Here is a 56272-nt window from a genome sequence, read left to right on the forward strand (position 1 = left end):
TGCGCGACTTGCGGGTCTCGGCGACGAAGCCGCGGTAGGCCGTCGCCAGGTCGCCTGTCGCGCCCGCGATGATGAGGCCGTGGTCTCCGTCTCGGCCTGATCGGAGGACTTCTTCCAGGACCGTCCCTAGGGGGGAGTCCGGGTTGATCAGCTCGGCGTCGTCCACGATCACCACGTAGCGTTCGCGGTCGGCGAGCAGCTCCTGCAGGCCCGCTCCGTCGCCACCGAGGATGGCGAGGGCGCCCTCCAGCGTACGTAGCGGGCTACGCCGGGGAGCGATGGCGATGACCGGCGTGCCGTACGAGATGAGCGACCTGGCGGCCGTCACCAGCACCGAGGAGCGGCCGGAGCGGGCCGGTCCGGCGACGACGGCGCCGGGGCCGTGGGCGAGGAGGTCCAGGCCCATCGGAGCCAGGGCGTCGCCGCCTGCGCCGATCAGGGCCCACAGTGGCGATGGATGGGTGAAGTTCGGTTCCAGGTCCATAGCCTGGCCGGCGGTGATACGCATGGGAAGCGCGTCGACCCGAAGCGGCGGCTCTCCCTCCCAGAGCCACGCGCCGCGTCCCAGCCGAGTCGACCGACCCCTTCCGCCCAAGCCCTCTGGCGGGTCGCCTCGGAAGTCGTCACCTGACGTGCCGCCCAGGATGTTACCGTCCGACGCGCCACCCGACGCGCCACCCGACGCGCCACCCGAGGTGCCGCTTGACGTGTCGCCTGAGGCGCCCACCAGGGCTTCGTGGAGGTTTGTCGCAGAGGCGGCCGCAGCGGCCTGGGGAGTGCCTCGCGGGGGCACCGCGGTGGATGCGTACGTCGGGACGCTGCGGAGCGGGGCCGCGGCGCGGGCGAGGGACTGGAGGGCGGCTACCTGGGCGGGACCCGACGGGTCGTGGGTCAGGAGGGCGATCTGGCTCTCGATGATGCCGTGTTCGCCGATCGAGAGGGCGCGGCCGGCGGGCATCGACGCGGGCAGGCCCTTCATCGGCAGGCCGGCCAGCCCGTAGTCGGCCGGATCCGCCAGGCGGAGGAGGAGGCGGTCGTCGAAGACCGTGGAGACCTGGCCGAGCAGGCACGAACGGTCGCCCGTCACCACCGCCCGCAGCCCCACCGCTGGACCCTCCCTGAGGAGTTGCAGGAGCGACTCCGTGAGGCGGCCGTAGTCGTAGCCCTCGAAGGCCGCCACGTAGCCCTCCCAGCGGTCGACCATGAGCACCAGCCAGGGAAGGCGGTGGCCCGCCTGGCGGTATTCGGCCAGTGAGGCGTGTCCGGCCTCGGCGAGCAGTTGCTGGCGGCGGCCCACCTCGGCGCGGAGGCGGGACAGCAGGCGTTCGACGCGGTCGAGTTGGTCGCGGGTGACGACCGCGCCACAGTGCGGCATGGCCATCAGCGGGAGCAGCGCGCCCGATCCGCAGTCGATGGCGTGCAGGTGTACGTCGGCCGGGGAGGCTTGTGCGGCGATGGCGCCCGCGATCGTCCGTAGCGCGGTGGACCTGCCGCTGCGGGCGGCTCCCGCGATGAGCAGGTGGCCGCCCTGGGCCAGGTCCAGCGAGAGCGGGCGCCGGTCCTGCGCCCAGGGCCGATCGATCATCCCGAAGGCCAGGGGACCGACTTCGGTGAACGTTCCTGATCCGGAAAGCGGACCAGTCGTCAAGGCAGTGGTGACCTCGTCGAGGGTCACGGCCGAGGGCAGCGGCTCCAGCCAAGGGCTTGGTTGCTCCGGTACGCCGGTCAGGCGTGCGGCCTCGATGAGGGCGTCGGCGAGGATGGTGAGGTCGGTGATCGTCGACCCCTCCGGCGGCTCCGGGAGCGGCGGCAGTGCCTTGCCCAAGGACCGCCAGTCCACGTCGACCACCCGCAGCCGACCACCCGCACCCGCCAGACCACCCGCACCCGCCAGACCACCCGCACCCGCCAAGCTACCTCTGCCCGCCAAACCGCCGCTGCCCGCCAAGCGGCCGGGATCGAGCATCGCACCCGGGCCGAGTGTCGCGCCCGCGCCCGTCGGGTCGGCTCTGAGCGAGACGCTCGCCACCGGGCTCCTGCCTCCCACCCGGGCCGTCTGTACGGCCGCCGCCGCCCCCACCCCCGATTTCACGTAACACCGGCCAGGCGTCGACTTGGAGATGTGAGCAGCGTCCGGCAGGTCGATGACGTCGGAGGATTCGGCGGGCTCGGTGACCCGGAGCGCGATCCGCAGCGAGGTGTTGGCCTGGATGTCGGCCGTGACCACCCCGGCCGGCCGCTGGGTGGCCAGGATCAGGTGGATGCCGAGCGAACGGCCCCTGCGGGCGATGTCGACCAGGCCGTTGACGAAGTCGGGCAGCTCGGCCACCAGGGCCGCGAACTCGTCGATGATCAGCACGAGCCTGGGCAGCGGCTCGCCGGTGTAGTCGTCGATGTCCTTGGCGCCCGCGGCCAGCAGCAGGCGTTCGCGGCGCCGGATCTCGGCGGCCAGGGAGTCGAGGGCCCGCTGCGTCAGGTGACCGTCGAGGTCGCTGACCATGCCGACCGTGTGCGGCAGCCGTACGCACTCCTTGAACGCGGCCCCGCCCTTGTAGTCGACCAGCACGAACGTCAGCTGGTCCGGCCGGTTGGCCACCGCCAGCGAGCAGATGAGCGTCTGCAGCAGCTCCGACTTGCCCGCGCCCGTGGTGCCGGCGATCAGGCCGTGCGGACCGTCCACCCTCAGGTCGACGGAGAACGGGCCGTCGGGGCCGATGCCGATGACCGCCTTCGTGGAGCCGTGGCCGTGCCAGCGCGTGGCGAGGTCGTGGCCGGAGGGGGCGGGCAGGCTCAGCAGGTCGAGGAGACGGACCGCCTCGGGGAGATGGCCTGCCGGGTCGTCCCTGCTCACGTCACGGATCGGGCCGAGCGCCCTGGCCACGCGGTCGCACCACGACGGTGAGACCAGGTCGGCCAGAACCGGGCCGATGACCTCCAGGCCGCCGCCGAGCAGGCGCACCTGACCGTCCGCGGCGCACGCGGCGACGGTGGCGCACTCCTCGGGGAGCAGGCTCTGGTCGTCGTCGATGGCGAGGGTGAAGACGCCCGACCGGGGGCCCTGGCGCAGGATCTGCGGCATGCCGGGCAGGCCACGCAGAACCTGGGCGCCGTCGAGCACGACGAGGACGTCGTAGGGGCGTACGTCATAGGAGGTCAGAGCCGGTGTCTCCGGGCCGCCCAGGTCGTCCCAGCCGGTGGGGATCTTGCCGAGTTCGGGGATGGCGGTGTTCTGGCGTTCGTCGATGAGGGCGGCCAGTTCGGCGACGCGGTGGGCGGCGGACTCCGGGTCGGTGCCGACCAGGGCCACGCAGTCCTCGCCGCCGCGCGGGGCGCAGTGCGGCAGCCAGCGGACCCAGCCCCAGCGGCGCTCGCCGTCGGCGTGCGCGGACAAGACCACGATGGCCAGGTCGCGGGGGCTGTGCAGGGTCGCCGCCTGGCCGATCAGCCAGCCGGTCAGGCCGGTCGCGGTGTCGCGGGGGCCGGTGACTCCCGCCACGCCGAGCCGGCGCATGGCCAGGGCCACCGGCACGGACCGGCAGATCGGCGGAGAGATCGCGCCGCCCTTCTCCTCGGACAGCTCCAGGTTGGCCGGCAGGTCGGCCAGCCCGACCCTGAGCCGCAGCGCGTCGGGATCGTGGATGCGCCGCTCCCACAGCCGCCTGCGCGGGCCGGTGGCGGTGAGCAGCACCTGGGCCGGGTCGGGCGCGTCGGATCGGCGGATCAGCTCGTCCTCGGCCCTGGCCTGCTCGACCGCCAGCTCGTACGCCTCCAGGCGCTCTTTGTACTTCTTGGCGGCCTTCCTGTGCTGCTTCTTGCCGTGGCGGCGGTCACTCCACCACTGCCCGATCATGATGAGGGGGGTCATCAGGGCGATGAGCAGGTAGTAGGGCTGCCGCATGACATAGGCCAGCGTGACGCCCATCACCGCGGGCAGGAGCGCGGCCAGCAGTTGCAGGCGCATCCCCTCGGCGCGGCTGGGCTCCAGGGGGCGTTCGAAGGTGCGCTCGGGCTCCGGTCTGCGCAGCCGTGGCGGCCGGTTGTAGGCGACGCCGCCCTCCGGGAGAGGCGCCAGGTGCGCGTCCTGCGGCTCGATCGCGGTCAGCGTGAACACCGAGGAACCGCAGGTCAGCAGCGTGTGCTCGGTCCAGTCGACGGCTTCGGTGAGTGGCTGGGCGGCCAGCTCGGGCGGCTCGTAGTGGACGGGCTCCGCCTCCGCCGCCTCGCGCTCGGCGACCCGGGCGGTGAGCTCGGCGACCTCGTCGGCCCACCGGCCCTTGAGCTTGAGGCGCTGCGCCTGCTGGGGCGCGCGGTGCCGGGCCGGCTCGACCGTGATCGCGTCGGGGGTCACACGCAGGATGGCGGCCTCGGGGGCGAGAGACGGGTCGGCGACGGTCATCGCGCACATCGGGTCGGATCCGATGACGTGCACGCCCAGGCCCAGGCGGTGAACGGCGCCCGCGGCCGGGCCGCCCACCACCCGCACCTCGGCCACGCCGCCGGGCTCCTCGATGATCGTGGCGCGGGCGAGGTGGGCGTCGAGGGTGACCTTGTCGCCGTCGCGCAGCACCGCCCCGGCCATGGCGCGCGGGTCGAGCGGCCGCCCGTTGCGCCAGAGCACGGCGCCCGCCCGGCCGAACCCGTCGCCCGACCGGCCAAGCCCGTCGCCCCGATCCCGGATGGACGCGCCGCCGACCGCACGCCGATCAGGATCGCGGGCGCCCGGGACGTCAGGTGAGTGGGGGGCGTCGAACCGGCCGGACTCGGATGATCCGCCGGGCCGGGTGTGCCGCGCCGAGGGGCGGGCGCCGGGGTCGGTCGCCGACATGCCGTAGGGAGCGCGCGCCCTGGGCAGGCGGACGACCTCGGCCAGCGGTGCCTGACCGCTGAGGGTTTCACTCACCCTCGCCACCGTGGCGCCGTTGTCACCCTCGATCACAACGTCACGATCGCCTTGCTCGCCGAGCACGGTGAGCATGATCCGCATGTGCCGTCTCCTCGATCGGGCCTGGGCGCAAAGGTAACGCCAGAACAAAGGGTAGGTCCCGAGGTTGGCGGCAATGGCATGGATGGGCCGACCTGTGGATAACCGCGGACGGTAATTACGGCCTGTGGAAAGTAGATGATTTGGCTGCCCATTTAGGACGTAGCAGCCATCGCATGTTAAGGAAGGGAATGGTGTGAAAAAAGAGGCATCGTGGATCGGCCCACGTCAGCGAGGTTAGGGTTCCCCAAGAACCCCGATCTGTCCTGCCATCGCCGCGCTTATCCCGAAAAACCACCCAGGTCAACTCACTGTAAACAATAGGCATTGATTATTTCTTGTTGACACCACGCCACCTGCGAAACGAGCATGGTTCCTCGCATTCCAGCCCCGCCCCCACCGGCGGGTGCACATAATGGCGTGAATTCGACAATTCACAATGGGAGCCCCCCACCCATGAGGACCAGTGAAAAGCCTGCCGTCAACACGGCGGGGTTGTCCGGCCCTGCCTCGCGCAAGCTCCCCGTGCCACCCCGCGAACGCAAACCCGCCCTGGCCGCTCTCGCCGTGCTCCTGATCCTCGGCGGCGCGCTCGCCACGACGCTGCTCGTGCTGCGCAGTGGCGACCGCGTCTCGGCGATCAGGGTCACCCAGCAGATCGGCGCCGGCCAGCAGTTCACCCCGGCCGCGCTCGAAGAGGTGCAGATCGCCAACACCGGTCTCGACTACGTCTCCTGGTCACAGAGGTTCGAGGTGGTCAAGAGCTTCGCGGCCGTCACGATCGTGCCCGGCACCCTGCTGACCCACAACATGGGCGTCAGAGCCAGCAGCGAGCTGGTGCCCGGCAAGGCCAAGGTGGGCCTCTCCCTGAAACCGGGACAGTTCCCAGCGGGCCTGGAAAGAAGCCATCGGGTCCAGGTCGTGTACGTCCCCGGCCGCACCGACCAGGCGGAAAGCCGCGTACTCGCACAGAGCGCCCTCGTCGAGAGCGTCAGCGACGGCGGCAGAGCCGGCGGATCCATCCTGATCACCGTGATCGTCGACGCCCCGGCGGCGAAGACCATTGTCCAATACGCCTCCAGCGGTGAGATCGCCGTGGCCGACCTGCCCGGAGTAAGTTGACGTGGCGCTGATCGTACTGGCCGCCGACAAGGGCGCGCCTGGTGTGACCACCGCCGCGACGGCCCTCGCGGCGGTGTGGCCGCGTCCCGTACTCCTCGCCGAATGCGACCCCGCGGGCGGCGATCTCGCCTACCGGCTGCCCGCGGCCGACGGCGGCGTGCTCAACCCGGGCAAGGGCCTGCTCACGCTGGCCGCGACCGCCCGGCGCGGCCTGGAGCCCGCGCAGATCCACCAGCACACCCAGAAGATCGTCGGCGGCCTCGACGTGCTGGCCGGGCTCACCCACGGCGAGCAGGCGGCCGGGCTGACCTGGCTGTGGGGTCCGCTGGGCCGGGCGCTGGCCGCCATCCCCGACGCCGACGTGATCGCCGACTGCGGCCGGCTCGGCGGCCATCCGCAGATCGGCGACCTGATGGCGCAGGCCGAGCAGGTCGTACTGCTCACCAGGGCCACCCTCGACCACGTCGCCCACCTGCGCGAACGCCTGTCCATCACCAAGGCCCACGGCGTCGCCGTGATCGCCGACCCGCGCAACTACCGCTCCTCGATCGACGACGTACGCAGGATCGTCGGTCCGAGCGTCAAGTTCGTCCATGGCCTCGCGCACGACCCCAAGGGCGCCGAGCTGCTGCGCGGCCAGTGGGGCGGGCGCCTCGACCGCTGTCTGCTCATCCGCACGGCGCGCGATCTCGCGGGACGGCTGGTGAGCAATCTATGAATTTCGGCATGGCATTCAACCTCGCGAGAGGTCCGCTACGTACAACCGGGAGTACGACACGCGTCCTCGCGAGAGTGAGCAGCCCGTGATCGATCACTCCCTGGTCAAGCGCTTCCGCCAAGAAGTCGGCGACCGCCTGGCCCACCAGCGCCGCCTCGACCAGGTCAACGGCCTGGTCTCGATGACCGGCGAAGACGAGCGCCAGTTCGCCAGAGCGCTGATCTCCCAGGTCCTGGAGGAGCACGCGCGCGGCGAGATCGGCCTGGGCCGCACTCCGCCCACGGTCGAGGAGGAGGAGGCGCTGGCGGCCGGGATCCACGCCGCGCTGTTCGGCGTGGGCCGCCTCCAGCCGCTGCTCGACGACACCGAGGTCGAGAACATCGACATCAACGGCTGCGACCGCGTCTTCGTCAGCTACGCCGACGGCCAGGAGCTCATGCAGGAGCCGGTCGCCGAGTCCGATGACGAGCTCATCGAGCTGATCCAGATCCTGGCGGCCTACTCGGGGCTGTCGAGCAGGCCGTTCGACACCGCCAACCCGCAGCTCGACCTGCGCCTGCCCGACGGCTCGCGGCTGAGCGCCGTCATGGACGTCACGCTCAGGCCGGCCGTCTCGATCCGCCGCGCCCGTCTGGGCAAGGTGTTCATGTCGGACCTCGTGGGCAACGGCACGTTGAGCCCGGAGGTGGGCAGGTTCCTCAGCGCGGTGGTCGGCGCCCGCAAGAACATCATGATCGCCGGCTCCACGAACGCCGGTAAGACCACCCTGCTCAGGGCCCTGGCCAACGAGATCCCGCATCACGAGCGCCTGATCACCGTCGAACGAGCCCTGGAGCTCGGCCTCGACCAGTTCCCCGAGCTCCACCCCAACGTCGTCGCCTTCGAGCAGCGCCTGCCCAACTCCGAGGGCCAGGGCGAGATCAGCATGGCCGAGCTGGTCAGGAGGTCGCTCCGGATGAACCCCAGCCGGGTGATCGTCGGCGAGGTGCTCGGCGACGAGATCGTCACGATGCTCAACGCGATGACCCAGGGCAACGACGGCTCCCTGTCCACCATCCACGCGAACTCCAGCATGGAGGTGTTCAACCGCATCTCCACCTACGCCCTGCAGGCCCGCGAGCGGCTGCCGATCGACGCCACCCACATGCTCATCGCGGGCGCGATCGACTTCGTGGTCTTCGTCGAGAAGCGCAACGACTACAGCCGCGGCGGCACGTTGCGGCGCTACGTCTCCAGCATCCGCGAGGTCAACGGCTGCGACGGCCGCGTCCTGTCGAGCGAGGTGTTCATCCCGGGCCCCGACGGCGCCGCCCTGCCCCACGCCCCCGTCTCCTGCCTGGAGGAGCTCGCCGCCCACGGATACAACCCCGGAGGCTGGCTGTGATCGACCTCGATCCCCTCGCCCTGCTCGCCGGCGCGCTCGTCGGCGGCGGACTGTTCCTGTTCTTCCTCTCCCTGTACGGCATGCGCGTCCGCCCCGCCCGCCCCAAGCGCGAACTGCTCAAGACGCTCACCACCCGCACCGCGATCGCCGCGGTGGCCGCCACCCTGGTGCTGGTCGTGACGGGCTGGGCGGTCGCGGCGGTGGGCACGGTGCTGCTGGTGTTCGCCTGGCGCGGCCTGTCGGGCGGCGCCGCCGAGGAACGAGCCGCCATGCGCCGCCTCGAAGGGCTGGCCGCCTGGACGGAGTCGCTGCGTGACACGATCGCCGGCGCGGCCGGGCTCGAACAGGCCATCCCGTCGTCGATCAGGGCCGCCGCGCCCACGCTCAAACCGCACCTGCGCGCCCTGGTCGACCGCCTGCACACCCGCATGGCGCTGCCGGAGGCGCTCGCGCTCTTCGCCGACGAGCTCGACGACCCCTCCGCCGACCTGGTGGTGGCCGCGCTGATACTCAACTCCAAGCTGCGCGGCCCCGGCCTGCGCGACGTGCTCGGGGCGCTGGCCGTGTCGGCCCGCGAGGAGCTGGACATGCGCCGCCGCGTCGAGGCCGAACGCCGGGCCACCAGGCGCAGCGTCCAGATCGTGGTGATCACCGCGCTGGTCTTCGCCGGGCTGCTCGTCGTCTTCAACCCCTCCTACGTCAGCGAATACCGCGGCCTCCTCGGCCAGGCCGTGCTGGCGGTCGTGGCGGGGCTGTTCGGCGCCGGATTCGCCTGGATGCGGCGGCTCGCCCGCTTCGACAAGCCCACCCGCCTGCTCGTGGGAGACGGCAATGGATAGAGACAGAGGGGGCGGTCATGGTTGAGGGTGTGCTGGCGGGCTGCGTGCTGGGCCTCGGCCTGTTCCTGCTGCTCAGGGCGCTGTTCCCGGCCCGCCCCGGCCTCGTGTCGCGGCTGCTGGCGATCGAGGCCGTCCGCGAGGACGCCGACGCGCCGCGCATCCAGCTCGCCCTGCCCGACGAGGAGGTCTCCGCCTTCCGCCGCGGCCTGGGCGTCCGGCTGGCCCGCCTCTACCAGGCGCGGGGGTGGGAGGTCCGGTCGGTCAAGGCCGACCTGGCGCTGGTCGGGCGGTCGTTCGAGGGCTACCTGGCCACCAAGGCGCTGCTCGCGTCGGCCGGGCTGCTGGCGTTCCCGGTGCTGCTCGGCTGGCTGGCGCTGATGGGCTGGGGTACGTCCCTGACCGTCCCGTTCTGGTCGGCCGTACTCGTGTCGCTGGTCTTCTTCTTCCTGCCCGACGTTCAGGTACGACGCGACGCGGCGGCGAAGAGACGCGACTTCCGGCACGTCGTCGGCGCCTTCCTCGACCTGGTCTCGATGAACCTCGCGGGCGGTCGCGGCGTGCCCGAGGCGCTGATGATGGCGGTCTCGGTCAGCGGTGACCAGCCCAACTGGGCGATGTCGCGCATCCGCGAGGCGCTGGCCGGCGCCAGGATCGTCGGCATCACCCCCTGGCAGGCGCTCGGCCAGCTCGGCGAGGAGATCAACGTCGACGAGCTGCGCGACCTGTCCGCCGCGCTCGGCCTGGTCGCCGACGACGGCGCCAAGGTCCGCGCCTCCCTGACCGCGAGGGCCGCCACGCTGCGCCGCCGCGAGCTGGCCGAGATCGAGGGCCGCGCCGGTGAGCGCTCCCAGTCGATGCTCGTCGCCCAGCTGCTGCTCTGCGCGGGCTTCGTGATCTTTCTCAGTTATCCCGCCGCTATGAAGATGTTGGGGTCCTAATGAATCATCCCTGGGTCATCTACCTGCAGGCATGCCTCAGCGTGCGTATCCAGCGCGCCCGCACCGCCCCCAGCCGGGGCGCCTCGGCGGTCGAGTGGGTGATCATCTCCGCGATCATCGCCGGCGTCGCTCTCGGCCTGGCCACGCTGATCAAGCAGCTGGTCGAGGGGAAGCAGAGCGAACTCCAAACCAGCTTCGGCCAGACCGGCGGGCGCACATGACAGGTGCCCGGCGCCCGCGCGGGCGACCTCGGGGACCAAGCCGACCTGCGGGACGGCGCCGCCGAGCACGACGCGACCGCGGCGCCTCCGTGATCGAGCTCGCCCTGCTGATGCCGGTCATCCTGGCGGTCGTGCTGCTCATCGTGCAGGTGGCGCTCTGGTTCCACGGCCGTCAGGTGGCCGAAGCGGCCGCCAAGGAAGGCGCCAGGGTGGCCAGGTCGGCCCCCTTCGACTCGGGCGACTGGGAGGGCGCGGCCACCACCAAGGCCACCGACATCGTCCGAGCCATCGGACCCCGCCTGCTGTCGAACGCCGCGGTCACGACCGCGGAGAAGGATCCCGACGAGCGCTTCGTCACTGTGACCGGCAGCGCCGTACAGGTCATCCCGCTCCTTCCGGAGCTCACGTTCACGATCACGGCCACCTCGGGCGGCCCCGTCGAGTGCTTCCGCCCGGACGACGGGGGTGACGACTGCGGATGAACCAGAACCGGCTGCGGACGAGCCAGAACCGGCTGCGGACGAGCCAGAACCGGCGGCGGGAGCGCGGCTCGATGGCCGTGGAGACGGTCATGCTGGCGCCCGTCTTCCTGCTGTTCCTGATGTTCCTGGCGGGGGCGGGCCGGCTGGTCGAGGCGCAGGGCGAGGTCAACGGCGCCGCGCGGGACGCGGCGCGGGCCGCCTCGGTGCGGCGGTCGTTCGGTGACGCGGGCGACGCGGCCGACAGGAGCGTCAAGGCCGCGCTCGACGGGCGATGCCAGAGCCCGGCGGTCTCCCTCGGCGGCTCCAAGTGGGAGGAGGGCGGCCAGGTGCAGGCCGAGGTCACCTGCGAGCTGGACCTGAGCTTCCTGGGGTTCTCCGGCACCAAGCGGATGACCGGCACCTCGGTGGTGCCCCTGGAGCAGTTCAGGAGAACCGAATGAGCCGCCGTGCCTCTGGAGCGATGCAAGAGGAGCGAATGAGCCGCCGCGACCGAATGAGCCGCCGTGACCGTGTGAGCCGCCGCGACCGCGGGTCGATGTCGGTCTTCACCGTGCTGTTCTCCGTGGCGGTGTTCCTGCTGGCGGGGCTGCTCGTCGACGGCGGCGGGGCGATCAACGCGCGGCTGCGGGCCGCCGACGTCGCCGAGCAGGCCGCGCGGGCGGGCGCCGACCAGATCGACGCCGACCATCTCCACGAGACGGGCGAGATCCGGCTGCTCGGCGACGGCCAGGTGTGCGACCGGGCCGACGAGGTGGTCGCGGCGGCGGGCAGCGCCGACGTGACCAGGGGCACGTGCACCGTCGCGCAGGGACAGGACAGCGTGACCGTCGCCGTGAAGGTGCGCTGGACGGCCTTCTTCCTGCAGGCCATCGGCTTCCCCGGCACCGAGATGGAGGGCGAGGCCACGGCCGGGCCGCAGGCCAGGTGAGCCAGACCGATTCCGCTCACTCGATGGATCAGAGCACCACCACGCAGGACCCTGAACACGGAGAAGGGAGAGCCGATGCCGACGCGAGACCCCGCGCGTCCAGCGGGCCGGCCGCACGGGCCCGGGCAGACGCCCGTGCGCATCCCGGCCAGGCGGAGCGTGGGCGACGTGCTGGCCGGCCTCGGCGCGCTCGCGGTGCTCGTGGCGATCGTCGGCGGTGTGCCGTACGCGCTGCTCACGTTCGTCGGGCCGCCGATCTCTCCCGAACTGCTCAATCTCGATGTGCTCAACAGCCGCGTGGGGCCGAGCACGATCACGGCCGTCCTGGTGCTGTTGGTGTGGCTGGCCTGGCTGCAGTTCTTCTCGTGCGTGATCGTCGAGGTCTACGCGGGCGTACGCAGGGTGGGCATGCCCGCCAGGGTGCCGCTGTCCGGCGGGTCCCAGGCGCTGGCCAACAAGCTCGTCTCGGCCGTGCTGGTGCTGTTCACCGCCGGGGCCATGGTCGTGCCCCTCATCAAGCTGGCCGCGCCGCCGCCCACCGCGCCGCCCATGACGACGGTCGCCTACTCCGCGCCGATCGTCGAGCAGCCGGTGGAGGCGCAGGCCACCAAGAAGGTGTACGTGGTCCAGCCGCCCCACGGCCGGCACCACGAGAGCCTGTGGGAGATCGCCGAGAAGTGCCTGGGTGACGGTCGCCGATATCCGGAGATCTACCGGCTCAACCAGCACAAGGAGCAGCCCGACGGCACCCGCCTGCGGATGGCCGACCTGATCAGGCCGGGCTGGGTGCTCGACATGCCCGAGGACGCGCGCCACGCGCACGTCGTGCCGGTGAACCAGGCGCGCGCCCAGACACTGAAGCAGCATCCGGCGGGGTCGCACGGCGAACACCAGCGGGTCGCCGACGAGGCGCGCCAGACCTCCAGCGTCAAGCAGGGGCCGGCGCCGGCGCACGCGCGACACGAGACCGGAGCCGAGCAGCCCGTCGTGCAGAGCCCCGGCGTCGACCTGACCGACTACCTGGCCGCCGCGTCGCTGGCCGCGGCCGGCCTGCTGGTCGTGCTGGCCAGGCGGCGGCGCGAGCAGCTGTGGCGGCGCGCGTTCGGCCGCCGCATCGTCCGGCCGCGCGACGACGCGGCCAAGGCCGAGGTCGCGCTGCGGCTGGGCGCCGACGCGCCGGGCACGCGCATCCTCGACATCGGGCTCAGGCTGCTCGGCGCCGAGCTGGCCACGCAGGGCCGTACCCCGCCGACCGTCTACGCCGCCCACCTGTCGCCACGCAACCTCGACCTGTGGATCCACCCGCCTGACGGCGACGCGCCCGCGCCGTGGACGGCCCAGGACGGCGGCCAGGTGTGGCGGCTGGCCGCGCACGAGGGCCGCCTGCTGGAGGAGCAGTCCGGCGGCGCCCCGTACCCGGGGCTGGTCTCGCTCGGCGCCGACGAGAGCGGCCGGGTGCTGATCGACCTGGAGGCGGCGCAGGGCCTGATCAACATCCGCGGCCCGCAGACCACCGCGGCGCTCGCGGCGCTGGCCGTGGAGCTGGCGACCAACCGCTGGTCCGACCGGATGCGCATCACGCTCATCGGCTTCGGCCACGAGCTGACCGCGATCGCGCCCGACCGGATCAGGGCCGTGGGCAGTCTGGCCGAGGTGCTGCCCGAGCTGGAGGCCACCGCCGCTCCGCGCCAGGAGGTGCTCACCGGGCGCGTCACCGGCAGCCCGCGCGACGCCCACTACCTGCTGTCCGCCGTGGCCCCCACCCACGAGGAGGCGCGCCGCCTGGCGCTGCTCGCCCGCAAGGACACCGCCGGATACGTGGTGACAGGCGACGTGCCGCACGCCACCTGGACTCTGGAGATCACCGAGGACGGCAAGGCGAAGATCGCCGAGCTGGGCTTCGAGGTGACCGCCCAGCTGCTGCCGCGCCCCCACTACCAGGCGCTGATCGACCTCTTCCGTACGGCCGAGCGACTCGACGGCGAGGCGGTGCCCGAGGCGGAGCCGCTGGAGGAGCTGGCGCCGCCCGCGGTGGAGATCAGGATGCTCGGCCCCATCGAGATCGTCGGCCGCGACCCGCTCGAAGAGGGGCGGATGGCGCTGGCCACCGAGCTGCTGGTCTACCTGGCCACGCATCCCGGCGGCGTACACCCCGTCGTGCTCGGCGGCGTCCTGTGGCCGCGCGGCGTGCAGCCCATGGTCAGGGACGCCACGATCGCCAGGGTCGTCGACTGGCTGGGCCGCGAGCACCTGCACGTCGACGAGGCGGGCAGGCTGCGGCTGGGGCCCGCGGTACGCACCGACTGGGCACTCTTCCGCGAGCTGGTCCGCCGCTCGCACGGCGATCCCACGGCGCGCACCGTACTCCTGGAGAAGGCGCTCGGCCTGGTCAGAGGCCCGCTGCTGAGCGGGCGCCCGCTCGGGAGATACGCCTGGCTGGCGGGCGACGACCTTGAGTACGACGTCGCGGCCGGGGTCGCCGACGCCGCCCACCGGCTGTGCGAGCTCCGGCTGGCGCACGGCGAGCCGGACGCCGCGGTCGCGGCCGTACGCGCGGCCCTGCTGCTGGCCACCGACGACGAGGGGCTCTGGCGCGACCTGCTGCGGGCCACGCACGCCACCGGGGACATGCTGCGGCTCCGGACGGTCGTCGAGGGGCTGACCAGGCGCTCGTCCTCCCACCCCTATGGCGGCGGGATGGCGCCCGAGACCGAGGCGCTGATCGACGAGCTGCTGCCGTCGTGGCGCATCCACATAGTGAGGGAGTCGACGGCATGAGGCGGATGGCGGTAATGCTGGCGCTCCTGCTCGCGGCGGGCTGCGGCCCGCCCGACCGGCCGTACACCCCCGGCGGTGTGGCGACACCCGTCACCGGCGAGACCGCCGCGGCGCCCGCTCCCACGCCCGCCCAGGGCAAGACGGTCGATGTCGGCGACGAGCTGAAGGTCAAGGTGGAGAAGGGGACGGCCGGCGCGCTGCAGCGGCTCTTCGCCGACTACTACGTGGAGCGGTGGAAGGCGGTCGTCACCAGCGACACCGGCTACCTGCGTCATGTCGAGCCGTCGGTGATTCCGCAGGCCGGCGAATGGGTGCGCGGGTTCGCCGACCGGCAGGAGTCGGCGCGCGGCGTCGCGCGTCTCTACAGACTGCGGATCACGTCGGTCATGGGCAAGGGCGCCCAGGTCGACACCTGCGTGGACGAGCGGGGCGTACGCCTCGTCTCCACGCCCACCGGCAAGGCCGTCGCGCCCCAGCCCGACTGGGTGCGCGCTCCTTACCTCCAAACCGTGCTCGCGCATCGCGGCGACGACGGTGTGTGGCGGATCAGGGAATTCCGCCAGGACAAAGAAGGGTGCACCTGATGAATCCCCTGATCCCGGTGCTCATGGCAGGGTCGCTCCTGCTGGCCAACCCCACGCCCGGCCCTCAATCCACCACGGAGGTCAGGACGGGCCAGCAGGGCAGAACGGCGTTCGTCAACCTCAAGCACTCCGATATCGTGCTCAGCGGCGACGTGGGCAAGGGCGGCAAGCGTGACGGCTTCCGGATCAAACGGCCCTGCTGGTACGAGCCGGGGCTCAGCGCCGACGAGATGCTCAAGTTCCAGACGGACTCGAAGACCCAGTTCGCCAGGGTGAAGGCCGACGAGGACAGTTTCAATAAGTTCGTCCAGCAGTTCAAGGACAAGAAGGGGCAACCGGGGAACTGGTGGACGCCCGCCTACGACGCGTCCGACCCCAACGGCGCCACCTGCTGGGCCGGGCTGGAACTGTTCGTCTTCGTACCGCCGAACGACACGCCGCCCTCCGGCATCACCATCGCGCAGCTGGCCGAGATCGCGCGGGCGGCGATCACCGTGCCCGAGCCGACGGTCAAGCTGAGCCCGGACGCCAAGAGCTTCGTCAACCTGCCGACGTTCGTGTGGCTAGAAGGCATCGGCCAGCCTCGGCGTACGGCGACCGCGACGCTGCCCGGCGTCATGAGCGCGACCGTGGTCGCCACGCTCCAGGACATCAAGATCGACGCGGGCACCGGCAAGGACCGGGCCGAGGTACGCGAACAGTGCGGGGCCACCGGCAAGCCGTACGCCAAGGGGGCCCCGTTCACCTGTGGCGTGCAGTATCTGCGCTCGTCGATCGACCAGCCGAGGCAGGTCTACCAGATGACCGTGACGACCGTGTGGCCGGTGACGGTGGCGGGCCAGGCGGTGCCGGTCCAGTTCGCGCCGATCGAGGTGGGGACGACCCGCGACGTGCCGGTGGGTGAGGTGCAGAGCAACGTCCGGCCGTAAACAGTGTTTTAGGCGATGACGGCGGCGAGCGGGGCGAGCTCCGGCAGCTCCGCCGCCTCCGCCAGCACCTCCTCGTACGGCGTGCTCATGGTCGGCCGGTTCCTGTCGGCGTTCGCGCACGGCGCCTACTTCGGCATCGGATCCGTGGTGGCCGCCGACCTGGTCGCTCCGCGGAAGCGGGCCAGTGCCATCGCGCTCATGTTCACCGGCCTGACCCTGGCGAACGTGCTCGGGGTGCCGCTGGGCACCTGGATCGGGCAGGCGTTCGGCTGGCGGGCGACGTTCTGGGCCGTGGTGGCCATCGGCGTCGCCGGGCTGATCGGCGTGCCCGCCCAGCCGCGGCCCGAGGGCGGCGGGATGCCGCGCGAGCTGGCGACCTTCCGCGAGGGCGGCGTCTGGCTGGCGCTGGCCATGACCGTGTTCGGGTTCGCGCCGGTGTTCGCGGTGATCACCTTCATCTCGCCGATCACGACGGACGTCGGCGGGTTCTCTCCCGGTGCCGTGCCGGTCGTCATGGCCCTGTTCGGGGTGGCCGCCTTCGCGACCGTGCCGCCGCGCTGCTCGGGCTGGCTGTGGCGGGACTCGCCGGCGTGCAGGCCCGCCGCCAACTCGTCCCGGCCACCTGACGACAACGCCAGAGGACCGCTGAAAGCGGCGGCTCAGCTGAACAGCTCGTCCACGCTCAGCGCGGTCACGGCCCTGACGGTCCAGCGGTCGAGGAGGCTCTGATCCGTGCATGTGCGGATGCGGGCCCGAGCCTCCTCGGGCACCGAGATGTCGCGTGCGTCCAGAAATCCCAGGATCAACTGAGCCGGCGTCCGCTCCGGCTCGCCCCTGTATTCGTGTGCTCCGGCCATTCACCCAATCGTACAGAGCGCTGCCGGGCCATGACGGGGAGTTGCTAGAGCCGGCCGGACTCGTGGGCGAGCAGCCACTCCTTGACCGGTACGCCGTAGTAGTAGCCGCCATAGCCCCCCGAACCGGGCAGTACCCGGTGGCAGGGGACGAAGGGGGCGATGAGGTTCTGGGAGCAGGCCGACCCGGCCGCGCGGGCCGCCGTCCTGGGCATGCCGGCGCGTTCGGCCAGCTCGGCGTACGACACCGTGGTGCCCGGCTTGACCTCGCGCAGTGCCTGGTGGAGGCGCTTGCGGGTGGCCGTGCCCGGCTGCTCGACCGGGATGGCGTCCAGGGCCAGCAGGTCGCCGTCCAGATAGTCGCGTACGGCCTGCGCGGCGGGGCCGAGATCGTCGACCACGTCCAGGCCCTCGGCCTGCAGCGCGGGCGACAGCCGGACGAACATGTCCGAGGGGTCGGCGGTGAAACCGGCCGCGACCAGGACGCCGTCGCGGCACAGCAGGGACAGCGGGCCGATCGGGGTCGGCATGACTTGGGCGTCGATCATGAGGAGCTCCAGAGATGCAGGGCGGCGTAGGCCCGCCAGGGCCGCCACCGTTCGATGTGGTCGTCGGGAATGCCCAGGCAGGCCATGCGCTTCTTGAGCACCAGGTCGCCGATGGGCCAGGCGTCGGGGTCGCGCAGCGCGCGCAGCGCGACATAGCTGGCGGTCCAGGGGCCGATGCCGGGAACGTCGAGCAGCTCGGCCACGGCCTCGCCCGGATCCTGGCCGCCGTCGAGGTCGATCCGGCCCTCGGAGACGGCGATGGCCAGCTCCTTGAGCGTCGCGACACGGCGGTTGGTGAGCCCCAGCCCCGTGAGGTCGGCCTCGAGCAGCTCCGCGGCGGTGGGGAACAGGTGGGTCAGGCCGGGGCGCTCGGTGAGCCGCCCGGCCCGCTCGACGATCCGGCCGAGCAGGGTACGGGCGCCCGCGACGGAGATCTGCTGGCCCACGACGGCGCGCACGGCCAGCTCGAAGCCGTCGAAGGTGCCCGGCACCCGCAGTCCGGGCCGGGACTCGATGAGCGGGCGCAGAGAGGTCTCGCCCAGCGCGGCCGCGATGGCGTCGGGGTCGGCGTCGAGGTCGAGCAGGCGGCGGCAGCGGGCCACGATGCGGGCCAGCTGCCGGGTGTCGTCCACGGCGACGTCGAGCGCGATGTGGCCGGGCTCGGGGGTGAGCGTGATCGTCCCGCCGGGGACGGCCCGGCTGTAGGACGTCGGGCCGGCCACCTCCAGGCCGGGGATCGCGCGCGAGGTCAGGAAGGAGAGCACGCCCGCGATGTCGTACGGCTCCCGCCGGTGCAGGCGCAACCGGAGCGTCGCGGGTCCGGCGACGACCTCGACGGATGGCGGCGCCAAGACGGAGGGGCCTGAGGAACCGCCCGCGGTCGCGCGCAGCTCGCTGGGCGTGAACCCGTACGTCTCCCGCATCGTGGCGTTGAACTGCCGCACACTCCCGAATCCGGCCGCGAACGCCACCTCGGTGACCGGCAGCCGCGTCTCGGTCAGCAGTTGCTTGGCCAGCAGCAGCCGCTTGGTCCTGGCCACCGCCAGCGGCCCCACGCCCAGCTCGGCCACGAACAGCCGGTGCAGGTGCCGCTCGGTGATGTGCAGCCGCGTGGCCAGCCCCGCCACGCCGCGCTCGTCGGCGGCCCCGTCGTCGATCAGCCGCAGCGCCCGCCCGATGAGGTCACCGCGCAGGTCCCACCCCGGATCGCCGGGGGACAGCTCCGGGCGGCAGCGCTTGCACGGGCGGAAGCCCGCCGCCTCCGCCGACGCCGCGTGCCGGTAGAACCGCACGTTGCGCGAGGCCGGTGTGCGAGCCGGGCAGATCGGACGGCAGTAGATCCGCGTCGAGGTCACCGCCGTGTAGAAGCGCCCGTCGAATCGGGCGTCCCGGGCGGCGACCGCCCGGTAGCAGGAGTCGAAGTCGAGCTCAAGTGGTGACATGACACCGAGCGTATGCGTTCGCCCGGCTCATCGACTGGCGGGAATCGGACCTGATCGTTAAATCGCTGGTCAGCAGGTCAAACCCACCGACCAGCGGAAATCAGACGTCACTTGGACGAGACGCCCACACCCAGGTCGAACTCCCGGTAGACACGCGCCCAGAACCCGTCGCGCAGCCACACCCGCGCCTCGGGGAACGGCCGCAGCGAGTGGCCGAGCTCCTTCTCCGCCTCGATGAGCAGTTCGGTGTCGATGACCGTCGGCAGGATCGGCCCCGGCAGCAGGTCGCGGATGTTGTCGCGGCCTCGCGTGAGTATCCACTTCTGTGCCACGTGCTCGCCCACGTCCTCGACGCGTGGCCGGCTGGGCCCGAGCTTGGCCACCTGGCCGGGCTTGACGTGCGGCTTGACGGGCGCGCGCCCGGCGAACACCTGCGCGGGCGACGGAGCGGTCACCGGCGGGGCGACCGGAACAGGTTGCGGAGCACGACTGAAAAAGGGCCTCAGGAATTCAGCAGTGATCACTTCCACGGTGTCCGACTCCCAAACCAGCCGCTCGGCCTGGTTGGTGCCGTACGGCGGCTCGACGCCCCACAAGTGGATGCGCACCCCGTACGCCTGCGCCGCCTCCACCGCGGGGACCATGTCCTCGTCTCCGGCGAGCAAGATCGTGTCAGTCACCGCATGATGCCGGGCCAGGGCCTCCAGATCGCTCCTGATCTGCGCGTCCACACCCTTCTGCTGGCCACGGGCGTTCAGGTTGCCAAGCCGTACCTTGACCCAGGGCAACTGGGCGATGACCCGCTGATCGACGGTCGGCACACGGTCGCGAGCGGCGTCATACCAATAGATCCGCAGCAGTTCGCCAGATATACGTTCCAGCGCATGTTTCTGTAGACTCTGGATCAGCTCGTCGGCGGCAACTCGATATTCTTTGCGCTCCTTGGCGCCCAGCAGCACTTCGCCTGCGGCAGCATAGAGATAACCGACGTCCACCAGGACGGCGTACTTCGCTGCCACAGCATGCGGCATGAGGTCTGGGATGGCCATGTGTCCTCCAGGCCGCGGTTAGTTGATCGGCTGACTATATACGCCTACTTTCTCTAGATAGTCCCAACTCCTCGAGAACTTGACACCCGATTCCCGGGATCTATCTCGGTAGGGCGCTCATCCGCCAACCCGACTTCCCCGGTGCGGCTGCCTTACGCATCGCTCTCGCCGGGTTTCGCCATGTTTGACTTCGCGGTACGACCGCCGGCTCCGGCGCGGCCTGCCGGGTGGCGAGAACGGCCACGAGAGCGGCGAGCTCCTCCGGCGTGGCGTCCCCACGAACAATCCGCAGATAGGCGCTCATAGCGGGATGTTCCCATGCTTCTTCGGCGGCAGCGAGGCCCGCTTGTTGCGTAGCGCCCGCAGCGCCCTGACGACCTGAGCCCGGGTCTCGGCGGGTCTGATCACCGCGTCGACGTAGCCGCGCTCGGCCGCGATGTACGGGTTGGCCAGCGTGTCCTCATATTCGGTCACCAGCCTTGCCCGCTCGGCGTCGGCATCGTCGCCCGCCGCGGTGAGCTCGCGCCGGTAGAGGATGTTGACGGCACCCTGCGCGCCCATGACCGCGATCTGCGCCGTGGGCCACGCCAGGTTGACGTCGGCGCCCAGGTGCTTGGACCCCATGACGTCGTACGCCCCACCGTACGCCTTGCGGGTGATGACCGTCACCAGTGGCACGGTCGCCTCGGCGTAGGCGTAGAGGAGCTTGGCGCCGCGGCGGATGATTCCGTTCCATTCCTGATCGGTCCCTGGGAGGAATCCCGGGACATCTACAAAAGTCAGGATTGGGATATTAAAAGCATCACATGTTCGAATAAAACGGGCTGCCTTCTCGGAGGCGTTGATATCCAGGCACCCGGCGAAATGCATGGGCTGGTTGGCCACCACGCCCACCGGTTGCCCGTCGACCCGGCCGTACCCGACCACCACGTTGGGCGCGAACAGCGCGTGTACCTCCAGGAACTCACCGTCGTCGAGCACGTGCTCGATGACCCGGTGCATGTCGTAGGGCTGGTTCGCCGAGTCCGGGATCAGCAGGTCGAGCTCGGGATCCGGCTCCAGATCGCCGGCGCCCTCGAACACCGGCGCCTCGTCCAGGTTGTTGGAGGGCAGGTAGGACAGCAGCGCCTTGACGTAGTCGAGCGCGTCGCTCTCGTCGGTGGCCTGGTAGTGGGCCACGCCCGACTTGGTGTTGTGCGTGTGCGCGCCGCCGAGCTCCTCGAACGTGACCTCCTCGCCGGTCACCGTCTTGATCACATCGGGCCCGGTGATGAACATCTGGGACGTCTGGTCGACCATCACCACGAAGTCGGTCAGCGCGGGGGAGTAGACGTGCCCGCCGGCCGCGGCGCCCATGATGAGCGAGATCTGCGGGATCACGCCCGAGGCGTGCACGTTGCGCTTGAAGATCTCGGCGTAGAGACCGAGCGCGACCACGCCCTCCTGGATGCGGGCGCCGCCGCCCTCGTTGATGCCGATGATCGGGCAGCCGGTCTTCAGCGCCAGATCGAGCACCTTGACGATCTTCTCGCCGTAGACCTCGCCGAGCGAGCCGCCGAACACGGTCGCGTCCTGCGAGAACACGCACACCTGGCGCCCGTCGATCGTGCCGTGGCCGGTGATCACGCCGTCGCCGTACGGTCGCCTGCTCTCCAGCCCGAACATCGTGGACCGGTGCCTGGCGAACTCGTCGAACTCCACGAACGAGTCCTCATCCAGCAGCGCCAGCACCCGTTCCCGCGCGGTCATCTTGCCCTTGGCGCGCTGCTTGGCCACGGCCGCCGCCGAGCCGGCGTGGACCGCCTCGTCGAGCCGGCGCTCCAGGTCGGCGATCTTTCCCGCGGTGGTGTGAATGTCCGGCGGGTCCGGTACGGCCTCGGCAGCAGTCATGCGCGCAACATTAACCCGGCTCCTACAGTGGATCCATGACGGAGGCGGTTCACACGCACGGCCTGTTCAAGCGATACGGCCCGCAGATCGCGGTGGCCGGCATCGACCTCGTGGTCCCGGCGGGCAGCTTCGCCGGGCTCGTCGGCCCCAACGGCGCCGGCAAGACGACATCCCTGAGCATGATCACCGGGCTGCTCCGCCCCGACGGGGGCCAGGCCGAGATCGACGGCTTCAACGTGTGGCGCGATCCCGTCGAGGTCAAGGCCCGCATCGGCGTGCTGCCGGAGGGGCTGCGGCTGTTCGAACGCCTGTCGGGCCGCGAGTTACTCCTCTACAACGGCAGGCTGCGCGGCATCGCCAAGGCCGACGTCGAGCAGCGCGCCGGCGAGCTGCTGCGGGTGATGGACCTGACCGACGCCGCCGACAAGCTCGTCGTCGACTACTCCACCGGCATGCGCAAGAAGATCGGCCTGGCGGCGGCGCTGCTGCACAACCCCTCCGTGCTCTTCCTCGACGAGCCGTTCGAGGGCGTCGATCCGGTCAGCGCCAACACGCTCACCGAGGTGCTCCGGCGCTTCACCGCCTCGGGCTCGACCGTCATCTTCTCCAGCCACGTGATGGACCTCGTCGAGCGGCTGTGCGACTGGGTGTCGGTGATGAGCGCCGGGCACATCGTGGCCCAGGGCCCACTGGAGAAGGTACGCGCCGGCCGCAGCCTCAACCAGGCGTTCCTGGAGCTGGTCGGCGGGCCGCGCGACAACGGCGACTCGGGTCTGACCTGGCTCGGCCGGGGCAAGCAGGAGCCGGCGTGAACACTGTCGCGCTCTTCGCCCAGCTCAAGCTCCGCCTGCTGGCCGGCAACCTCCGCGGTGACATCCAGCGCAAGCTCGGCTTCATTTTCACCCTCATCATGTCCGTGTTCGTGAGCGTCATCGGCTTCCTGCTCATGAGCCTGCTCCGGCTGGCGCCGCACGACGTCGCGGCGTCGATCGTCATCGTGGTGTTCTCGGTCATGCTCATCGGCTGGATGGTCGTGCCGCTGCTGGCGTTCGGCCTGGACGACACGCTCGACCCGGCGCGCCTGTCACTGTTCCCGCTGCCCACCCACCGGCTCGCAGTCGGCATGTTCACCGCCTCCGCCACCGGCGTCTGGCCGCTGGCCACCTTGATCGTCACGGCGGGCGCCCTGGTGGGGCTCGCCACCGGCGTCGGCGGCGTCCTGCTCGGGATCGTCGCCGTGCTCCTGCAGTTCGCGCTCTGCCTGGTCGCCTCCCGGCTGGTCACCACGGCGCTGTCCAGCGCCCTGCGTACCAGGCGGGGCCGGGACGTGCTGGCCGTGGCCGCGATCTTCGTCGTGCTGCTCGCGCAACTGCCGAACCTGCTGCTCAACAGCAACATCGGCGACCTGGCGGGGATGCTGCGCCAGGTCTCGGCCCTGCTCAGGTGGACGCCCTCGGGCATGGCCGCGCACGCGATGGCCGACGGCGGCCTGACCGGGCTGGCCGAGCTCGTCGTCGTGGCCCTCGTGGTCGTGGTGGTCGGCTGGCTGTGGATCAAGGCGCTGAGCCGGGCCCTGGTCACACCCGACTCCTCCACCCGCGCGGCCTCCGTCCGCAGGGGGAGTGGCCTGGTCGACCGGTTCGTGCCGAGCGGGCCGCTGGCCGCCGTGGTCACCAAGGAGCTCAAGTACATCAGGCGCGAGCCCCGCTACCGGGTCGGCTGGTTCTCCTCCGTCCTGGTGGCCGTCGTGGTGGGCTTCTCGTTCACCCGTTCCGGAGAGGCCGGGGCGTCGATGCCGATCCTGCTCACCACCTCGGCCGGGATGATGATCGCCCTGCAGTCGGTGAACTCGTTCGGCATCGACGGCCGCTCGCTCTGGATGAACGCCGTGACCATGGGCTCGGAGCGCGGTCTCAGCACCGATCTGGCCGGGCGCCACCTGGCCGGCGCGCTGGTCGCGGCGCCGCTGCTCGCGCTGATCGCCGTCGGCGCCGGGCTGGTCGCCGGCCACCCCGAGTCGATCCTTCCAGCGGTGCTCATCGGCCTGGGCGCGCTCGGGACCGGGTTCGGCGTCGGCTCCGTGACCAGCGTCGTCATCCCCTACACCGTGCCCGAACGGATGAACGCCTTCAGCGGGGCCGCGCCCGGTCAGGGCGGCCAGGCGTTCGTCTCCGGCCTGGGCGCGCTGCTGGGCATCTCCCTCCTGTCGCTGCCGTTCGTGGTGCCGCTGCTCTTCGGGTTGCTCTGGGTGTCCGTGCTCGCGCCGTTCTACGGGCTGCTGGCCGAGGCGCTGGGCCGGCGGCTCGGCGCGAAGATCGGTTTTCCCCGGCTCCCCGAGCTGCTCGCCGCGGTGTCGCGGCCCACCTGAGCATTGGTCTAGTCCAATACGTGAGACCGCCTTCCGGACATTCCACGCTTGTGGATACCGTGGAAGCATGATTGACCAGGGGATTGAGCGTCGCAGTGCCGCGGTCACCGAGATGCCCGATGAGCTGCGCAATGATGTGCGATTGCTCGGCAAGCTGCTCGGGCAGGTGATCGCCGAGCAGGGCGGCGAGGATCTGCTGGCCGACGTCGAACGCCTGCGCAAGGCCGTGATCGCCGCCCGCAGGGGCGAGGTCACCGGTGACGAGATCACCGCCATGGTCGCGCAGTGGGAGATCGACCGGGCCGTGCAGATCGCCCGCGCGTTCACCTGTTACTTCCATCTGGCCAACCTGGCCGAGGAGCACTACCGCATCCGCATCCTGCGCGAACGTGACACCGAGGGCCGGGTGGAGCGGGAGTCGCTGGCGCAGGCCGTACACGAGCTGGGACACGAGCGCGTCGCCGAGCTGGTCGAAGGGCTGGAGCTGCATCCGGTCCTGACCGCGCACCCGACGGAGGCGCGCCGGCGCGCGGTCGTCACCGCGATCCAGCGGGTCAGCGGCCAGCTCAGCGAGTACAACGCCGCCGGGCGCGGCGCCTCCGAGCGCGCCGAGAGCCGCCGGCGGCTGCTGGAGGAGATCGACCTGCTGTGGCGTACGGCCCAGCTGCGCTCCACCAAGCTCGACCCGCTCGACGAGGTACGCACCGCCATGGCCGCCTTCGACGAGACGCTGTTCCGCATGGTGCCGCAGGTCTACCGCTCGCTCGACGCGGCGCTCGGCGAGGGCACCGGCACCCGCCCGCCGCTGGCCAAGCCCTTCATCCGCTACGGCAGCTGGATCGGCGGCGACCGCGACGGCAACCCCAACGTGACCGCCAAGGTCACCCGCGAGACCGTCCAGATCCAGTCCGACCACGTGCTGACCGCCCTGGAGACGGCCTGCACGCGCATCGCCCGCACGCTCACCTCGGCCGAGCAGTTCGCGCCGCCGTCGCCGGAGCTCAGGGCGGCGCTGGCCGCGGCCGTCGACGCCCATCCCGAGGTGGTCTCGGAGATGGCCACCCGCTCGCCGAGCGAGCCGCACCGGCAGTGGCTGATGTTCGTGGCCGCCCGCATCGCCGCCACCCTCCGCCGCGACCTCGACCTCGCCTACCGCGCCCCGGCCGAGCTGCTCGCCGACCTGCGCCTGGCCCAGGAGTCGCTCTCCGGCAACGCCGCGCGTCAGGCGTACGGGGAGCTGCAGCAGCTCATCTGGCAGGTCGAGACGTTCGGCTTCCACCTGGCCGAGCTGGAGGTACGCCAGCACTCCCAGGTGCACGCCGCCGCGCTGGAGGAGATCAGGGCGGGCGGCGAGCTGTCGGAGCGCACCGAGGAGGTGCTGGCCACGATCCGGGTGATCGCCTGGATCCAGGAGCGGTTCGGCGTCACGGCCTGCTCCCGCTACGTCGTCTCCTTCACCCGCTCCGCCGACGACATCGCCGCCGTCTACGCGCTGGCCGAGCACGCGCTCGGCAAGCGCGCGCCGGTGCTCGACGTGGTGCCGCTGTTCGAGTCGGGCCAGGACCTGGCCAACTCCCCGGACGTGCTGTCCGGCATGCTGGAGCTGCCGGCGATGCGCGAGCGGCTGGCCGCCAACGGCCGGCGCATGGAGATCATGCTCGGCTACTCCGACTCGGCCAAGGAGCTCGGCCCGGCCGCCGCGACACTGCGCCTGTACGAGGCGCAGGAGCAGCTGACCGCCTGGGCCCTGGAGCACGACGTGAAGCTGCGCATGTTCCACGGCCGCGGCGGCGCGCTCGGCCGTGGCGGCGGCCCCGCCAACCGCGCGGTGCTCGCCCAGGCGCCCGGCTCGGTCGCCGGCCGCTTCAAGGTCACCGAGCAGGGCGAGGTTATCTTCGCCCGCTACGGCCACATCGCCATCGCCCGCCGCCACCTGGAGCAGGTCACGAACGCGGTGCTGATGGCCTCCTCACCCACGGTCGGCTCCCGCACCGCCGCCGCGGCCGACCGCTTCCGCTCGCTCGCCGAGCAGGTGGCCACGGCCTCGGAGCAGGCGTACCGCTCCCTCACCGAAGCCCCCGGCTTCCCGGAGTGGTTCGCCCTGGTCAGCCCGCTGGAGGAGATCGGCTCCCTGCGCCTCGGCTCCCGCCCCGCCCGCCGCGGCCTGGGCGCCCCCCGCTCACTCGACGACCTGCGCGCCATCCCCTGGGTCTTCGCCTGGGCCCAGACCCGGGTCAACCTGCCCGGCTGGTACGGCCTGGGCACCGGCCTGGCCGCGGTCGCCTCACTCGACGAGCTGAAGGCGGCCTACGCCGAGTGGCCACTGTTCAACGCGATGCTCGACAACGCGGAGATGTCCCTGGCCAAGACCGACCGGTCGATCGCCGAACGCTACCTGGCACTCGGCGGCCGCCACGACTTCGCCCGGCAGGTCATGGAGGAGTATGACCGGACCCGCGGCCTGGTGCTGCAGGTCACCGGCCACACCCGCCTCCTGGAGAACCGCAAGGTCCTCTCCCGCGCCGTCCAGCTCCGCGACCCGTACGTGGACGCGCTGTCCCACCTGCAGCTCCGCGCGCTGACGGCCATGCGCACCGGCACACTGTCGGACCACGAACGCGAACGCCTCTCGACGCTGCTCCTGCTCTCGGTCAACGGGGTGGCGGCGGGCCTGCAGAACACCGGCTGAGACGCCTCCCGGATGAGAAGATGACCAGCATGGCGGAGCAGCGGCTTTCCGAACTACGGGTGGAGAACTTTCGCAGTCTGCGACAGATCACCATGCCCCTCGGGCCCGTCAACGTGCTGGTCGGGCCGAATGGCGCGGGTAAGACGAATGTGCTGAAGGTTTTCGAGTTCCTCGCCGACATCGTCAGGACCGACCTGGAGCCTGTTCTGGCCGCCCGTGGTGGCTTCGAAGAGCTGGTGTTCAGGGGCGGCGCCGATCGGCCTGACCATCTTCTCATCGGGATCAAAGGAGCGTGGTCTTCCTCCTTGGCCGGGGCTCCCGACGAATACGTATTGAAGATCACAAATGCTCCTCTCGCCAGGGAGGAGGTTTTCAGGTCCGCCGACGTGCAGCATCGGTTGCGGACCATCACCGTGGAAGGGACGAGGGCGAAGGCTCAGCTACGGACCCTCGGCCAAGGCGGCTTCGAGAGTCGCTCCGAATGGCCGCCGCTCGGGGTCGGCACCGCCGACCGGAAATCGGACGAGGTTGGCATCCAGCCCCTGAGTAGTGGACTTTCCACACTCCCCCGACTGGCGGAAAAGAAGTTCAGCATGGCGCCCACCCTCGTGGCGGACATGCTGCGGGCCTTCAGGGTCTTCGACGTTGACGTCTCCAAAGCGAGCATGCCATCGCGGGTGCATCGTGGCGGGCAAGAACCGATCGCCGACAACGCCGCCAATCTCGCGGCCTTCCTCCTCGCCCTCCGAAACTCGGATGAGGATGCGTGGAGTCGGCTCCAGGCCGACGCCGTGGAGGCGCTTCCCCAAGTCGAATCTCTCGATTTCGACTATCCGTCCGGGGGAGCCCACTCGGTCGTGGTCGTACTCAGGGAGCGTGGCCTGCGCGAACCCACCTCCCTGCTTGATGCCTCCTACGGAACCATCCGCCTGCTTGGCCTCCTGGCCATGCTGTACGACCCCGCTCCACCCGCACTGACCTGCGTTGAGGAGATCGACCACGGTCTTCACCCACAGGCGCTCGAACTGCTGGTGGAACGGGTCCGGGAGGCGAGTGAGAAGACCCAGTTCATCATCGCCACCCACTCTCCCGCTCTCGCCGACCGGCTCAAGCCCGAGGAGGTCGTGATCTGCGAGCGTGGTGACGACGGTTCCTCCTTGATCCCGGCCATCTCCACGGTCAAGGTCGAGGAGATCGTCCGGGCCAGCGAAGGACTCCCGCTTGGCGAGCTGTGGTTTTCCGGAGTGCTGGGTGGCGATCTGTGAGCCGGCGGGGAGGCACCCGTGTCCGGCCCACGAAGAAGCCTGTCGTGGTCGTAGCGGGAGAGGACAGGAACGACCGCCTCGCCCTGCGTGTGCTCTTGGAGGAGTTTTGCCCGCAGATGGCGGGCCGGATTGTGGAGATAAACGACAAGGTGCGGTTGCACCAGGCCAGTGACGCGAACCTCGCCGCCCGCGCGGAGACCCTGGCGAGCAAGGTGCGGGCGCGAGCTGTACGGGATGACACCAGCGTGGCATGCGTCTTCGTCCACGAGGACCTCGACAACACCGATAGCGATGCCTATCCGATCATCCGCGAACGCGTCCAGAAGGCACTGGAATCCGCCCTCGGCAACGTCCACTACGCCCTCGCGGTGTCGGAGATCGAAGCCTGGCTGCTGCTCTTCCCCGATGCGCTGTCGGCCATCGCCGCGTCCTGGTCTCTCCCCGCCAAGCACAAGGGCAAGGACACAGGGCGGCTCCCAGACCCCAAGAAGATCTTGATGAACGAGGTCAGTGGAGCCGGCCGCCGCTACCGCGAGTCCGATGCTCCCGAGATCCTCGATCGGGCGGCGAAGCTTGGTGTGCTGGACAGGCCGGTGGGCCGCAACCGATCGTTCGACCAGATACGTGTGGATGTGGCGCGATGCTGCACGGAACATATACGTAAGTGAGGGGCCCGGTCACAGGAGTGTGATCGGGCCGCTTCTTGCTTGCCGAACGCTCAGCGGAGGCCGTCGAAGAAGGCGCTGATGTCGGCGGTGATGGCCTCTGTGGCGGTGTGGGCCGTGTAGTGGCCGTGGGCCGGGGCTTCCAGAGTCTTCCAGGAGACGATGCCGGTGTGGTCGCGCTCGGCGAAAGCGCGGATGGACCTGAAGTCGCCCTCCGCCATGGCCAGCGCGGTCGGTACGGTGGTGGGCTCCTTCGGTGCCTCGGCGCGGGCGTTCTCCCAGTACAGGCGCAGGGCCGAGCCGGCGGTGCCGGTGAACCAGTGGATCGCCGCGTTGGTCAGCACGAAGTCGTCGTCCAGGTCCTCGTCGAAGAGCTGGGCGAGCCAGCCGACCAGCCCGGCGGGTGAGTCGGTGATGGCGTGGGCGAGCGTCTGCGGCTGCTGCGACTGCAGCACGTTGAAGGCGCCCTTCTCCTTCCAGAACCAGTCGAGCACGGCCAGCCCGGCCTGGTCCTCCTCGCTCAGGTTCGCGAACTCGGCCAGGTCGCCGGAGGGGAAGGAGAACAGCTGCGTCACATGGACGCCGACGACGTGCTCGGGGGCGAGCCGGCCGAGCTCGGGGGAGATCATCGAGCCCGCGTCGTTGCCCACCGCGCCATAGCGGTCGTAGCCCAGGCGGGACATCAGTTCGGCCCAGGCCCGGGCGATGCGCTGGTTGTTCCAGCCCAGCTCGGTGGTCGGGCCGGAGAAGCCGTAGCCGGGGAGTGACGGCACGACCAGGTGGAAGTGCCGCGACAGGGGTTCGATGGCGTCGAGGTATTCGACGATCGAGCCCGGCCAGCCGTGGGTCACCATCAGGGGCAGGGCGTCGGGGTTGGCGGAGCGGACGTGGATGAAGTGGATGTTCTGCCCGTCGATCTCCGTGGTGAACTGCGGGTAGGCGTTGAGCCTGGCCTCCTGGGCCCGCCAGTCGAAGCCGTCGAGCCAGTGGCCGACCAGGCGGCGTACCCGCTCCACGCCCACGCCCTGGTCGGCGTCCGCGATCTCGTCGGTGAAGCGGGTCATGGCGAGGCGGGTCCGCAGGTCGTCGAGGTCGGCCTGGGGGATCTCGATGCGGAAGGGGTGAACGCTCATCGCGGGCTCCTTGTCGGAACGGGTTGTTCTGTTCTAACTATAGCAGAACGGAACGCTTTATTCCGCAAAAATCCGCTCCTGTCCCGCGTACACGTTGCACCGCTGCCCGCGCAGGAACCCGACGAGCGTCATACCGAACTCTCTGGCCAGGTCCACGGCCAGCGACGAGGGGGCCGACACGGCGCACACGGCCGGCACGCCCGCGGTCAGCGCCTTCTGCATGATCTCGTAGCTGGCCCGGCCGCTGACCATCAGCACGTGCTCGGTCAGGGGGAGCCGCTGGCCGAGTGATGCCCAGCCGACCAGTTTGTCCACCGCGTTGTGCCGGCCCACGTCCTCCCTGAGCGCCACCAGCGTCCCGTCGGGCCGGAACAGCCCTGCCGCGTGCAGGCCACCCGTCTTGCCGAAGACGCCCTGGCCCGCCCGCAGCGCGTCCGGCAGGCCGTACAGGATCTCGGGGGTGAGTTCGAGGGTGCCGCGGGGGAGCGGCGCGCAGCGGTCGTGCAGGTCGTCGAGGCTGGCCGAGCCGCACACGCCGCAGGCGCTGGAGGTGAGGAAGTGGCGGTCCAGCGTGGGCAGGTCGGGGATCGCGCCGTGCAGGCGTACGGTGACCGTGTTGTAGCGGGCCTCCGGCGGAAGGTCCTCGTCGGTGCAGTACGCGATGGCGGCGATCCCGCCGGGCTTGACCAGGCCCTCGCCGTGCAGGAACCCGGCGGCCAGTTCGAAGTCGTGGCCGGGGGTGCGCATGGTGATGGCGACGGTCTTGCGCGTCCCGTCCAGCGCGGTGAGGCGGATCTCCAGCGGTTCCTCGGTGGCCAGGTCGTCGCGCCGGTCGCGGACCGTGGAGCCGGACAGCTCGCGGACGCGGATGCGGGTGGTGGGACCCACGCGGGTCAGCCGGTCGGTCATAGCCGCCGCACGGTGACGAGCGCGTTGTAGTCGGGGATCCTGGCCTGGGGGGAGCGTCTGGCCTCGTCGAGGAGTACGTTGCCCTCCGGCCAGTGGATCTGCAGGTTGCCCGGCATCAACGGGGCCCGGAGGATCTTGCCCCCGTACGTACGCTCGCCGGAACGCAGCTCGACCGGAGTGCCGTCGGGCAGGCCGAGGCGGTCGGCGTCATAGGGGCTCATCAGCACGGCCTCGCGCATCGCGCCGTTGAAGCCGTCGAGGCGCTCGTGGACCATGCTGTTGAACTGCTTGCCGCGCCGCGTGGCCACCATGAACGTGCCGTCGGGGCGCTCCAGCGCGGGCGGCTCGACGGCGGAGAACACGCCGCGCCCGTCAGGGGTGTTGAAGCGGCCGTCGGCGAACAGGTGGCGCCCGCCGTACTGGACGTTGTCCCCGAAAGCCTTGAGGTCGGATATGCCCTGGTAGAACGGCACGGCCTGCTCGATCTCCTCACGGATTCGCGAGGTCCCGGTGAAGCGGACTTTTGCCGAAATTTCGGGGTTTGTGTGGGCGGCCAGTTCGCCGAAGATCTTCCACTCCGGCCATGCCTCGCCGATCCGGGGCCCCTCGATCTCGGGCGAGAAGATGATCCGGCGCTCGGTGGACGTCTCGGTCACCCCGCCGGTCATCTCGTAGCGGGTCTGGGCGGGCAGCAGCAGTACGTCGCCCTCGGAGGGCACCAGCATCTGCGAGGACAGCACGATGTCGATGTGCACCCGGAGCTTGAGCCGGGCCAGCGCCTCCCGGCAGTAGCCGGGATCGGGCAGCACCTCCAGGAAGTTGCCGCCCGAGGAGATGAGCGCGTCGAGGTCGCCCGAGTGGGCCGCGTCGATCATGTCGGTCGCGGTCAGGCCCGGCGCCGTCGGCACCTCAAATCCCCAAATATCGGTAAATTTTGCGGCGTTTTCTGGCGTGATCGGCAGGCCGCCCGGCAGGCCGGTGGCGTACGCGCCCATCTCGGCCCCGCCCTGCACCCCGCTGTGCCCGCGGATCGGCATCAGCCCGCAGTGGTCGCGCCCCAGGAACCCGCGCGCCAGGGCCAGGTTCACGATCGACCGGACGTTGTCCTCGCCGAAGGCGTGCTGCGTGATGCCCATCGACCAGACCAGCACCGCCGACTTCGCCTCGCCGAGCAGCCGGGCCAGCCGGAGCATCTCGTCGCGGCTCGCCCCGGACAGCGCCTCCAGGGCCTCCCACGACTGCTCCGCCAGCGCCTGACGTACCTCCTCGAAGCCGGAGGTCCGCTGGTCGACGAACGCCTTGTCCACCCAGTCGTTCTCGATCAGGTGCTTGAGCACGCCGTTGAGGAAGCCGATGTCGCCGCCCACGTTCACGCCGAAGAACTCATCGGTGATCTTCGTCCCGAACACCGCGGACTCGGCGTTCGACGGCACCCAGTAGCGGTCCATGCCGGGCTCGCGGTAGGCGTTGACCATGGCCACGCGGGTGCCGGCCTTCTTGGCGTGGTAGAGGTACTTCATCGCCACGGGCTGGTTGTTGGACGGGTTCGACCCGATGAAGACGATCAGGTCGGAGCCGATCCAGTCGGTGTAGGAGCAGGTGGTGGCCGCCGCGCCGATCGTCTGCTTGAGCGCGACGGTCGAGGGGGAGTGGCAGATGCGCGCCGCGTTGTCCACACTGTTGGTGCCCAGCGCGCGGACCGCCTTCTGCGCCACGTAGTAGTTCTCGTTCGGCATGCCGCGGCTGGTCAGGTAGGCGCCGAAGCGCGCCTCCCGCAGCCCGCCGGCGGCCACGCCCAGCGCCTCGTCCCACGAGATCCGCCGGAAGCCCGGCTCTCCCGCCCGCCGGAGCATGGGGTACGGAAGCCGCCCCAGCTCCCGAAGCTCGGCGCTCTTCTTACCGGCCAGCCCGGAGACGTCGCCCAGCAGCGAGACGTCGAGCGCCGGCATCGTGTTCAGCGGCAGCAGCCGCAGCCGGATGTTGCACAGGTGGATCTCGTCCATCGTCCAGTCGCGCATGCCCCGCGTGCCCAGTGCGCACCCGTCGCACGTGCCCTGCTGGAGAATCCGCCAGGCGTAACGCCTGTTGCCCTTGACCGATCGAAACGCCTTCAGCAGTTCCAGATAGTTGTTCGGCTTGCGCAACCCGAGGCCGAACGGCCGCCACGAGGCCCAGTTACGCGGATCCAGACGTCTGCTCATCTCCCCATCTTCACCCGCGTGGGGCGCCAGAGGACAGTCGAGCTTGGGCGAAGATGGAGGAATGCCGGACTCGCGCTACTCCGACCTCGACCGCCCGCCCCTGTCCGAGGCGGCGCTCAGCCGCGCCCTCGTACGCCCCGGCAGCCTGTGGACCGGCGTGAGCGTCGTCGAGAGCACCGGCTCGACCAACGCCGACCTCGCCGAGACCGCCAGACAGGGCGCGGAAGAGGGCCGGGTCCTGGTCGCCGAGTCGCAGGTGGCCGGCCGGGGCAGGCTGGGCCGCACCTGGACCGCGCCGCCGCGCTCAGGACTGACCGTCTCCGCCCTGCTCCGCCCGCGGGTGCCCATCGCCGCGCAAGGATGGCTGGCACTGCTGTTCGGCGTGGCGGCGGCCTCGGCCGTACGCCGGCTGGCCGAGGTGGACGTACGGCTCAAGTGGCCGAACGACCTGCTGATCGGCGAGCGCAAGCTGGCCGGGATCCTGGCCGAGCGGGCAGAGGACGCCGTGGTCATCGGGATGGGCCTGAACGTCTCGCTCAAGCCCGAGGAACTCCCCGTGGAGACGGCCACCTCGCTGGCCATCGAGCAGGCCGCCTGCGTGGACCGGGACCCGCTGCTCAGGGCCGTGCTCAGAGAGGTCGAGAGGCACTACCGCGACTGGTCCGAGGCGGGCGGCGACGCCGACGCGTGCGGCCTGCGCGCCGCCTACCAGGCGTCGAGCGCCACCATCGGGCGGGAGGTACGGATCGAGCTGCCCGGCGACCAGGTGCTGACCGGCCAGGCGACCGGCATCGACCAGGCCGGACACCTCCAGGTGACCTCCCAGGGCCAGCGGCACACATTGAGCGCGGGCGACGTCGTCCACGTTCGCGCGTCCTCGTAGCCGCGAGGGCGCGGAGGTGGCACCATTTGCCCATGACCCTCCCCGACCACCACTTGACGCAGGGTGAGCGACGCATCAGGTCGTTCCACCCGCACTGGAAGCGGCTCGTGGTGCCTTTCATCGCGCTCGTGCTGATCGTCGCCGCCTCGGGCGTGGCGCTCTTCCTCATCCCCGGCAGCTTCGAGTACGCCAACTACGCCAGGATCGCCGTCGGCGTCGTCGCCGTGCTCCTGCTGACGGTCTGGTCGTTCGTGCCGTACCTGCAGTGGAAGAACACCGGCTACGTGCTCACCACCCACCGCTTCACGATCAGCACGGGCGTGCTCAACAAGTCGACGGACGAGATCCCGATGGCCAAGGTCAACACGGTCAGCTCCGACCAGACCTTCTTCGAGCGCATCCTCGGCTGCGGCACCCTCACCGTCGAGTCGGCGGGCGACCGGGGGCAGATCGCGCTGCGCGACATCCCCCACATCCAGGACGTCAGGACCGACCTGTTCCGCCTCCTGGAGGACGCCTCCGACGGAGATATCGACGGCCATTGAACAGGCCCACCGCTGAGGAGATCGACCGGCTGCTGGTCGGCATGCCCGCCCGTCACACCAAGGCGGAGGTGTCGGCCGAGGCCGGCGTGTCGCCGGCGCTGGCCGAGCGCATCTGGCGGGCGCTGGGCTTCGCCTCGCTCGCCGACGACGCGGTGGCCTTCTCCGACGGTGACGTCGACGCGCTGCGGCGGGTGAGCGGGATGCTCGACAACGGCCTGCTGGACGAGCCGACCGTCATCAGGATGGCCCGCGCGCTCGGCCAGACCACGGCCAGGCTGGCCCAGTGGCAGGCCGAGATCATGATCGGCGCGATGCTGCCGCCCGGCGAGCGGCCCTCCGACGACGACCTCGGCCGGGTGCTCGACACGGCCCGGCAGCTGCTGCCCGACTTCGAGCAGGTGCTGATCCACGTCTGGCGGGCCCAGCTGGCCGCCGCCGGCACCCGGCTGCTGTCCGTCGCCGACCTCGACGAGGAGAACATCCCCGCCCGCGTGTCGATCGCGGTGGGCTTCGCCGACCTCGTCTCCTTCACCCGGCGCGCCCGCGAGCTCGACGAGCGGGAGCTGGCCGCGCTGGTCGAGGGGTTCGAGGCGCGGGCCTCCGACGTGGTGGCCGCGCACGGCGGCCGGCTGGTCAAGACGCTCGGCGACGAGGTCCTGTTCACCGCCCAGACCCCGGCCGACGCGGCGGCGATCGCGCTCGACCTGGTGGAGCCGGGTGACCTGCGCATCGGCCTGGCCTACGGGCCGGTCCTGCCCATGATGGGCGACGTCTTCGGCACGACGGTAAATCTTGCCGCCCGGCTCACCGCCATCGCCCGGCCGGGCACCATCGTCGTGGACGCCGAACTGGCCGAGGGTCTCGACGGCGAGACGGGCTTCGAGCTCCGCAGGATCCGGCGCAGGCCGGCCCGGGGGATCGGGATGGTGCAGCCCTACGCCTTGCGGAGATCATCCCCTTGACACAAGATGGCTGCCATGCCGTACGAAGTGCAGGGAGTCATCGCCCGAGGTAAGGGCCAGGAAGTGTCGGTCGAGACGGTGCTGGTGCCCGACCCCGGACCAGGGGAGGCGGTGGTGACCGTCAAGGCCTGTGGGGTCTGCCATACCGACCTGCACTACCGGGAGGGCGGCATCAACGACGACTTCCCGTTCCTGCTCGGGCACGAGGCCGCGGGCGTGGTCGAGGCGGTGGGCGAGGGCGTCACCGGGGTCGCGCCCGGCGACTTCGTGATCCTCAACTGGCGGGCCGTGTGCGGCCAGTGCCGGGCCTGCCTGCGCGGGCGTCCGTGGTACTGCTTCAACACCCACAACGCCGCCCAGAAGATGACGCTGGCCGACGGCACCGAGCTCTCGCCCGCGCTGGGCATCGGCGCGTTCCTGGGCAAGACGCTGGTCGCCGCGGGGCAGTGCACCAAGGTCTCCGCCGACGCGCCCGCTGAGGTGGCCGGGCTGCTCGGCTGCGGTGTCATGGCCGGGCTCGGGGCCGCGCTCAACACGGGCAACGTCTCCAGGGGCGACACGGTCGCCGTCATCGGCTGCGGCGGCGTGGGTGACGCGGCGGTCCTGGGCGCGTCGCTCGCCGGCGCCGCGAAGATCATCGCGGTCGACGTGGACGACAGCAAGCTCGAATGGGCTCGCGGTTTCGGCGCCACCGACACGGTCAACTCGCGGGCGAACGACCCGGTCGAGGCGATTCGCGACCTCACCGGCGGCTTCGGCGCCGACGTGGTCATCGAGGCCGTCGGCCGCCCCGAGACGTACAAGCAGGCGTTCTACGCCCGCGACCTGGCCGGCACCGTCGTGCTGGTCGGCGTGCCGACGCCCGAGATGGCGCTGGAGCTGCCGCTGCTGGACGTGTTCGGGCGCGGCGGCTCGCTCAAGTCCTCGTGGTACGGCGACTGCCTGCCCTCGCGCGACTTCCCCATGCTGATCGACCTGTTCCTGCAGGGGCGGCTGCCGCTCGACAAGTTCGTGACGGAGACCATCGCGCTGGACGAGGTCGAGGAGGCCTTCGCCAAGATGCACCGCGGCGAGGTCCTGCGCTCGGTGGTGGTCCTCTAGATGATCGACAGGGTCATCACCTCGGGGACGTTCTCGCTCGACGGCGGCACGTGGGAGGTCGACAACAACGTCTGGCTGGTCGGCGACGCCCGCGAGGTGGTCGTCATCGACGCGGCGCACGACGCGCGGGCCATCGCCGACCGCGTCGGCGAGCGGACGGTCAAGGCAGTCCTCTGCACGCACGCGCACAACGACCACATCAACGCCGCTCAGGAGCTCGCCGAGCTGACCGGGGCGCCGATCCGGCTGCACCCCGCCGACCAGGTCCTCTGGGACCAGGTGTACGGCCAGGAGGTGCCGTACGAACCCCTGGCCGACGGCGAGAAGGTCGAGGTCGGCGGGATCGCGCTGGAGGTGCTCCACACCCCCGGCCACGCGCCGGGCGCGGTCTGCCTGTACGCCCCCGACCTCGGCGTCCTGTTCAGCGGCGACACGCTGTTCAAGGGCGGGCCCGGCGCGACCGGCCGGTCCTACTCGTCGTTCGACACCATCGTCGACTCGATCGCCCGGCGGCTGCTGGGGCTGCCCGGCGAGACGGTGGTGCACACCGGCCACGGCGACTCGACGTCGATCGGGGCCGAGGCGCCGCACCTGGAGGAGTGGATCGCCCGGGGTCACTGATCTGTGTCGTACCTAACATAGGCAAGCCTTACCGAAGTGGGTTACCTTAGGTGTGCCTAACCTTTGGTGTCCCGTCGTCGTGAGAGGCTTTTCCCCGCATGTACGTCTGCGTCTGTCGTGCCGTGACCGAGAACGAGGTCCACGACTGCATTGCCGCGGGTGCGAGGAGCGCCAAGCAGATCCGCGACACCACGGGCGCCGGGGGCGACTGTGCGACTTGTGTCAGGAAGATATGTGCGATCCTGAAGCGGTCTGAGGAACTCACAACCGCATAGCACGAGGAGCCCGTTCATGCAGGGCGACATCCAGATCATCGAGCTGCTCAACGAGCAGCTCACCGCGGAGCTGACCGCGATCAACCAGTACTTCCTGCACGCCAAGATGCAGGAGAACTGGGGCTACACCAAGCTCGCCGAGCACACCCGAGCCGAATCCATCGATGAGATGCGCCACGCCGAGCGCCTCACCGATCGCATCCTTTTCCTTGAGGGGCTGCCCAACTACCAGCGCCTCGGCACCTTGCACATCGGACAGACGGTCGAGGAGCAGTTGCGGGCCGACCTGGAGGTGGAGCTGTCGGTCGTGGCCAGGCTGCGGCCGGGCATCCAGCTCATGCGGGAGAAGGGCGACGCGACCTCCGCGCGGATCTTCGAGGACATCCTCGCGGACGAGGAGCTGCACATCGACTACCTGGAGACCGAGCTGTCCCTGATCAGGGCGCTGGGCGAGCAGCTCTACCTCGCCCGTTACGCCGAGCCGCCCTCCTCGGATGACTGAGTCTCCATCGAGCCCATCTCTCTTAAGGCCCGTCTCACGCGCCCGCCGGTACCCCCGGCGGGCGCGCGCGTTTTCGCGACACGCCGGGCGGCACAGAAGGTTTTGCGATTCTGCAAGATCGGGAATCGCCTTTGTCTCCGGCAAGTGCGGCAATTTAAGCGGGACTAACCGACATTTATCTGTGTTTGCCCAGGTCAATGGATAGGTCAACGACGAGTCAAACCGCGCGCTGTGACCGGGAAACGATCGCCTAAGGTCCTACGATCGCTTTATGACCTGCGTACTTCTCGCCGAGGATGACACCTCGATTTCCGAGCCGCTCGCGCGTGCGCTGCGCCGCGAGGGCTATCAGGTTGAGGTGAGCCCCGACGGCCCGCAGGCCCTGGAAAGGGCCCTGTCGGGTGGCATCGACCTCATCGTTCTTGACCTCGGCCTGCCAGAGATGGACGGGCTGGAGGTCGCGCGCCGGATCCGCGCCGAAGGGCACGGCACCCCGGTCCTGATACTCACCGCCCGCGTCGACGAGGTCGACACCGTCGTCGGCCTCGACGCCGGCGCCGACGACTACGTCACCAAGCCGTTCCGGCTCGCCGAGCTGCTCGCCAGGGTGCGTGCGCTGCTGCGCCGGGGCACCTCGGAGACGCCGGTGGTGCAGGGCGTCCGCATCGACGCCGACTCCCGCCGGGCCTGGATGGGAGAGAAGGAGCTGCATCTTACGACCAAGGAATTCGACCTGCTGCGCGTGCTCGTCCGCGACGCGGGCAAGGTCGTCACCCGCGAGCAGATCATGCGGGAGGTGTGGGACACCAACTGGTGGGGCTCCACCAAGACCCTGGACATGCACATTTCCTGGCTGCGCCGCAAGCTGGGCGACGACGCGGCCAAGCCTCGCTACATCACCACCGTCCGAGGAGTCGGCTTCCGCTTCGAACGCGAGTAGGAGATGCGCCGACGCCTGCTCACATCCACCCTGCTCGTCGCGGTCATCGCGGTCCTGCTGCTGGGGGTCCCCCTGGGCATCGTGGTCAGCCGTCTGATCGTCGACGAGGCGGCCCAGGAGCTCAGGGCGGAGGCGACGCGCCTGGTGGGGGAGGTCGAGTACGCCCGCATCCAGGACACACCTCTCGATCCTCAGCAACTCAAACAGAAGTACCCCGACCGCTACATCCAGATCTACGAGCGCGCCACCCAGCCCAAGGCGACCATCGTCGGCACCCCACCGCCGCCCGGCCACGAGATGACCGCGGACGCCCAGTCCGAGAACGGGATCTATGTCCGGGTGAGCCGCGACCGGGACCAGGTCGAGCAGGATGTACGAGCACGCCTGCTCCTGATCGTGGCCCTGGCCGTCGCGGCTCTGGCGGTGGCGGTGGGCCTGGCCATCGTGCAGTCACGCCGCTTGACGCTGCCCTTGCAGGACCTGGCGAAGATCGCCGACCGGCTCGGGTCCGGGGACGCCCGGCCCAGCAAACATCGTTACGGCATACCCGAGCTCGACCGGGTGGCTCAGGTGCTCGACCGCAGCGCCACCCGCATCTCCGACCTGCTCACCAGAGAACGCGAGTTCGCCACCGACGCCTCCCACCAGCTCCGCACCCCCTTGACCGGCCTCACCATGCGCCTGGAGGAGATCGTCGCCGCCTGCGAGGAGCCGGAGGTGGTCCGTGAGGAGGGTGAGGCGGCCATCGTGCAGGCCGAGCGGCTCACCGCCGTGATCGACGAACTGCTGGCGGCCGCCCGCCGCCAGCGGCACGCCCAGGCCAAGCCCGTCGGCATCGACGAGGTCCTGGTCCAGCAGGTCACCGAGTGGGAGCCGGTCTTCCGCGGCGAGGGCCGCTCACTGCTGCTCGAAGGCTCGCGCGGGCTCAGGGCGCTGGCCACCACCGGCGGGTTCGGCCAGGTCATCGCCTCACTGCTGGAGAACTCCCTGCGCCACGGCGGCGGCACCGTCACCGTCACCACGACCAGCGGCGACAACTACGTGGTGACCGAGGTCTCCGACGAGGGCCCCGGCATCGCCGACGACATCGCCCCCAAGGTCTTCGAACGCAACGTCAGCGGGGCTGGGGGCACCGGCCTGGGGCTGACCCTGGCCCGCGCGCTGGCCGCCGCCGACGGGGGTCGTCTGGAGCTCGTACGGCGCCGTCCGGCGACGTTCGCCATCTTCCTGCGCCACGCCGAGGAGAACGACAGGACCCGCGTGGTCAGCGGTCCTGCTTGACCCCGGGCAGCTCCGTGGGGATGGGCTCGGTGGCCTCCAGGAAGACCCACTTCTTGTACGACCAGTAGCGGAACAGCGTGCCGAGGCCGACGCCGATGAAGTTGGCGATGTTGAGGCTGAGCAGGTCGTGCAGGTGCAGGGTGTACTTGGTGAACCCGATGGTCAGCAGCCCGAACAGCAGGGCGATGCCGTTGAGCAGGAAGAACAGGAAGTATTCGCGGCCCAGGCCGCTCTGCTCGCGATGCCGGAAGGTCCAGAAGCGGTTGCCCAGGTAGGCGAACGTCGCCGAGATGACCGTGGCCGCCACCTTGGAGGTCAGCGGACCCATGCCGAGCGCCAGGAACACGTTGTACAGGCCGGTGTCGACCACGAACGCGATGGCGCCAATGGTGCCGAACTTCGTCAGCTCGTGCAGGAGAGACGAGAACCGCTGGTAGAGCCCCTTGGCGAAGTTCACGTCTGCTACTCGGCCCTTCCCGGTCGTGGCGCAAATCAGGTCATGACCACTTCAGCGTACCGGCCGTCAGGCTGGCGGTGGGCCACAGCGGATGACATCCCACCCCTATCAACACGCTTACAAATATCGCCTTATGCCCGACAATTACGAATCGGGAGCGTTACGCTGCGGTGGCAGATCACCGGTACGTACCGGTGATGGGCTCAGACGGACCGCCGTCGCAGACGGCCACGACCCTCGGGGTTCACCTGTGCCGCTTCGACTGCTCGTCCTGCTCGTCGGCCTGACCGTCATGGCGACCGGTTGCGGCACCACAGGCGTCGCCACGGTGGCGCCCCCCGAGGATCCGACCTCCGCTCCGGCGGCCGCCCACAGCGTCGACACGGCGACGGCCGAACAGGCGTTCCAGCTGCTCGGCCAGCTCGACCAGGCATGGAAGCGGCGGGACTGCGCCGCCGTCGCCGAGCTGACCACGTGGGTGGAGAGGACGCTGGGCGGTCGTGCCTGTGAGGCGACCCGGAACGGCCGCCCGGCTCTCTACAGCGATCCCAGCTTCTTCCTGCCCGGCGAGGGCGACTGGTTCGCCGCCCTGGCCAGCAAGCCGTCGCCGGCGTACTTCGTGTTCCTGCGCGAGGGCGGACGCTGGCGGCTCGGCGCGGGACCCATCCCCGCGCGCGGGGCGGCGCCGGAGACGCCGACCACCATCACCCCCGACGCGGGACTGATCAGCCAGGCCCGGGTGGTGGCGCAGCGTCACCTCACCTACCTCACCGACCCGGCCGGGGTGGCGGGCGTGCGCTTCCCGGCAGGGGATCCGGTACGCGCCCTGCGGGACGAGCTGGCGGCGCTGCCCGGCCGGGTCCGGCCGGACCGGCTCGACATCGACGTCGAGCTGCCCGAACAGCCCTCGATGGCCATCCCCCTGTCGGCCGACACCATGCTCGTCTTCGACGCGCTGCGCGTCGTCTACCGGCAGCGCCCGAAGGCGGGCGCGTCAGCCCTGGCCCACCCGCTGAAGAAGGACACCGAGATCATCGTGCTGGCCGGCGTCATCAAGGCGGCCCAGGGCCTGACCACGGTCGGCGTGCGGCGCGGTCCCGCCTGAGCAGGTTGGGTAAGCTCAGCTGGCGTGAGTGCAAACAGTCCTATCGGGCCGGTTGTCGGCATGGTCGGCGCCGGCCAGCTGGCCAGGATGACGCAGCAGTCCGCCATCGCGCTGGGCGTCGAGTTGCGGGTGCTGGCCAACACCTCTGACGAGAGCGCCGCCAGGGTCATCGTCGACACGCGGCTCGGCGACTACCGCGAGCTGGCCGACCTGCGCGAGTTCGCCACGGGCTGTCACGCGATCACGTTCGACCATGAGCACGTGCCGACCGAGCACATCAGGGCGCTGGCCGCCGAGGGCTACGCGGTGCGGCCAGGGGCCGACGCGCTGGTGCACGCCCAGGACAAGGCCGTGATGCGCGAGCGGCTGACCTCGTTCGGCGCGCCCTGCCCGGCCTGGGCGCGCGTGTCGGGCGGCGCTTCGACGTCCGCCGCCGAGGGCGTCGAGGATGTCTCGGCCTTCGCCGCCGACCACGGGTGGCCGGTCGTGCTGAAGGCGATCAGGGGCGGTTACGACGGCCGCGGGGTGTGGGTCTGCCGGACTCCCGACGAGGTCGAGGAGGCCCTGAGCGGTGGTGTGCCGCTGATGGTAGAGGCGTTCGTACCGTTCGAGCGGGAGCTGGCCGTACTCGTCGCCCGCTCGCCCCACGGGCAGGGCGTCAGCTACCCGGTCGTGGAGACCGTGCAGCAGGACGGGATCTGCGTCGAGGTGCTCGCGCCCGCCCCCGGCCTGGACCCGGAGGAGGCCGCCGAAGCCCAGCGGATCGCGCTGCAGATCGCGCACGAGCTGGGCGTGACCGGGCTGCTGGCCGTGGAGATGTTCCAGACGGCCGACGGGCTGCTGGTCAACGAGCTGGCCATGCGGCCGCACAACAGCGGCCACTGGACGATCGACGGCTCCCGTACGTCGCAGTTCGAGCAGCACCTGCGGGCCGTGCTCGACCTGCCGCTCGGCTCGCCGTCGATGAGCGCGCCCGTCGTCGTCATGGCCAACCTGCTCGGTGGCGACGACCCTGACCTGTTCAAGCGGTACGAGCACGTGATGGCTCACGATCCCGGCATCAAGCTGCACTTTTACGGCAAAGAGGTCCGGCCTGGCCGCAAGATCGGTCATGTGACCGCTGTCGGCGACGATCTCGAGACCGTACGCGCTCGTGCCAGGCATGCCGCCGTCTATCTGACCACTGGGGAGTACACGTGAGATCTCTGTGGGCATGGGGGGCATCGCGATGATCGGCATTGTGATGGGCAGTGACTCCGACTGGCCGGTGATGAAGGCCGCGGCTGAGGCGGTGGCGGAGTTCGGCGTGCCGTTCGAGGCCGACGTGGTTTCCGCGCATCGGATGCCGACGGAGATGATCGAGTATGGCCGTCAGGCCGCGGCGCGGGGCGTCAAGGTCATCATCGCCGGGGCGGGGGGCGCCGCCCACCTGCCGGGGATGCTGGCCTCGGTGACGCCGCTGCCGGTGATCGGGGTGCCGGTGCCGCTGAAGTACCTGGACGGGATGGATTCGCTGCTGTCGATCGTCCAGATGCCGGCCGGGGTGCCGGTGGCGACCGTGGCCGTGGGTGGGGCGCGTAACGCGGGGCTGCTGGCCGTACGCATCTTGGGGGTGTCGGACCCTGAGCTGCGGGGACGCATGGAGAAGTTCCAGGGCGAGCTGAAGGAACAGGCCCACGCCAAGGGCGAACGTCTTCGTGCGGAAGCGGCTCGGCTGAGCGGTTAGCACCCGCCGGCCGTTGGGCGGCTGCCTTTCGGCCGGCGAGCTCTTGGTGCTTTATGGGGCTTTGCGGGGTTTTGCTGGGCTTTGCGGTGCTTTAGGGGCGGCCCAGGGCGCGGTAGTGCCAGCCGGCCGAGCGCCAGGTTTCGGTGTTCAGGGCGTTGCGGCCGTCGACGATGCGGCGGGCCGCGACCACCTGGCCGAGCTCCTCCGGGTCCAGCTCGACGAATTCCGGCCACTCCGTGAGCAGCAGGACCACATGTGCCCCTCGGACGGCCTCCAGGGCTGATTCGCCGTAGTGCAGCTCGGGATGTGCCTTTCGGGCGTTGTCCAGCGCGATCGGGTCGTACACGGTCACCTGGCCGCCCTGCTGGCCGATCGTGACGGCCACGTCGAGCGCGGGGGAGTCGCGGATGTCGTCGGAGTTCGGCTTGAAGGCCGCGCCGAGCACGCCGACCGTACAGCCGTGGAAGGAACCGCCCGCCAGCTCGCGCGCCAGGTCCACCATGCGGGCGCGGCGGCGCATGTTGATCGCGTCGACCTCGCGCAGGAACGTCAGCGCCTGGTCCGCGCCCAGCTCGCCCGCGCGCGCCATGAACGCGCGGATGTCCTTGGGCAGGCAGCCGCCGCCGAACCCGAGCCCGGCGTTGAGGAACCGGCCGCCGATGCGGTCGTCGTACGACAGCGCCTCCGACAGCTGCGTGACGTCGGCGTGGGCGGCTTCGCAGACCTCGGCCATCGCGTTGATAAAGGAGATCTTGGTGGCGAGGAACGCGTTGGCGGCCGTCTTGACCAGCTCGGACGTCGCGAAGTCGGTGACCACCATCGGGATCTCCCCGAGCGGTTGGTAGACGTCGCGCAGCACCTTCTCCGCCCGCTCGGAACGCACGCCGATCACGATGCGGTCAGGCTTGAGCGTGTCCTCGACGGCATAGCCTTCGCGTAGGAACTCGGGGTTCCAGGCGAGCTCGACCTCGGCCCCGGCGGGGGCGAGCCGGGCCAGCTTGTCGGCGAGCCGCCCCGCGGTGCCCACCGGCACCGTCGACTTGCCGACCACCAGGCACTCGCGGTCGAGGTGGGGGGCCAGCGACTCGATGGCGTTGTCCATGTAGGAGACGTCGGCGGCGTACTCGCCGCGCTTCTGCGGCGTGCCCACACAGACGAAGTGCACGTCGCCGAAGGCCGCGGCCTCTTCGTAGGACGTGGTGAAGCGCAGGCGGCCGGAGTCGAGTCCACGACGGAGAACGGGTTCGAGCCCCGGTTCGTGGATCGGGAGCTCACCGCTGTTGAGCCGGCGAACCTTGTCGGCGTCTATATCAAGGCCCAGGACGTCGAATCCGAGATCCGCCATGCAGGACGCATGCGTGATGCCCAGGTATCCGGTCCCGATCACCGTGAGGCGATATGGCACGAGGAGCTCCTTTCGAGTGCCAGGCATGTTACCGGCCCGCGCTACCTCGTTCTGTGCCACCTGGGCATTTCCGCAAACTGTACCGCCTAGTAACAAGATGGTCGGACGTCCTAGTATTTCGCCATGGACTTCCCTTTGTACGCGCCCGCCGAAGAGCACGACATGCTCCGGGAGACGATTCGAGCCCTCGCCGACGAGAAGATCGCCCCGCGCGCCGCGGAGACGGACGAGACCGAGGAGTTCCCCTGGGACGTCTACAAGGCGCTCGTGGCGGCTGACCTGCACGCCGTTCACGTCCCGGAAGAATACGGGGGCGCCGGGGCGGACGCGCTGGCCACGGTGATCGTGATCGAGGAGGTGGCCCGCGCCTGCGCGTCGTCCTCACTCATCCCGGCGGTGAACAAACTCGGCACGGTACCCCTGCTGCTGTCGGCCTCGGCCGACCTCAAGGCCCGATACCTGGCGCCGGTGGCCCGTGGGGACGCGATGTTCTCGTACGCGCTCTCTGAGGGGGAGGCCGGCTCGGACGCCGCGGCCATGCGCACCCGGGCGGTCCTGGACGGCGACCACTATGTGCTCAACGGCACAAAAATGTGGATCACCAATGCCGGCGTCTCGGAGTACTACACGCTGATGGCGGTCACGGACCCGACGGCCGGCCCTCGCGGCATTTCCGCTTTTATCGTGGAAAAATCCGACGAAGGCGTCTCTTTCGGGCCAAAAGAGAAGAAGCTGGGGATCAAGGGCTCGCCCACCCGCCAGGTGATCCTGGAGAACGTCCGCATCCCCACCTCCCGCATGATCGGCGACCCAGGCACCGGCTTCAAGACCGCCCTGGCGACCCTCGACCACACCCGCATCACCATCGCCGCCCAGGCCCTGGGAATCGCTCAGGGAGCGCTGGACTACGCCATCGGGTACGTCAAGGAACGCAAGCAGTTCGGCCGGCCGATCGCGGACTTCCAGGGGCTGCAGTTCATGGTCGCGGACATGGCGATGAAACTGGAGGCGGCTCGGCAACTGACGTACCACGCGGCGGCCAAGTCCGAACTGGCCATGCACGGCCAGCCCCAGAAGGACCTCACGTTCCTGTCGAGCGCCGCGAAGTGCGCGGCCTCGGACGCGGCAATGGAGATCACCACTGATGCGGTGCAGTTGCTGGGCGGGTACGGGTACACGCGCGACTACCCGGTGGAACGAATGATGCGCGACGCCAAGATCACCCAAATCTACGAGGGCACCAACCAGATCCAGCGCATGGTGATGGCCCGGCAGCTCCTCAAATAGCCCTACAAGCATCGTCTTCGCCGGGGCTCAGGCCGTGACATTGGGGGGCGCGGCCCCCCAAACCCCCGGCTTTACAGGCGTGGTCCTCGTTGGGGGCGCTTCGCGCCTGGGGCTCGGGCTGTGACATTGGGGGGCGCGGCCCCCCAAACCCCCAGCAAAAACCGCTTCGCCGTATCTTCAGCCAGCCGAAACCCGGAGACTCCGATGCCGCCCGAGGACTGCGAGTTGGTCGGCAAGCTGCTCAACCTCATGGATGACGGTCGGAGGAAGCCCAGCGATGACATGTTCGGCGTCGGGGTTGTCCGCCCAGGTCCAGGCGTCACTCACCAACGGCCTCTTGGCACGCGGATGTCGTGATCTCCTGGATTTCGGCCACGGCTAAGTTCAGCTTGACTCTGTCGGTCGCGGTGGCGACTTCCGTCTCCAGCGCTCGCAGGCGGGCCGCTCGGTCGGGATAGCGCTGGATGGCTACGAACTCATCCCATTGCTGCAGGAAGTTCTGGAGAGGTGCCGCGGTGCTCTGCCGCGCCGCCTGCTCTGTCGCCTGGTCGAGGTGGTCGACGAACTGGCTGAGGTAGGCCGGGGCGATCTGGGCAACTGCTGCCCTGAGGGCGGCTGTGGTCAGTGGCGGGTTAGGGATCAGCGCCTTGCTGTCTTGATGCGGGGTGGACATCGTTGACCTCCGGGCTGTTGCGCCGTCTCGCTACGGATACAGCCGAACCTTTTTCGGCCTGTAGCCACAGGTCAAAAGCCATGATCTTGGAGGGCTGGCCGCCTCGTGTCGCTGGCGGATGGCTCCGAAACGCCGAATCGTCAGAATGACCTTCTGCTGGAGGACGAGGCCGTGCCGTCGTGGTGACGGACAGTGCCACGGGTGCCGCGTGTCGCCTATCTCGCTTCGCCGCTCATGATGCGCATTCATAGGTCTTGGGCGCGACGGTCGATCATGCGCTCGCTCTCCATGACGGAGGTGGGGTAGGTGGACCAGTCGCAGCGCCGTATGTAGGTGTGTCCGCCTGCGGCGCACAGTTCGTAGACGACTGGTGCGCAGTCGCAGGTGTAGGCGCGTACGCGGGTGATCGCGTTGCTCGGGTGCCACGGATACCAGTCCACGAGGGTGACGCCCGCTCGGGGAGCTGCTGGGTGGAGGCCGTGGGAGGTCTCGAGGTCGGTCACGCGCTCTCCGTATCTCTTGGTCTCTTGCCGTTGCTGTAAGGGGCCGTCACGCTGCCTGCGATGGCTCGTGTTGCATGGTCGGGGACAGCGTCGGTGAGTGGATGGTGCCGCTCCGTGTGCATCCCGCGACACCACCAGCTGCGGCGCACACGGCGGGCGGTTCCACCCGGAGTTTTCGACCGCCAGTCTCTGACGCCATGCCGTCAGAGTGCGACAGCCTGTAAGTGCCTGTCTACTTCATTAAGCTCCATGGAGCTACATGATCCGCTTGGGAGGGCCGTGAAGCTCCCTTCTAGCCTTGTAATGTGGCCAGATATGTCGAGCACACCCGTATGTGGGAGTTTGATGAGGATCGTTCCCGCTGGGAGCAGATCCTCGAAGTTCTTCAGGCGCGGATCGACTCAGGGGAGTGGGGGCCCAAGTTCAAGATCTCCGAGGTCAAGCTGATGGAGGAGTTCGGCGTCGCCCGCCCGACCATCCGCAAGGCCATGGAACGCCTCAGAGGTGCAGGAAGGGTCTACACCGTGCCCAACCTCGGCAGCTTCGTCACCTTCGAGCACTCGGACGAGTAATCGCCGGCCCATAATGGCGTGGTGGCGAGGCGCGAACCCGTCCATCGAGGGCTACGAGGGCGCCAACCAGATCCAGCGCATGGTGATCGCCCGGCAGTTGTTGAAGTAGGCGTTGACGTGCGGAGACCCGCTGCTTTTTGTGGGGCGGGCCGGGTCTGCTGGAGCGCTGGCTGATCTTCAATCTCGGCCTGCTCCGTGATCTTTACAAGGTAGCCGAGGGGTGCCAGCATCACGCGGCATGGATGTCGATGAGTTCTGGGACCTGATCGAGCGTTCCGGACGTGAGACCGACACGAGGAAAACGCGTGTCACGTGGTTGGAAGACGAGCTCTCCCGCCGCCCGGTCGAAGAGATCATCGACTATGACAGCTGGTGGACGATCACACACAACCGTGGCTGCACCATCGATCTTTATGCAACGTACTGGTTCGTGTTCGGCATGGGTTCGCTCGACGGCTTCGAGTACTTCGTGAGCTGGCTCGTCAGCCTGGGACGTAAGACGTTCGACGCCATCACTGACTGCCCTGATCGGCTGATCGAGCAGCCCCAGGTGCTGCGCCTGTTGGAGCTGGAGAAGTCATATGCCAGCTCAACCAAGCGCCGGCGCCAAGATCCGGAGCAGATGAGGGAAGAGCGACCTGGGTTCGAGCAGTTGGCCCACGTGGCGTATCACGCCTACGAACAGGTGACCGGAAAGGATCCGGACGGGCTCAGCGAAGCCGTGAGTGCACGCGGCGTTTCAAGCGGTTTCCCGTTGATTCCGGCGCTCGGCAGCATTCCCCACGGAGAGCAGTGGGACTTCGACGACGAGCAGGAATTGGCTCGCAGGCTTCCGCGGATAGCCCGCTACCTGGACCAGTAACGATCCCGCAGCCGCAGGTGTAGGCGCGTACACCTGCGGTTCCACTGCATAGCGGGGGCGTCGATGAGTGGGTGGTGCCGCTCGGTCTGCACCCCGCGACACCACCAGCCGGGGTGCAGACCGAGCGGCACCACCCGCAGGAGTTCTCGACCACCACTCACCGACGCCATACCATCAGCGCCGGCCCCGGAGCCTGCCATAGCTAGCTATGCCTGTCCTATGCATCAGGTCCAGGGATACCTAAGGTCGTCCTGTGATCGAATGGGACCCGCGGCTCTGCAAGTGGGAGCAGATAGCCAACGTTGTGGCGGAGCGCATCGAGGACGGGACCTACCCGACCCTGACGCTCATCTCCGAGGTGAAGCTGCAAGAGGAGTTCGACGTTGCCCGCGTCACTGTCCGCAAGGCGATGGAGGTCCTCAGGGGATGAGGGCTCATCACCACCAAGCCGGGCAAGGGGTCCATCGTGGACCCGCATTAGCCATACCGCTTCTGGGAAGAGGTGGCGTCCGGAATCTGACGTCAAAGGGACGGGCGCGGTTTCGGCTTCATGGTGAAGTCCGGCGATGGCACTAACATTCCGCGGCTGGTGCCGCTTGCAACACGTCTCTAGGTGCGGCGCTCAACCGCGAGACGCGGGTAACTCGTGCGCGGAGTGGAGCGGCAGAGGCGGAGGACCGTCTGGTCTTTCCGGCTCGCGTGGCGCGGCTTGACGAGCCTGTTTCGGGCGCACGGAGACGCACCCACCTGGTCGCGGTACTGGTGGCCCAGGCTGTCACGGGTGGAACCGCTCCGGGCGGAAGTCCGCGAGCATCTCGTCTCTCTTCCCGCTGAGGATCTCCGAAGCAAGCAGCCGGCCGATTACCGGCCCGAGCGTGATGCCGCTGTGGGAAACGGCCTCGTAGTAGCCGGGCACAGACGGCACCGCTCCCACCGAGGGGAATCCGTCGGCTGGGATGGGCCGGTTGGATACCCGTGTCTGTACGATGCGGGAGTCGCCGAGTTCGGGAACGACGTGCCGTGCCGATTCGTGGAGCAGTCGTCCGAGTTCCGCTGGATCTTCGACTGTGTCGATGAGTGCGTCGATCTCGCGGCTGTGGAGGACCATCGAAGCGTCTCCGTCAGGACGGATCTCGATGTGAGGCGCGTGCATGGCCCGGCGGACCGGGACTTGAGCACAGCTGATTCGGGTGACGGCGCCGGGTTCCCGGCGCATCGGCAAGTGCCGTGCGATGAGGCCGGCGACGTGGGAGGCGTGGGGGCCTGCCGCGTTCACGATGATGTTGACGTCGAGACGGCTCCCATCGGAGAGAGCGACTGTCCGGATGCTCCCGTCGGCATCGGTGCCGATGTCACGGACCGTGGTGCCGAACCGGTGCTCGGCGCCGACTGCGACGGCCTGGCCGACCAGGCGGCCGACGAGATGACGTCCGTGCACCCAGGCTTCGTCGGGGTAGTACAGGACCGGAGCCTCGTCGGGCATTGTGAGAGCAGGTTCGAGGCGACGGCGCACCTCGGCTCCCGTGCACACCTCAACCTCGTAGTCCCAGTCGGCCAGCAGTTCGGCTGTTTTCAGGAGTTTCGCCTCTGCTGCGGGATCGTCTGTCCAGCGCAGGTGGCCGCTGGGATGCCACCACGAGTCTGGCCCGATGGTGCTGGCAAGCTCACGGTAGGCTGCCATGCCCGCGACGTTCAGATTGAAATAGGACTTGCGCGCGGTCTTGTTGCTGGCATTGACCCACGAGAAGGACCAGTTGGTGACGCCTTCGCCCGGCTGGCCCGCGTCGATGAAGATCACCTCGGCACCGTGCCGGGACAGGTTCCAGCCCACGCTGGCTCCGAGGATGCCCACTCCGATGACAGCAACACGTTCAGGCCGCTTCACGGATCCGATCCCCACGAACGCCCCTTCCCAGATCACCGGCGAACTTCCGTTTCTAGCATGCAAGCGTGTTGAACGGTGAGCACTAGGAACGGGACAGGCAAATGCTCCGGAAGCGGGCGGGCGCGGAGCCGACTTTCCTAGTGATGTCAGGCGATGGCGCTGACATTACCGGGGCGGTCGTTTTCCCGGGTGGCGGGAGCTGGCGGGGCGAGTCGAGGAGCGAGCGGTGCAGGTCTCGCGGTGGTGCCGCGCAGCTTAGGCCGTTCCAGCTCGACCGGCCCGGCGGTGGTCTTCACCGTGACGGGACGGTAGCCGTTGCGTTGCCCCGGACTGGGCATCTGGACACACTACGGCCCGCAGCTAGCGGTCACGGCCGAGGAACACGGTGGCCTCTGCCTCCAACGCCGACTGCATGATCAACTGAGCGTCGAGTCGGGTCGTCTCTTCCAGGATTTCCGGCAGCGGACGCTCCTCGGCGAACAGCCTGACTCACGTCAGGGCTCGGTTCGCCTGGGGACGCCGAAGGCGATGCCGCCTTTCCGGATCGGCTTCGTCATCGGCGAGTGCGGACTGTGCGGAATCGCGGCCTTCGAATTTGCGCGGCACCAACCCGACCAGCGCCTCGAACGCTGCTCTGCGACCCTCGGCAAGTCCTTCGGCTGTCTTGGTCGCCAAGGCGACCGCGATCATGGCTGACATTTGCGGTCTGTCATCATAACTCCCGCCTTGGGTACTTGTGATGTAATTCCGCTTGCATGCAATGAGAATCCCAGGTAGCTATAGATGTAGACCTGCGATGAGATCATTTGCCTGTCGCACATCGATTACGCTACCCTCGCTAAGGGTGATAGCGGTCACTATCTCTCAGGGGAAATGTCATGACCGAAAAATGGGAAGCGGATCCAAGCGCATCTTTCCTTCGGCGCATAGGAAAGTCATCCCATGAACTCGGGCAGACGTCCGGCAATTCGAGCTGCCCAGATATCTGGGAACTCGACAATGGTGACGTCGCGGTCATCGGGTCGGACCTTACGGCCTCGTATGAAGGTCGCCTCCCGCATGGGGTGAGCGTCGACCCCGGCGAGCGGCTGGTTATCATCCCACGGAAGACGATCCTGGCGGCGAAAGCGGACATCCCCGATGCCTAATCTGCTCGACGGTGCCGTCGGCGAGCGAATGGAACTGGACGCCTACTACGCTGACTTTGAGCAGAACTTCTGGGCGATCGCCGACCTAGGCTTTTGGAAACTGGAGCGGCAACAATGCTTCAAAGAGCCCGGGTATGACAGTTGGGAAGCGTTCGCAAAAGGCGACTGGGAAGAATCACTGCGTATTCTCGAAGCCGGACGCGCCGATATGGCCGACTATCACCGCCGCATCGAGGAACACGGTTTCGTTGCCCGCCGAGTCCGCGTCGTCGAAGAACCGATCACCCCGTACCTGCAATGGGAGCTGTTTGCGCTGAGGGTCCGCGATCAATGCGGCGGCAGCGTGCGAATTGTAGCTCCGGACCAGGTCGCGGAGTTCGAGAAAGACGCCCCGATCCCAGAGATATACACCCTTGGTGACGCCGTGATGTACGAGGCTGTCTACGACAACGATGGAGTGCTGGAGTCGGTACGCCGATTCGTCGACCGCGACCTCATCGTGCGCTGCCAGCGGTTTATCCAAGACCTGTACGAGGTGGGTCAGCCCTTGGAGTCGTTCTTCGTCAGCCACGTCGCGACGCTTCCAGCACCCCGTCAACCGTAGCTGTCGCAGAGTTTGACCAGGGATACGTGATGCCAGGTAAGGAGTTCGACGGTCAGGATGATGTGGCACGCCACGTCAACCGGCTGGAGGCGTCCGGCTCGGGCGATATCGTCCAGGCCCGGGACGTACATGGCGGGGTGCACTTCCACCAGACTGCGCCCGCCTTCGCGGTGACGCCCTTGCAGCTTCCCGGGGATGTGCGAGGGTTCGTCAATCGACATGCCGATCTGGAAAACCTCAGCAGGGTCATAGCCGAAAACCAGGAGGACCCGCTCGCTCCAGCCGTCACTGTCATCACCGGCACCGCCGGAGTGGGCAAGACATCCTTGGCGCTGCATTGGGCGCACAGCGTCCGCGCCCACTTTCCCGATGGCCAGTTGTACGTGAACCTGCGCGGCTACGACCCTGGCCAGCCCGCGACACCTGAACAGGTCCTCGACCGATTCCTCCGTGACCTGGGCGTTCCCGCGACATCGATACCGGTTCATCTGGAGGACCGAGCTTCGCTGTACCGGTCACTGCTGGCCACCCGCAGGATGCTGGTGATCCTGGACAACGCCGCGACCGCCAGTCAGGTTCGGCCGTTGCTGCCAGGCGCAGCCACGTGCTTGGTCGTGGTGACCAGCCGAAGCCGGCTGTCTGGCCTGGTCGCCCGCGATGGTGCCTTCCGCCTCAGCCTGGACATTCTGCCGGAAGAGGACGCCGTTGCTTTACTGACAACCCTGGTGGCTCGGTACCGAAAGCTCGACCAACGCCACGAGTTGGTCGAGCTGGCCAGGCTTTGCGCCCGACTCCCGCTCGCGCTACGTATCGCCGCCGAACGTGCGGCGAGCCGGCCGATGATGCGGCTCGTCGAACTGATCGCCGATCTGCGAGACGAGTCAGCCCTGTGGGACGCTCTCACCGCCGAGGGCGACGACGATGCCGATGCGGTCCGAACCGTGTTCGCCTGGTCCTACCGGGCGCTGCCGGAATCGGCGGCCCGGCTGTTTCGTCTCCTTGGCCTGCATCCAGGGAGCCAGTTCGGGCTACCGGCAGCCGCAGCACTTGGCGGAATCAGCACTCTGCACGCCCGTCAGCAACTCGATGTCCTAGTCGGTGCGCACCTGTTGGAACAGCCGGCGCCGGGGCGGTACGAGTTCCACGATTTGCTGCGCGCCTATGCCGTCGACCAGGTCCGCCATCTCGAATCCCCTGAGACTCGCGCCGAGTCATCGCAACGAGTTCTCGGCTGGTACCTGCATACCGCCGACGCCGCGCAGACGCGCATTGCTCCATTTGACCGCTACAAGCTGACCGAGCCGGTCCCGGCCGACGTGATACCGCTCGCTTTCGACAACTACGACACCGCACTGCGGTGGTATCAGATCGAAAGGGCGAATCTCGTCGCGGCGACCCAGGCCGCCGCCGAGGCGAACTCGCACGCGACCGCGTGGCAGCTCGCTGCCGTCCTCCGCGCCATCTACATGCACCAGAACGCCTTCGACGACTGGCTCACCACCAGCAGCATCGGAGTCGACTCCGCTGAGCGGGACGGTGATCGCAGTGGCCAGGCTGAAGCGCTGGAAAGCCTTGGTCGGGCGTACTTCCAATCTCGTCGGCTCGAGGAAGCGGAGACCAACCATTTGGCGGCGCTGGCCATCCGCCGAAGCATAGGCGACCGGTTCGGTGAAGCGGTGTCTCTTAACACGCTTGGCTTGATCGGGTTGCGCCGCCGACAACTGGACGATGCCCGATCGTTCTTTGAGCAGGCTGGTGAGATCTTCTCCAGCCTTGGCGAACGCCGCTGGGAAGCCCTGATGCGGAGCAACCTCGCCGAGGCTCTTTGCGAGATACAACAACCACAGGCAGCGATCGACATCCTGGGCGAGGTGCTTGCCGTGTTCCGTGATCTCGCGGACCGAGCCAGCGAGGGCAACGCGCTGTACCACCTGAGCTGGGCGCAGCGGGAACTCGGCGACATCGCAAGCGCCCGCGATTCCATCGATCAGGCGCTCCTCATCGCGGAAGACGAGGACAACCAGATGTGGCAGGCTCACTGGTTGGTTGAGTTGGGGAATGTGCACCGCGCCGCCGGGCAGCCCGAGGAAGCGTTGGTGGCCTATCAGCGGGCCGCCTCAATTCAGCGGCGACTCGGCGACCGCAGCCGGGAAGCCTTTGCGCTCGACGGGGCTGGGCAGGCCTATCAGCAAATGGGTCGTTTTGACGAGGCCGCCGACTTCCATCGCACGGCTGCCAGCACTCACCAGCACTTGGACGACCGGTGGAACCTGGCACAGACGTCGCACCGCCTTGCAGGTGCTTTGGACCATATCGGTTCTGCGGAGGAGGCACAGACGCTGCGGGGACGAGCTCTCGACCTGCTCGCCAGCTTCGCCGATCCCCGAGCGGCCGCGCTGCGTCAGCGCCTTAGCCAGGCATAGCGGGCGTCGAATCCACAATCCAGATCGGGGCGTCCGCGCACTCGACTCGCAAACCCTCCGCCGGTTCCAAACGTGTGCGGAACACCCTCAAATCTCGGTCGCCTACCTGGGCTACCGGTGCGTGATCACGACCCATGAACGCGTACATCCGCACTTGGTTGTGCACTTCTCGTGCTGACCGAGACCAGTCCACTACCGAGAACTCCGGCTCGATGAATCCGGCGGTGGATCTGCCGGCCTCATTCTGTGGCACTCCGGGAACACGCCGTACCACCTGATCCATGGCGCTGGTGAGCAGGTCGGTGAGCACGGGATGGATCCGAGGCCACAGCGACTGGGGGGTGACATCCTCGTCGAGCGGGATACCGCCGCGCTGGGCCAGGATCGGACCGCTGTCGAATCGCTCGTCCATTCGATGGATCGTCAGCCCGATCTCAGGATCGCCATTGCGAATGGCCCACAGCACTGGCGCCGGACCCCGGTACTTGGGCAACAGCGAGGTGTGAATATTGATCACGCCCAGCCGAGGCGTTTTAAGAACGGTAGCGGGAAGTTTCCAGTTGAAGCCATAGACCACCAGCAGGTCCAGGTTGTATCCGGCCAGTTCGTACGCCAGTCCCTCCGGATTACCTGGTAGCAGGAAATCCATCCCGGGCGGCAACGCAGTAACGATCTGACCGATCGCCGCAGCGGTATGGGCATCCGTGCTGCTGTTCGGCTTCATAGAACGGCAGTACACGTAGGCAGCGGGAATGTGGCCGGCATCGACGCATGTCGCGTGCAGGACAGCGAACTCTTCAACACCAAACGTTGCAAGCGCAACGCGCATTGGGTTCGACACGTTCGCGATGGTACCGGACGGCGTCGTCTGTTCCCCTGCGGCATCGTCGACCCGCAGCCCGCTCCACGATCACCGCGTATTGATCCGGCGGTCATAGAGCACAGCTGCTAGGCGCGTTCGCATGCTGGGCATACCGGTACCGCCGTGATTGTCGACCGCAAGGTCATCCGAAGCGGGCGAGGTCCTCCACATATATGAGGATCCGCTCCGCGATGAATCACACGGTCACAGCCGCCGAGAAGGCCAGAGCCTGGGCCATGAGCAGCCTGCCGACGATCCCCGCTCTGGAGAACGAGCAGTGATAAGCGAAGAGCAGGGCGGCGATGGGAGGCAGGACGAGTGCCCGCCTCCAGGAGGCTGACGTGCCACCCCTTGGCACAGGTGTTACCACCGCACACCCCGGCCCAGGCGATCTCGACGAGACCGAGGAACGCGATCACCAACATGCCGACCGCACCTACGCTGACCACGATGATCAGCACGACGCGCTGCTGCGACGTGATCAGCAGTTGGTCGTGGGGAGCGCTGTGCGGTGCCAATTGTCCCCTCCGATGAGCTCGTGATCGCTACTGTCCTCATCCTGGCATCGATCATGCTCCTACTTGAGACCCGATGCCCAGACTGCGGCTCTCCGGCCGGTCGCGGCCAGCATCGCCCACGGTGGTCGACCCATAAACCCGGTCAGATCCTAGACACGCCGGGGTCGCGGGCCCGGAAGGGACTGCTATCCGACTGGCGTGAATGGGTTCACCTC

Annotated in this window: 54 protein-coding genes (2 of these 54 only partly in view); 37 read left to right on the top strand and 17 right to left on the bottom strand. The window is 69.1% G+C overall.

The features are described 5' to 3' along the window. Positions 1–4984, bottom strand: the 5' portion of a protein-coding gene (locus tag AB0B61_RS14145; protein ID WP_358431703.1) for an FtsK/SpoIIIE domain-containing protein. Its footprint begins 161 nt before the window's first position; the window shows 4984 of its 5145 coding nt (coding positions 1–4984); the start codon lies at positions 4982–4984; its stop codon lies beyond the left edge, outside the window. Between the two features lie 453 nt (positions 4985–5437). On the opposite strand from AB0B61_RS14145, the gene AB0B61_RS14150 reads away from it, so the two are divergent. The 13 genes from AB0B61_RS14150 (at position 5438) to AB0B61_RS14210 (ending at position 16633) form a co-directional block, all read left to right on the top strand. Continuing rightward, positions 5438–6103 (top strand): hypothetical protein, encoded by a 666-nt coding sequence (locus AB0B61_RS14150; protein ID WP_358431705.1) that lies wholly within the window; start codon positions 5438–5440, stop codon positions 6101–6103. Between the two features lies 1 nt (position 6104). Next, positions 6105–6821 (top strand): hypothetical protein, encoded by a 717-nt coding sequence (locus AB0B61_RS14155; RefSeq protein ID WP_358431706.1) that lies wholly within the window; start codon positions 6105–6107, stop codon positions 6819–6821. Positions 6822–6906: 85 nt separating this feature from the next. Next, on the top strand, positions 6907–8205 hold the full coding sequence (locus AB0B61_RS14160) for an ATPase, T2SS/T4P/T4SS family (protein WP_358431708.1): 1299 nt from the start codon (positions 6907–6909) through the stop codon (positions 8203–8205). Continuing rightward, complete coding sequence (locus AB0B61_RS14165; protein ID WP_358431710.1) at positions 8202–9044, top strand: type II secretion system F family protein; 843 nt, start codon at positions 8202–8204, stop codon at positions 9042–9044. Before AB0B61_RS14160 ends, AB0B61_RS14165 begins: the two co-directional genes overlap by 4 nt. A gap of 17 nt (positions 9045–9061) precedes the next feature. Continuing rightward, complete coding sequence (locus tag AB0B61_RS14170; protein ID WP_358431711.1) at positions 9062–9982, top strand: type II secretion system F family protein; 921 nt, start codon at positions 9062–9064, stop codon at positions 9980–9982. After that, positions 9982–10203 (top strand): hypothetical protein, encoded by a 222-nt coding sequence (locus AB0B61_RS14175; RefSeq protein ID WP_357948787.1) that lies wholly within the window; start codon positions 9982–9984, stop codon positions 10201–10203. The genes AB0B61_RS14170 and AB0B61_RS14175 overlap by 1 nt, the downstream gene beginning before the upstream one ends. An 89-nt stretch (positions 10204–10292) precedes the next feature. Further along, complete coding sequence (locus tag AB0B61_RS14180; RefSeq protein ID WP_358431712.1) at positions 10293–10685, top strand: TadE/TadG family type IV pilus assembly protein; 393 nt, start codon at positions 10293–10295, stop codon at positions 10683–10685. Next, positions 10682–11125 (top strand): TadE family protein, encoded by a 444-nt coding sequence (locus AB0B61_RS14185; protein ID WP_358431714.1) that lies wholly within the window; start codon positions 10682–10684, stop codon positions 11123–11125. The genes AB0B61_RS14180 and AB0B61_RS14185 overlap by 4 nt, the downstream gene beginning before the upstream one ends. Positions 11126–11196: 71 nt before the next feature. Continuing rightward, a complete protein-coding gene (locus tag AB0B61_RS14190; RefSeq protein ID WP_358431716.1) occupies positions 11197–11613 on the top strand; it encodes a flp pilus-assembly TadE/G-like family protein in 417 nt (138 codons plus the stop codon). A 75-nt stretch (positions 11614–11688) separates the two neighbouring features. Then, on the top strand, positions 11689–14391 hold the full coding sequence (locus AB0B61_RS14195; RefSeq protein ID WP_358431718.1) for a BTAD domain-containing putative transcriptional regulator: 2703 nt from the start codon (positions 11689–11691) through the stop codon (positions 14389–14391). 5 nt (positions 14392–14396) lie between these two features. Next, a complete protein-coding gene (locus tag AB0B61_RS14200) occupies positions 14397–14975 on the top strand; it encodes a hypothetical protein (RefSeq protein ID WP_358431719.1) in 579 nt (192 codons plus the stop codon). After that, complete coding sequence (locus AB0B61_RS14205; RefSeq protein WP_358431720.1) at positions 14975–15904, top strand: hypothetical protein; 930 nt, start codon at positions 14975–14977, stop codon at positions 15902–15904. Before AB0B61_RS14200 ends, AB0B61_RS14205 begins: the two co-directional genes overlap by 1 nt. Positions 15905–15919: 15 nt before the next feature. Further along, the gene (locus tag AB0B61_RS14210) at positions 15920–16633 is read left to right on the top strand and encodes an MFS transporter (RefSeq protein WP_358431721.1); all 714 of its coding nucleotides are present in this window, start codon (positions 15920–15922) and stop codon (positions 16631–16633) included. Between the two features lie 172 nt (positions 16634–16805). Here the strand turns inward: AB0B61_RS14210 and AB0B61_RS14215 are convergent, their stop codons facing one another. The 5 genes from AB0B61_RS14215 to AB0B61_RS14235 all read right to left on the bottom strand — a co-directional run bounded on the left by AB0B61_RS14215 (position 16806) and on the right by AB0B61_RS14235 (position 21687). Further along, entirely contained in the window at positions 16806–17306 is a 501-nt protein-coding gene (locus tag AB0B61_RS14215; protein WP_358431722.1) for a methylated-DNA--[protein]-cysteine S-methyltransferase, read from the bottom strand. After that, positions 17303–18748 carry an Ada metal-binding domain-containing protein gene (locus tag AB0B61_RS14220; protein ID WP_358431723.1) on the bottom strand — a complete coding sequence of 482 codons (1446 nt, stop codon included), beginning with the start codon at positions 18746–18748 and terminating at the stop codon, positions 17303–17305. Before AB0B61_RS14220 ends, AB0B61_RS14215 begins: the two co-directional genes overlap by 4 nt. A gap of 107 nt (positions 18749–18855) precedes the next feature. Further along, a complete protein-coding gene (locus tag AB0B61_RS14225; protein ID WP_225293467.1) occupies positions 18856–19797 on the bottom strand; it encodes an NYN domain-containing protein in 942 nt (313 codons plus the stop codon). A 100-nt stretch (positions 19798–19897) separates the two neighbouring features. Beyond that, positions 19898–20101, bottom strand: a complete 204-nt coding sequence (locus tag AB0B61_RS14230; RefSeq protein WP_358431725.1) for an acyl-CoA carboxylase subunit epsilon — start codon at positions 20099–20101, stop codon at positions 19898–19900. Next, the gene (locus AB0B61_RS14235) at positions 20098–21687 is read right to left on the bottom strand and encodes an acyl-CoA carboxylase subunit beta (protein ID WP_358431726.1); all 1590 of its coding nucleotides are present in this window, start codon (positions 21685–21687) and stop codon (positions 20098–20100) included. Before AB0B61_RS14235 ends, AB0B61_RS14230 begins: the two co-directional genes overlap by 4 nt. Before the next feature lie 35 nt (positions 21688–21722). On the opposite strand from AB0B61_RS14235, the gene AB0B61_RS14240 reads away from it, so the two are divergent. The 5 genes from AB0B61_RS14240 to AB0B61_RS14260 all read left to right on the top strand — a co-directional run bounded on the left by AB0B61_RS14240 (position 21723) and on the right by AB0B61_RS14260 (position 28677). Next, positions 21723–22499, top strand: coding sequence for an ABC transporter ATP-binding protein (locus AB0B61_RS14240; RefSeq protein WP_358431727.1), 777 nt, complete (start codon positions 21723–21725; stop codon positions 22497–22499). After that, positions 22496–24055 (top strand): hypothetical protein, encoded by a 1560-nt coding sequence (locus AB0B61_RS14245; RefSeq protein ID WP_358431728.1) that lies wholly within the window; start codon positions 22496–22498, stop codon positions 24053–24055. Before AB0B61_RS14240 ends, AB0B61_RS14245 begins: the two co-directional genes overlap by 4 nt. 67 nt (positions 24056–24122) lie before the next feature. Next, positions 24123–26744, top strand: coding sequence for a phosphoenolpyruvate carboxylase (locus AB0B61_RS14250; protein WP_358431729.1), 2622 nt, complete (start codon positions 24123–24125; stop codon positions 26742–26744). 29 nt (positions 26745–26773) lie between these two features. Next, the gene (locus AB0B61_RS14255; RefSeq protein WP_358431730.1) at positions 26774–28009 is read left to right on the top strand and encodes an AAA family ATPase; all 1236 of its coding nucleotides are present in this window, start codon (positions 26774–26776) and stop codon (positions 28007–28009) included. 44 nt (positions 28010–28053) lie between these two features. Continuing rightward, positions 28054–28677: a hypothetical protein gene (locus AB0B61_RS14260; RefSeq protein ID WP_358431731.1), complete on the top strand. Its 624-nt coding sequence runs from the start codon at positions 28054–28056 to the stop codon at positions 28675–28677. Between the two features lie 50 nt (positions 28678–28727). Here the strand turns inward: AB0B61_RS14260 and AB0B61_RS14265 are convergent, their stop codons facing one another. From AB0B61_RS14265 to AB0B61_RS14275, 3 genes are read right to left on the bottom strand one after another with little or no spacing between them, the layout of a single operon-like run. Next, positions 28728–29807: an epoxide hydrolase family protein gene (locus AB0B61_RS14265; RefSeq protein ID WP_358431733.1), complete on the bottom strand. Its 1080-nt coding sequence runs from the start codon at positions 29805–29807 to the stop codon at positions 28728–28730. Positions 29808–29864: 57 nt separating this feature from the next. Beyond that, complete coding sequence (fdhD, locus tag AB0B61_RS14270) at positions 29865–30716, bottom strand: formate dehydrogenase accessory sulfurtransferase FdhD (RefSeq protein ID WP_358431735.1); 852 nt, start codon at positions 30714–30716, stop codon at positions 29865–29867. Then, a complete protein-coding gene (locus AB0B61_RS14275; protein WP_358431737.1) occupies positions 30713–32917 on the bottom strand; it encodes an FdhF/YdeP family oxidoreductase in 2205 nt (734 codons plus the stop codon). Before AB0B61_RS14275 ends, fdhD begins: the two co-directional genes overlap by 4 nt. Positions 32918–32978: 61 nt before the next feature. Between AB0B61_RS14275 and AB0B61_RS14280 the strand changes: the two genes are divergently transcribed. The 9 genes from AB0B61_RS14280 (at position 32979) to AB0B61_RS14320 (ending at position 40027) form a co-directional block, all read left to right on the top strand. Then, positions 32979–33800 (top strand): biotin--[acetyl-CoA-carboxylase] ligase, encoded by an 822-nt coding sequence (locus AB0B61_RS14280; protein WP_358431739.1) that lies wholly within the window; start codon positions 32979–32981, stop codon positions 33798–33800. Positions 33801–33832: 32 nt separating this feature from the next. Continuing rightward, on the top strand, positions 33833–34345 hold the full coding sequence (locus AB0B61_RS14285; RefSeq protein WP_358431741.1) for a PH domain-containing protein: 513 nt from the start codon (positions 33833–33835) through the stop codon (positions 34343–34345). A 41-nt stretch (positions 34346–34386) separates the two neighbouring features. Then, positions 34387–35307, top strand: coding sequence for an adenylate/guanylate cyclase domain-containing protein (locus AB0B61_RS14290; protein WP_358431920.1), 921 nt, complete (start codon positions 34387–34389; stop codon positions 35305–35307). Between the two features lie 15 nt (positions 35308–35322). Then, on the top strand, positions 35323–36408 hold the full coding sequence (locus AB0B61_RS14295) for an S-(hydroxymethyl)mycothiol dehydrogenase (protein WP_358431742.1): 1086 nt from the start codon (positions 35323–35325) through the stop codon (positions 36406–36408). Next, complete coding sequence (locus AB0B61_RS14300; protein ID WP_358431743.1) at positions 36409–37029, top strand: MBL fold metallo-hydrolase; 621 nt, start codon at positions 36409–36411, stop codon at positions 37027–37029. It abuts the gene before it with no gap. Positions 37030–37127: 98 nt separating this feature from the next. After that, complete coding sequence (locus tag AB0B61_RS14305) at positions 37128–37304, top strand: (2Fe-2S)-binding protein (RefSeq protein ID WP_214633455.1); 177 nt, start codon at positions 37128–37130, stop codon at positions 37302–37304. 16 nt (positions 37305–37320) lie between these two features. Then, positions 37321–37806, top strand: coding sequence for a bacterioferritin (gene bfr / locus AB0B61_RS14310; RefSeq protein WP_358431745.1), 486 nt, complete (start codon positions 37321–37323; stop codon positions 37804–37806). Positions 37807–38077: 271 nt separating this feature from the next. Continuing rightward, positions 38078–38746 (top strand): response regulator transcription factor, encoded by a 669-nt coding sequence (locus AB0B61_RS14315; protein WP_043620820.1) that lies wholly within the window; start codon positions 38078–38080, stop codon positions 38744–38746. Between the two features lie 3 nt (positions 38747–38749). Continuing rightward, positions 38750–40027, top strand: coding sequence for an ATP-binding protein (locus tag AB0B61_RS14320; RefSeq protein ID WP_358431747.1), 1278 nt, complete (start codon positions 38750–38752; stop codon positions 40025–40027). Here AB0B61_RS14320 and AB0B61_RS14325 read toward each other — a convergent pair. Then, positions 40011–40484 (bottom strand): GtrA family protein, encoded by a 474-nt coding sequence (locus tag AB0B61_RS14325; protein ID WP_358431749.1) that lies wholly within the window; start codon positions 40482–40484, stop codon positions 40011–40013. The two genes, AB0B61_RS14320 and AB0B61_RS14325, sit on opposite strands and share 17 nt — an antisense overlap. 250 nt (positions 40485–40734) lie before the next feature. Between AB0B61_RS14325 and AB0B61_RS14330 the strand changes: the two genes are divergently transcribed. The 3 genes from AB0B61_RS14330 to purE are packed head-to-tail and all read left to right on the top strand — an operon-like array spanning position 40735 to position 43315. Further along, positions 40735–41589: a hypothetical protein gene (locus tag AB0B61_RS14330; protein ID WP_358431750.1), complete on the top strand. Its 855-nt coding sequence runs from the start codon at positions 40735–40737 to the stop codon at positions 41587–41589. Between the two features lie 24 nt (positions 41590–41613). After that, positions 41614–42789: a 5-(carboxyamino)imidazole ribonucleotide synthase gene (locus tag AB0B61_RS14335; protein ID WP_358431751.1), complete on the top strand. Its 1176-nt coding sequence runs from the start codon at positions 41614–41616 to the stop codon at positions 42787–42789. Between the two features lie 28 nt (positions 42790–42817). Continuing rightward, the gene (gene purE, locus AB0B61_RS14340; RefSeq protein ID WP_358431752.1) at positions 42818–43315 is read left to right on the top strand and encodes a 5-(carboxyamino)imidazole ribonucleotide mutase; all 498 of its coding nucleotides are present in this window, start codon (positions 42818–42820) and stop codon (positions 43313–43315) included. A gap of 91 nt (positions 43316–43406) precedes the next feature. On the opposite strand, the gene AB0B61_RS14345 is transcribed toward purE, so the two are convergent. Next, entirely contained in the window at positions 43407–44720 is a 1314-nt protein-coding gene (locus AB0B61_RS14345) for a UDP-glucose/GDP-mannose dehydrogenase family protein (RefSeq protein ID WP_358431753.1), read from the bottom strand. A gap of 123 nt (positions 44721–44843) precedes the next feature. Between AB0B61_RS14345 and AB0B61_RS14350 the strand changes: the two genes are divergently transcribed. After that, positions 44844–46007: an acyl-CoA dehydrogenase family protein gene (locus tag AB0B61_RS14350; protein WP_358431754.1), complete on the top strand. Its 1164-nt coding sequence runs from the start codon at positions 44844–44846 to the stop codon at positions 46005–46007. 319 nt (positions 46008–46326) lie between these two features. Here the strand turns inward: AB0B61_RS14350 and AB0B61_RS14355 are convergent, their stop codons facing one another. Further along, complete coding sequence (locus AB0B61_RS14355) at positions 46327–46680, bottom strand: hypothetical protein (RefSeq protein WP_358431755.1); 354 nt, start codon at positions 46678–46680, stop codon at positions 46327–46329. 245 nt (positions 46681–46925) lie between these two features. Beyond that, positions 46926–47183, bottom strand: a complete 258-nt coding sequence (locus AB0B61_RS14360; protein WP_358431756.1) for a hypothetical protein — start codon at positions 47181–47183, stop codon at positions 46926–46928. A gap of 305 nt (positions 47184–47488) precedes the next feature. On the opposite strand from AB0B61_RS14360, the gene AB0B61_RS14365 reads away from it, so the two are divergent. The 3 genes from AB0B61_RS14365 (at position 47489) to AB0B61_RS14375 (ending at position 49047) form a co-directional block, all read left to right on the top strand. After that, a complete protein-coding gene (locus AB0B61_RS14365; protein ID WP_358431757.1) occupies positions 47489–47755 on the top strand; it encodes a winged helix-turn-helix domain-containing protein in 267 nt (88 codons plus the stop codon). 238 nt (positions 47756–47993) lie between these two features. After that, positions 47994–48617, top strand: a complete 624-nt coding sequence (locus AB0B61_RS14370; protein WP_358431759.1) for a DUF4240 domain-containing protein — start codon at positions 47994–47996, stop codon at positions 48615–48617. Between the two features lie 253 nt (positions 48618–48870). Beyond that, on the top strand, positions 48871–49047 hold the full coding sequence (locus AB0B61_RS14375; protein ID WP_358431761.1) for a GntR family transcriptional regulator: 177 nt from the start codon (positions 48871–48873) through the stop codon (positions 49045–49047). A 345-nt stretch (positions 49048–49392) separates the two neighbouring features. Here the strand turns inward: AB0B61_RS14375 and AB0B61_RS14380 are convergent, their stop codons facing one another. Together AB0B61_RS14380 and AB0B61_RS14385 are read right to left on the bottom strand one after the other, a co-directional pair. Beyond that, entirely contained in the window at positions 49393–50517 is a 1125-nt protein-coding gene (locus tag AB0B61_RS14380; protein ID WP_358431762.1) for an FAD-dependent oxidoreductase, read from the bottom strand. Positions 50518–50991: 474 nt separating this feature from the next. Continuing rightward, positions 50992–51192, bottom strand: a complete 201-nt coding sequence (locus AB0B61_RS14385; protein ID WP_358431764.1) for a hypothetical protein — start codon at positions 51190–51192, stop codon at positions 50992–50994. Between the two features lie 188 nt (positions 51193–51380). Here AB0B61_RS14385 and AB0B61_RS14390 point away from each other — a divergent pair, with 188 nt between their 5' ends. From AB0B61_RS14390 to AB0B61_RS14400, 3 genes are read left to right on the top strand one after another with little or no spacing between them, the layout of a single operon-like run. Then, complete coding sequence (locus AB0B61_RS14390; protein WP_358431765.1) at positions 51381–51650, top strand: hypothetical protein; 270 nt, start codon at positions 51381–51383, stop codon at positions 51648–51650. Continuing rightward, positions 51643–52254 (top strand): DUF6879 family protein, encoded by a 612-nt coding sequence (locus AB0B61_RS14395; protein WP_358431766.1) that lies wholly within the window; start codon positions 51643–51645, stop codon positions 52252–52254. Before AB0B61_RS14390 ends, AB0B61_RS14395 begins: the two co-directional genes overlap by 8 nt. Positions 52255–52283: 29 nt before the next feature. Beyond that, on the top strand, positions 52284–54677 hold the full coding sequence (locus AB0B61_RS14400) for a tetratricopeptide repeat protein (protein WP_358431767.1): 2394 nt from the start codon (positions 52284–52286) through the stop codon (positions 54675–54677). Here the strand turns inward: AB0B61_RS14400 and AB0B61_RS14405 are convergent. Further along, positions 54664–55518 (bottom strand): formyltransferase family protein, encoded by an 855-nt coding sequence (locus tag AB0B61_RS14405; protein WP_358431768.1) that lies wholly within the window; start codon positions 55516–55518, stop codon positions 54664–54666. The two genes, AB0B61_RS14400 and AB0B61_RS14405, sit on opposite strands and share 14 nt — an antisense overlap. Positions 55519–56242: 724 nt before the next feature. Beyond that, on the bottom strand, positions 56243–56272 hold the 3' portion of the coding sequence (locus AB0B61_RS14410) for a hypothetical protein (RefSeq protein WP_358431770.1). Its footprint extends 393 nt past the window's final position; 30 of the gene's 423 nt are visible here — the last part of the coding sequence; its start codon lies off the right edge, out of view; its stop codon occupies positions 56243–56245.

This window comes from Nonomuraea sp. NPDC049158 (assembly GCF_040648335.1).
Taxonomy (GTDB): domain Bacteria; phylum Actinomycetota; class Actinomycetes; order Streptosporangiales; family Streptosporangiaceae; genus Nonomuraea.

Excerpts from the sequence above, each read along its gene's own strand:
- AB0B61_RS14150 (WP_358431705.1), top strand. The coding sequence starts at position 5,438 with ATGAGGACCAGTGAAAAGCCTGCCGTCAACACGGCGGGGTTGTCCGGC.
- AB0B61_RS14170 (WP_358431711.1), top strand. The coding sequence starts at position 9,062 with ATGGTTGAGGGTGTGCTGGCGGGCTGCGTGCTGGGCCTCGGCCTGTTC.
- AB0B61_RS14175 (WP_357948787.1), top strand. The coding sequence starts at position 9,982 with ATGAATCATCCCTGGGTCATCTACCTGCAGGCATGCCTCAGCGTGCGT.
- AB0B61_RS14185 (WP_358431714.1), top strand. The coding sequence starts at position 10,682 with ATGAACCAGAACCGGCTGCGGACGAGCCAGAACCGGCTGCGGACGAGC.
- AB0B61_RS14195 (WP_358431718.1), top strand. The coding sequence starts at position 11,689 with ATGCCGACGCGAGACCCCGCGCGTCCAGCGGGCCGGCCGCACGGGCCC.
- AB0B61_RS14200 (WP_358431719.1), top strand. The coding sequence starts at position 14,397 with ATGGCGGTAATGCTGGCGCTCCTGCTCGCGGCGGGCTGCGGCCCGCCC.
- AB0B61_RS14205 (WP_358431720.1), top strand. The coding sequence starts at position 14,975 with ATGAATCCCCTGATCCCGGTGCTCATGGCAGGGTCGCTCCTGCTGGCC.
- AB0B61_RS14210 (WP_358431721.1), top strand. The coding sequence starts at position 15,920 with ATGACGGCGGCGAGCGGGGCGAGCTCCGGCAGCTCCGCCGCCTCCGCC.
- AB0B61_RS14215 (WP_358431722.1), bottom strand. The coding sequence starts at position 17,306 with ATGATCGACGCCCAAGTCATGCCGACCCCGATCGGCCCGCTGTCCCTG.
- AB0B61_RS14220 (WP_358431723.1), bottom strand. The coding sequence starts at position 18,748 with ATGTCACCACTTGAGCTCGACTTCGACTCCTGCTACCGGGCGGTCGCC.
- AB0B61_RS14225 (WP_225293467.1), bottom strand. The coding sequence starts at position 19,797 with ATGGCCATCCCAGACCTCATGCCGCATGCTGTGGCAGCGAAGTACGCC.
- AB0B61_RS14230 (WP_358431725.1), bottom strand. The coding sequence starts at position 20,101 with ATGAGCGCCTATCTGCGGATTGTTCGTGGGGACGCCACGCCGGAGGAG.
- AB0B61_RS14235 (WP_358431726.1), bottom strand. The coding sequence starts at position 21,687 with ATGACTGCTGCCGAGGCCGTACCGGACCCGCCGGACATTCACACCACC.
- AB0B61_RS14240 (WP_358431727.1), top strand. The coding sequence starts at position 21,723 with ATGACGGAGGCGGTTCACACGCACGGCCTGTTCAAGCGATACGGCCCG.
- AB0B61_RS14250 (WP_358431729.1), top strand. The coding sequence starts at position 24,123 with ATGATTGACCAGGGGATTGAGCGTCGCAGTGCCGCGGTCACCGAGATG.
- AB0B61_RS14255 (WP_358431730.1), top strand. The coding sequence starts at position 26,774 with ATGGCGGAGCAGCGGCTTTCCGAACTACGGGTGGAGAACTTTCGCAGT.
- AB0B61_RS14265 (WP_358431733.1), bottom strand. The coding sequence starts at position 29,807 with ATGAGCGTTCACCCCTTCCGCATCGAGATCCCCCAGGCCGACCTCGAC.
- fdhD (WP_358431735.1), bottom strand. The coding sequence starts at position 30,716 with ATGACCGACCGGCTGACCCGCGTGGGTCCCACCACCCGCATCCGCGTC.
- AB0B61_RS14275 (WP_358431737.1), bottom strand. The coding sequence starts at position 32,917 with ATGAGCAGACGTCTGGATCCGCGTAACTGGGCCTCGTGGCGGCCGTTC.
- AB0B61_RS14280 (WP_358431739.1), top strand. The coding sequence starts at position 32,979 with ATGCCGGACTCGCGCTACTCCGACCTCGACCGCCCGCCCCTGTCCGAG.
- AB0B61_RS14285 (WP_358431741.1), top strand. The coding sequence starts at position 33,833 with ATGACCCTCCCCGACCACCACTTGACGCAGGGTGAGCGACGCATCAGG.
- AB0B61_RS14290 (WP_358431920.1), top strand. The coding sequence starts at position 34,387 with ATGCCCGCCCGTCACACCAAGGCGGAGGTGTCGGCCGAGGCCGGCGTG.
- AB0B61_RS14295 (WP_358431742.1), top strand. The coding sequence starts at position 35,323 with ATGCCGTACGAAGTGCAGGGAGTCATCGCCCGAGGTAAGGGCCAGGAA.
- AB0B61_RS14300 (WP_358431743.1), top strand. The coding sequence starts at position 36,409 with ATGATCGACAGGGTCATCACCTCGGGGACGTTCTCGCTCGACGGCGGC.
- AB0B61_RS14305 (WP_214633455.1), top strand. The coding sequence starts at position 37,128 with ATGTACGTCTGCGTCTGTCGTGCCGTGACCGAGAACGAGGTCCACGAC.
- bfr (WP_358431745.1), top strand. The coding sequence starts at position 37,321 with ATGCAGGGCGACATCCAGATCATCGAGCTGCTCAACGAGCAGCTCACC.
- AB0B61_RS14315 (WP_043620820.1), top strand. The coding sequence starts at position 38,078 with ATGACCTGCGTACTTCTCGCCGAGGATGACACCTCGATTTCCGAGCCG.
- AB0B61_RS14320 (WP_358431747.1), top strand. The coding sequence starts at position 38,750 with ATGCGCCGACGCCTGCTCACATCCACCCTGCTCGTCGCGGTCATCGCG.
- purE (WP_358431752.1), top strand. The coding sequence starts at position 42,818 with ATGATCGGCATTGTGATGGGCAGTGACTCCGACTGGCCGGTGATGAAG.
- AB0B61_RS14350 (WP_358431754.1), top strand. The coding sequence starts at position 44,844 with ATGGACTTCCCTTTGTACGCGCCCGCCGAAGAGCACGACATGCTCCGG.
- AB0B61_RS14355 (WP_358431755.1), bottom strand. The coding sequence starts at position 46,680 with ATGTCCACCCCGCATCAAGACAGCAAGGCGCTGATCCCTAACCCGCCA.
- AB0B61_RS14370 (WP_358431759.1), top strand. The coding sequence starts at position 47,994 with ATGGATGTCGATGAGTTCTGGGACCTGATCGAGCGTTCCGGACGTGAG.
- AB0B61_RS14385 (WP_358431764.1), bottom strand. The coding sequence starts at position 51,192 with ATGATCGCGGTCGCCTTGGCGACCAAGACAGCCGAAGGACTTGCCGAG.
- AB0B61_RS14390 (WP_358431765.1), top strand. The coding sequence starts at position 51,381 with ATGACCGAAAAATGGGAAGCGGATCCAAGCGCATCTTTCCTTCGGCGC.
- AB0B61_RS14395 (WP_358431766.1), top strand. The coding sequence starts at position 51,643 with ATGCCTAATCTGCTCGACGGTGCCGTCGGCGAGCGAATGGAACTGGAC.
- AB0B61_RS14400 (WP_358431767.1), top strand. The coding sequence starts at position 52,284 with ATGCCAGGTAAGGAGTTCGACGGTCAGGATGATGTGGCACGCCACGTC.